Source organism: Nocardia vermiculata NBRC 100427 (assembly GCF_001613265.1).
GTDB classification, from domain to species: domain Bacteria; phylum Actinomycetota; class Actinomycetes; order Mycobacteriales; family Mycobacteriaceae; genus Nocardia; species Nocardia vermiculata.
In genome coordinates, this window is sequence record NZ_BDCA01000004.1 from 115344 (window position 1) to 172158 (window position 56815).

At 67.2% G+C, this 56815-nt stretch carries 57 protein-coding genes and 1 tRNA gene (2 of these 58 only partly in view); 43 read left to right on the forward strand and 15 right to left on the reverse strand.

Translation table 11 applies throughout. From position 1 onward, the window contains the following. From NV2_RS07425 to NV2_RS07445, 5 genes are all read left to right on the forward strand, one after another. On the forward strand, positions 1–276 hold the 3' end of the coding sequence (locus tag NV2_RS07425) for a type II secretion system F family protein (RefSeq protein WP_307613195.1). The gene continues 375 nt to the left of window position 1, outside the view; only the last 276 of its 651 coding nucleotides appear in the window; the start codon falls outside the window, past its left edge; it ends in the stop codon at positions 274–276. After that, complete coding sequence (locus NV2_RS07430) at positions 273–866, forward strand: type II secretion system F family protein (RefSeq protein WP_067870802.1); 594 nt, start codon at positions 273–275, stop codon at positions 864–866. Before NV2_RS07425 ends, NV2_RS07430 begins: the two co-directional genes overlap by 4 nt. Before the next feature lie 69 nt (positions 867–935). Further along, positions 936–1136 (forward strand): DUF4244 domain-containing protein, encoded by a 201-nt coding sequence (locus NV2_RS07435; protein WP_067870803.1) that lies wholly within the window; start codon positions 936–938, stop codon positions 1134–1136. A gap of 17 nt (positions 1137–1153) precedes the next feature. Beyond that, on the forward strand, positions 1154–1486 hold the full coding sequence (locus tag NV2_RS07440; RefSeq protein ID WP_245662491.1) for a TadE family type IV pilus minor pilin: 333 nt from the start codon (positions 1154–1156) through the stop codon (positions 1484–1486). Beyond that, positions 1483–1881: an Rv3654c family TadE-like protein gene (locus NV2_RS07445; protein WP_067870804.1), complete on the forward strand. Its 399-nt coding sequence runs from the start codon at positions 1483–1485 to the stop codon at positions 1879–1881. The genes NV2_RS07440 and NV2_RS07445 overlap by 4 nt, the downstream gene beginning before the upstream one ends. Before the next feature lie 205 nt (positions 1882–2086). Here the strand turns inward: NV2_RS07445 and sftH are convergent, their stop codons facing one another. Further along, entirely contained in the window at positions 2087–4489 is a 2403-nt protein-coding gene (gene sftH / locus NV2_RS07450) for a DEAD/DEAH box helicase (protein ID WP_067870805.1), read from the reverse strand. A 437-nt stretch (positions 4490–4926) separates the two neighbouring features. On the opposite strand from sftH, the gene NV2_RS07455 reads away from it, so the two are divergent. The 5 genes from NV2_RS07455 (at position 4927) to NV2_RS07475 (ending at position 10601) form a co-directional block, all read left to right on the forward strand. Beyond that, positions 4927–5133, forward strand: coding sequence for a cold-shock protein (locus tag NV2_RS07455; protein ID WP_011206895.1), 207 nt, complete (start codon positions 4927–4929; stop codon positions 5131–5133). Positions 5134–5479: 346 nt separating this feature from the next. Beyond that, positions 5480–8458: a type I DNA topoisomerase gene (topA, locus tag NV2_RS07460; RefSeq protein ID WP_084474087.1), complete on the forward strand. Its 2979-nt coding sequence runs from the start codon at positions 5480–5482 to the stop codon at positions 8456–8458. 59 nt (positions 8459–8517) lie between these two features. After that, positions 8518–9726 (forward strand): DNA polymerase III subunit delta', encoded by a 1209-nt coding sequence (locus NV2_RS07465; protein ID WP_067870807.1) that lies wholly within the window; start codon positions 8518–8520, stop codon positions 9724–9726. 97 nt (positions 9727–9823) lie between these two features. Then, positions 9824–10450, forward strand: a complete 627-nt coding sequence (locus tag NV2_RS07470) for a dihydrofolate reductase family protein (protein WP_067870808.1) — start codon at positions 9824–9826, stop codon at positions 10448–10450. Between the two features lie 75 nt (positions 10451–10525). Next, positions 10526–10601, forward strand: a tRNA-Thr gene (locus NV2_RS07475). 1 nt (position 10602) lies between these two features. Here the strand turns inward: NV2_RS07475 and NV2_RS07480 are convergent. From NV2_RS07480 to NV2_RS07490, 3 genes are all read right to left on the reverse strand, one after another. After that, entirely contained in the window at positions 10603–11439 is an 837-nt protein-coding gene (locus NV2_RS07480) for a hypothetical protein (RefSeq protein WP_067870809.1), read from the reverse strand. Between the two features lie 84 nt (positions 11440–11523). Continuing rightward, positions 11524–11982 (reverse strand): VOC family protein, encoded by a 459-nt coding sequence (locus NV2_RS07485; RefSeq protein ID WP_067870810.1) that lies wholly within the window; start codon positions 11980–11982, stop codon positions 11524–11526. Between the two features lie 138 nt (positions 11983–12120). After that, positions 12121–16275, reverse strand: a complete 4155-nt coding sequence (locus NV2_RS07490) for a bifunctional nitrate reductase/sulfite reductase flavoprotein subunit alpha (RefSeq protein ID WP_067870811.1) — start codon at positions 16273–16275, stop codon at positions 12121–12123. 211 nt (positions 16276–16486) lie between these two features. On the opposite strand from NV2_RS07490, the gene NV2_RS07495 reads away from it, so the two are divergent. After that, positions 16487–17269, forward strand: coding sequence for an acyl-[acyl-carrier-protein] thioesterase (locus NV2_RS07495; protein WP_067870812.1), 783 nt, complete (start codon positions 16487–16489; stop codon positions 17267–17269). A 245-nt stretch (positions 17270–17514) separates the two neighbouring features. Next, positions 17515–17859, forward strand: coding sequence for a YrdB family protein (locus NV2_RS07500; protein WP_168436090.1), 345 nt, complete (start codon positions 17515–17517; stop codon positions 17857–17859). Positions 17860–17949: 90 nt separating this feature from the next. On the opposite strand, the gene NV2_RS07505 is transcribed toward NV2_RS07500, so the two are convergent. Together NV2_RS07505 and NV2_RS07510 are read right to left on the reverse strand one after the other, a co-directional pair. After that, positions 17950–19560, reverse strand: a complete 1611-nt coding sequence (locus NV2_RS07505; protein ID WP_067870814.1) for an AMP-binding protein — start codon at positions 19558–19560, stop codon at positions 17950–17952. Between the two features lie 30 nt (positions 19561–19590). Continuing rightward, a complete protein-coding gene (locus NV2_RS07510; protein WP_067870815.1) occupies positions 19591–20730 on the reverse strand; it encodes an acyl-CoA dehydrogenase family protein in 1140 nt (379 codons plus the stop codon). A 101-nt stretch (positions 20731–20831) separates the two neighbouring features. Here NV2_RS07510 and NV2_RS07515 point away from each other — a divergent pair, with 101 nt between their 5' ends. Next, positions 20832–21410 carry a TetR/AcrR family transcriptional regulator gene (locus NV2_RS07515; RefSeq protein ID WP_067870816.1) on the forward strand — a complete coding sequence of 193 codons (579 nt, stop codon included), beginning with the start codon at positions 20832–20834 and terminating at the stop codon, positions 21408–21410. Position 21411: 1 nt separating this feature from the next. Here the strand turns inward: NV2_RS07515 and NV2_RS07520 are convergent, their stop codons facing one another. Continuing rightward, on the reverse strand, positions 21412–21930 hold the full coding sequence (locus NV2_RS07520; protein WP_067870817.1) for a L,D-transpeptidase: 519 nt from the start codon (positions 21928–21930) through the stop codon (positions 21412–21414). A 151-nt stretch (positions 21931–22081) separates the two neighbouring features. Then, complete coding sequence (locus NV2_RS07525) at positions 22082–22870, reverse strand: SDR family oxidoreductase (protein WP_067870818.1); 789 nt, start codon at positions 22868–22870, stop codon at positions 22082–22084. A gap of 99 nt (positions 22871–22969) precedes the next feature. On the opposite strand from NV2_RS07525, the gene NV2_RS07530 reads away from it, so the two are divergent. From NV2_RS07530 to NV2_RS07540, 3 genes are read left to right on the forward strand one after another with little or no spacing between them, the layout of a single operon-like run. Next, positions 22970–23656, forward strand: a complete 687-nt coding sequence (locus NV2_RS07530; RefSeq protein WP_168436091.1) for a TetR/AcrR family transcriptional regulator — start codon at positions 22970–22972, stop codon at positions 23654–23656. A 29-nt stretch (positions 23657–23685) separates the two neighbouring features. Next, the gene (locus tag NV2_RS07535; RefSeq protein ID WP_067870820.1) at positions 23686–24120 is read left to right on the forward strand and encodes a DUF2752 domain-containing protein; all 435 of its coding nucleotides are present in this window, start codon (positions 23686–23688) and stop codon (positions 24118–24120) included. A 32-nt stretch (positions 24121–24152) separates the two neighbouring features. Next, on the forward strand, positions 24153–24341 hold the full coding sequence (locus NV2_RS07540) for a hypothetical protein (protein ID WP_067870912.1): 189 nt from the start codon (positions 24153–24155) through the stop codon (positions 24339–24341). 18 nt (positions 24342–24359) lie between these two features. Here the strand turns inward: NV2_RS07540 and NV2_RS07545 are convergent, their stop codons facing one another. Next, the gene (locus NV2_RS07545; protein ID WP_084474137.1) at positions 24360–24821 is read right to left on the reverse strand and encodes a flavin reductase family protein; all 462 of its coding nucleotides are present in this window, start codon (positions 24819–24821) and stop codon (positions 24360–24362) included. Positions 24822–24991: 170 nt separating this feature from the next. On the opposite strand from NV2_RS07545, the gene NV2_RS07550 reads away from it, so the two are divergent. Continuing rightward, a complete protein-coding gene (locus tag NV2_RS07550) occupies positions 24992–25813 on the forward strand; it encodes a crotonase/enoyl-CoA hydratase family protein (protein WP_067870822.1) in 822 nt (273 codons plus the stop codon). A gap of 81 nt (positions 25814–25894) precedes the next feature. On the opposite strand, the gene ppa is transcribed toward NV2_RS07550, so the two are convergent. Then, complete coding sequence (gene ppa / locus NV2_RS07555; protein WP_067870823.1) at positions 25895–26386, reverse strand: inorganic diphosphatase; 492 nt, start codon at positions 26384–26386, stop codon at positions 25895–25897. A gap of 239 nt (positions 26387–26625) precedes the next feature. On the opposite strand from ppa, the gene NV2_RS07560 reads away from it, so the two are divergent. From NV2_RS07560 to NV2_RS07580, 5 genes are all read left to right on the forward strand, one after another. Continuing rightward, positions 26626–28056: a D-alanyl-D-alanine carboxypeptidase/D-alanyl-D-alanine-endopeptidase gene (locus tag NV2_RS07560; RefSeq protein WP_084474091.1), complete on the forward strand. Its 1431-nt coding sequence runs from the start codon at positions 26626–26628 to the stop codon at positions 28054–28056. A gap of 14 nt (positions 28057–28070) precedes the next feature. Continuing rightward, on the forward strand, positions 28071–29141 hold the full coding sequence (locus NV2_RS07565; protein ID WP_067870914.1) for an Rv3626c family coenzyme F420 biosynthesis-associated protein: 1071 nt from the start codon (positions 28071–28073) through the stop codon (positions 29139–29141). 131 nt (positions 29142–29272) lie between these two features. Beyond that, positions 29273–30205 carry a tRNA lysidine(34) synthetase TilS gene (tilS, locus tag NV2_RS07570; RefSeq protein WP_067870915.1) on the forward strand — a complete coding sequence of 311 codons (933 nt, stop codon included), beginning with the start codon at positions 29273–29275 and terminating at the stop codon, positions 30203–30205. A gap of 24 nt (positions 30206–30229) precedes the next feature. Further along, positions 30230–30784, forward strand: coding sequence for a hypoxanthine phosphoribosyltransferase (hpt, locus tag NV2_RS07575; RefSeq protein ID WP_067870824.1), 555 nt, complete (start codon positions 30230–30232; stop codon positions 30782–30784). A 377-nt stretch (positions 30785–31161) separates the two neighbouring features. Further along, positions 31162–32043, forward strand: coding sequence for a LysR family transcriptional regulator (locus NV2_RS07580; protein ID WP_067870825.1), 882 nt, complete (start codon positions 31162–31164; stop codon positions 32041–32043). A 6-nt stretch (positions 32044–32049) separates the two neighbouring features. On the opposite strand, the gene NV2_RS07585 is transcribed toward NV2_RS07580, so the two are convergent. The 3 genes from NV2_RS07585 to NV2_RS07595 all read right to left on the reverse strand — a co-directional run bounded on the left by NV2_RS07585 (position 32050) and on the right by NV2_RS07595 (position 36206). Continuing rightward, the gene (locus tag NV2_RS07585; protein WP_067870916.1) at positions 32050–33417 is read right to left on the reverse strand and encodes an amidase; all 1368 of its coding nucleotides are present in this window, start codon (positions 33415–33417) and stop codon (positions 32050–32052) included. A gap of 399 nt (positions 33418–33816) precedes the next feature. Beyond that, complete coding sequence (locus NV2_RS07590) at positions 33817–34656, reverse strand: SDR family oxidoreductase (RefSeq protein WP_067870826.1); 840 nt, start codon at positions 34654–34656, stop codon at positions 33817–33819. Next, complete coding sequence (locus NV2_RS07595) at positions 34653–36206, reverse strand: aldehyde dehydrogenase family protein (RefSeq protein WP_067870827.1); 1554 nt, start codon at positions 36204–36206, stop codon at positions 34653–34655. Before NV2_RS07595 ends, NV2_RS07590 begins: the two co-directional genes overlap by 4 nt. 410 nt (positions 36207–36616) lie before the next feature. On the opposite strand from NV2_RS07595, the gene NV2_RS07605 reads away from it, so the two are divergent. After that, positions 36617–38011, forward strand: coding sequence for a PucR family transcriptional regulator (locus tag NV2_RS07605; protein WP_067870829.1), 1395 nt, complete (start codon positions 36617–36619; stop codon positions 38009–38011). Here the strand turns inward: NV2_RS07605 and NV2_RS07610 are convergent. Further along, positions 37962–38213 (reverse strand): DUF2277 domain-containing protein, encoded by a 252-nt coding sequence (locus NV2_RS07610; RefSeq protein ID WP_067870830.1) that lies wholly within the window; start codon positions 38211–38213, stop codon positions 37962–37964. The genes NV2_RS07605 and NV2_RS07610 overlap by 50 nt on opposite strands. Before the next feature lie 183 nt (positions 38214–38396). On the opposite strand from NV2_RS07610, the gene NV2_RS07615 reads away from it, so the two are divergent. Then, positions 38397–39218 (forward strand): DUF1266 domain-containing protein, encoded by an 822-nt coding sequence (locus NV2_RS07615; protein WP_245662492.1) that lies wholly within the window; start codon positions 38397–38399, stop codon positions 39216–39218. Positions 39219–39269: 51 nt separating this feature from the next. Here the strand turns inward: NV2_RS07615 and NV2_RS07620 are convergent, their stop codons facing one another. After that, positions 39270–40193, reverse strand: coding sequence for a hypothetical protein (locus tag NV2_RS07620; RefSeq protein WP_067870831.1), 924 nt, complete (start codon positions 40191–40193; stop codon positions 39270–39272). Between the two features lie 313 nt (positions 40194–40506). On the opposite strand from NV2_RS07620, the gene ftsH reads away from it, so the two are divergent. The 19 genes from ftsH to NV2_RS07710 all read left to right on the forward strand — a co-directional run. After that, positions 40507–42870 carry an ATP-dependent zinc metalloprotease FtsH gene (gene ftsH / locus NV2_RS07625; RefSeq protein ID WP_067870832.1) on the forward strand — a complete coding sequence of 788 codons (2364 nt, stop codon included), beginning with the start codon at positions 40507–40509 and terminating at the stop codon, positions 42868–42870. Positions 42871–42946: 76 nt separating this feature from the next. Next, on the forward strand, positions 42947–43615 hold the full coding sequence (gene folE, locus NV2_RS07630) for a GTP cyclohydrolase I FolE (protein ID WP_067870833.1): 669 nt from the start codon (positions 42947–42949) through the stop codon (positions 43613–43615). Then, complete coding sequence (gene folP / locus NV2_RS07635; RefSeq protein ID WP_084474099.1) at positions 43612–44568, forward strand: dihydropteroate synthase; 957 nt, start codon at positions 43612–43614, stop codon at positions 44566–44568. The genes folE and folP overlap by 4 nt, the downstream gene beginning before the upstream one ends. After that, positions 44565–44960, forward strand: a complete 396-nt coding sequence (folB, locus tag NV2_RS07640) for a dihydroneopterin aldolase (protein WP_067870834.1) — start codon at positions 44565–44567, stop codon at positions 44958–44960. Before folP ends, folB begins: the two co-directional genes overlap by 4 nt. Then, complete coding sequence (gene folK / locus NV2_RS07645; RefSeq protein WP_067870835.1) at positions 44957–45493, forward strand: 2-amino-4-hydroxy-6-hydroxymethyldihydropteridine diphosphokinase; 537 nt, start codon at positions 44957–44959, stop codon at positions 45491–45493. Before folB ends, folK begins: the two co-directional genes overlap by 4 nt. Before the next feature lie 23 nt (positions 45494–45516). After that, positions 45517–45987 (forward strand): DUF3180 domain-containing protein, encoded by a 471-nt coding sequence (locus NV2_RS07650; protein WP_218018958.1) that lies wholly within the window; start codon positions 45517–45519, stop codon positions 45985–45987. Between the two features lie 73 nt (positions 45988–46060). After that, positions 46061–47236: a DUF6779 domain-containing protein gene (locus NV2_RS07655; RefSeq protein ID WP_157102789.1), complete on the forward strand. Its 1176-nt coding sequence runs from the start codon at positions 46061–46063 to the stop codon at positions 47234–47236. A 322-nt stretch (positions 47237–47558) separates the two neighbouring features. Beyond that, a complete protein-coding gene (locus NV2_RS07660; protein ID WP_157102790.1) occupies positions 47559–48563 on the forward strand; it encodes a Rossmann-like and DUF2520 domain-containing protein in 1005 nt (334 codons plus the stop codon). After that, positions 48560–48772: a hypothetical protein gene (locus tag NV2_RS31340; protein WP_157102791.1), complete on the forward strand. Its 213-nt coding sequence runs from the start codon at positions 48560–48562 to the stop codon at positions 48770–48772. The genes NV2_RS07660 and NV2_RS31340 overlap by 4 nt, the downstream gene beginning before the upstream one ends. Positions 48773–48783: 11 nt before the next feature. Continuing rightward, complete coding sequence (gene panC / locus NV2_RS07665) at positions 48784–49722, forward strand: pantoate--beta-alanine ligase (RefSeq protein ID WP_157102797.1); 939 nt, start codon at positions 48784–48786, stop codon at positions 49720–49722. A gap of 15 nt (positions 49723–49737) precedes the next feature. After that, positions 49738–50157 carry an aspartate 1-decarboxylase gene (gene panD / locus NV2_RS07670; RefSeq protein ID WP_067870838.1) on the forward strand — a complete coding sequence of 140 codons (420 nt, stop codon included), beginning with the start codon at positions 49738–49740 and terminating at the stop codon, positions 50155–50157. Positions 50158–50181: 24 nt separating this feature from the next. Continuing rightward, a complete protein-coding gene (locus NV2_RS07675) occupies positions 50182–50976 on the forward strand; it encodes a type III pantothenate kinase (protein ID WP_067870839.1) in 795 nt (264 codons plus the stop codon). Positions 50977–51173: 197 nt separating this feature from the next. Next, positions 51174–51833, forward strand: coding sequence for a cysteine dioxygenase (locus NV2_RS07680; RefSeq protein WP_084474101.1), 660 nt, complete (start codon positions 51174–51176; stop codon positions 51831–51833). A 38-nt stretch (positions 51834–51871) separates the two neighbouring features. Further along, positions 51872–52294: a rhodanese-like domain-containing protein gene (locus NV2_RS07685; protein WP_067870920.1), complete on the forward strand. Its 423-nt coding sequence runs from the start codon at positions 51872–51874 to the stop codon at positions 52292–52294. A gap of 165 nt (positions 52295–52459) precedes the next feature. Beyond that, on the forward strand, positions 52460–53926 hold the full coding sequence (gene lysS / locus NV2_RS07690) for a lysine--tRNA ligase (protein WP_067870841.1): 1467 nt from the start codon (positions 52460–52462) through the stop codon (positions 53924–53926). A 117-nt stretch (positions 53927–54043) separates the two neighbouring features. Continuing rightward, the gene (locus NV2_RS07695; RefSeq protein ID WP_067870842.1) at positions 54044–54409 is read left to right on the forward strand and encodes a histone-like nucleoid-structuring protein Lsr2; all 366 of its coding nucleotides are present in this window, start codon (positions 54044–54046) and stop codon (positions 54407–54409) included. Between the two features lie 210 nt (positions 54410–54619). Then, the gene (locus NV2_RS07700) at positions 54620–55243 is read left to right on the forward strand and encodes an FHA domain-containing protein (RefSeq protein ID WP_067870843.1); all 624 of its coding nucleotides are present in this window, start codon (positions 54620–54622) and stop codon (positions 55241–55243) included. A 139-nt stretch (positions 55244–55382) separates the two neighbouring features. Continuing rightward, the gene (locus NV2_RS07705) at positions 55383–56342 is read left to right on the forward strand and encodes an esterase/lipase family protein (protein ID WP_067870844.1); all 960 of its coding nucleotides are present in this window, start codon (positions 55383–55385) and stop codon (positions 56340–56342) included. 271 nt (positions 56343–56613) lie between these two features. Continuing rightward, a protein-coding gene (locus NV2_RS07710) for an ATP-dependent Clp protease ATP-binding subunit (RefSeq protein ID WP_067870845.1) crosses the window boundary here: on the forward strand, positions 56614–56815 show its beginning. The gene runs 2354 nt beyond the window's last position; the window shows 202 of its 2556 coding nt (coding positions 1–202); its start codon is at positions 56614–56616; its stop codon lies beyond the right edge, outside the window.

Below are 56815 nucleotides of genomic sequence, written 5' to 3' on the forward strand. Positions count from 1 at the left end.
CTTGCCGATCTGCTGACCGCCGCCCGCGCCGACCTCGCCGGTCGGCTGCGCTTCCGCGATCGCACCGCGGCGACGCTGGCGGGTGCGCGCGCCGGAGCCGCAGTCCTGGCCGGGCTACCGCTGCTGGGGATCGGCCTGGGGCAGTTGATGGGAGCACACCCGGTGCAGGTCCTGGTGGGCCCCGGCATCGGCGCGATCGTACTGCCGCTGGGGACAGGCCTGGCCGGTGCCGGGCTGCTCTGGGCCGATGCGATCACCCGGCGGGTGACGGTATGAACGCGGTGGCGCCCGCGCTGTGGTGGGCGGCTGCGGCGCTGCTGATCCTGCCCGGGCCGACTCCGCCGGCGCATCGGCTGCAGGCAGTGCGCGGAGTGCGGTTCGCACCGCAGCGCGCGAGCGATGGGCCGGTGGACCCGCTGGCGGTGGCCTCCGCGCTGGATCTGCTCGCCTCCTGTCTGCGGGCGGGGCTACCGACCGCTACCGCGGCCCGCGCGGTCGCACCCGTTGCGCCCGAAGCGTTCCGCTCGGCGTTGTGCCGCGCCGCGGATCTGCTGGCACTCGGTTCGGATCCGGTGACCGCCTGGGAACGCGCGGCGCGGGAGGCTCCGCTGGCCGAGATGCAGTCCCTCGCAAGGCTGGTGCGCCGATCGGCCCGCTCCGGATCCGCACTGACGGGTGCGGTGGCCGAATTGGCGCAGCAGTGCCGCGACACCGTGGCCGACGCCTCCGCCGCCCGCGCCGAACGCGCGGGTGTCCTGATCAGCGGTCCGCTGGGGCTGTGTTTCCTACCGGCGTTCGTATGCCTGGGCATCGTGCCGGTGGTGGCCGGGCTGGCCGGCCGGGTACTGGGCGGTGGCCTGTGGTGAGCACAGGACGAATTCGGTGCGGACCTTCCGTGCCGATCGGAGAGAAGGGAGAGGCCGATGCTGGGGGCTATGTCATCGCTGCTGCAGGAGCTGAGGTTGCGGCTGGTGCGGGCGGCAGCGGCGGAAGACGGCATGTCGACCGCCGAATACGCGATCGGCACGATCGCCGCGGCGGCCTTCGGGGCCGTGCTCTACACGGTGGTCACGGGCGATTCCATTGTCAACGCGCTGACCGAAATCATCGACAAGGCGTTGAATACGAGCGTCTGAGCTCGGACCGGGGTGCGGTGACGGTCGAGGCGGCGATCGCGCTGGCCGCGGTCGTGGTGGTCGTGGTGCTGTGTCTCGGGGCCCTGCTGGCGGCGTCGATGCAGATCCGCTGTATCGACGCCGCTCGTGAGGCCGCCCGGCTCGCGGCGCGTGGTGCTCGCGCGGATGCGCTGCCCGCTGCGCGGCGGGTGGCTCCGCCCGATGCCGAGATCGAGGTGCACGGCGAGGGGGAGTGGGTTGTGGCGACGGTGCGGGCCCGGGCGCCGCTGCTGCCGATGCTCCGGTTACGCGCCGAGGCGGTTGCCGCACGCGAGCCCGGGGAAATCGGCGCGGTCGGTGAGCCGGAATGAGACAACCCCAGCGACGAGCGCCGGGCCGGTCGGGGTGGCGCGATTGTGCGGGCGGCGCGACTGTCACCGCCTGTCTGGCGCTCACCGCACTGCTTCTCGTCACCGTGATGATCGTTCAGGTCGCGGCGGTTGTCGCTGCTCGGCATCGGGCCCAGAGCGCGGCGGATCTGGCGGCGCTGGCGGCGGCGAACACGGTGAATGCCGGGACCGCCACGGCGTGCGATCAGGCCGAATTCGTGGTCCGGAGAATGCGGGTGCACACGCGGTCGTGTGTGGTGGAGGGCTGGGATGTGACCGTCACGGTGGACGCGGCGGTATCCGTCGCGCTATTGGTCGAACGTTCAGTTGTTGCGGTCGCTCGTGCCGGACCTGTGGCTGCCCGAAAAAGATCATGAATACCGGACGGTTGGTGCGAGGAAAGGGGCAGTGAGCGACGACACAAGCGGGCCGTGGGCGCAATAAAAGAATTGCCATTAACATTGCATCGAATTACCGCAGCGCAATTAACTGAGCATTATGCGCATGGTGATTCCAATGAATGCATACATGTGAATGCTGGTATGGCCGTTACTCGCTAGGGCAATGCACTGGTTATCAGGTTCAGCTTCCCCCGATTTCCAGCACCTGTGACTCCCGGTCGGCCGGTAGCTCGCGCAGGACCGCCGCGAGCAGCGCCGCCGCGCCGTCCTTGTCCAGCGGAGCATTGCCGTTTCCGCACTTCGGGGACTGCACGCAGGACGGGCAGCCCTGCGGGCACGCGCACGAGACGATGACATCCCTCGTGGCGGCCAGCCAGGTGCGCAGCCGATGGAAACCACGCTCGGCGAAGCCGGCGCCGCCCTGGTGCCCGTCGTAGACGAAGACCGTCGGCAGTCCTGTATCCGGATGCTCGGCAATGGACACCCCGCCGACATCCCACCGGTCGCACGACGCCACCAGCGGCAACATCCCGATCGCGGCATGCTCGGCGGCATGTAGTGCGCCGGGCACCCGTCGCGGATCGATCCCCGCGGCGGCCAGCAGGTGCGGCGTGACGGTGTAGAGCACGGCCTGGGTCGCCAGTGTGTGCTCGGGCATATCGAGCTCGACGAGGTCGAGTACCTCGCCGCTGGGCAGGGTGCGCAGATAGCCGGTGACCCGGCGGGTCACGCCGACCCTGGCCAGTGCGACACCCACCTGGTCGTAGGCGTGCTCGCGAAGATGCTCGTCGACCTGCACGGAGGTGACCATCCGGGCGCTGGTGTGCCATCCGGGCTGCTCCGCGTGGACGAAGGCGACTCCTTCGTCCAGGTCCAACTCGTCGACCACATAGGTCTCACCCTGATGCAGATGGACCGCTCCGGCATGCAAGGTCGCCGGTGCCCGCCCCGAGTCCGCGGTCCCGAGCAGCCGGCCGCTGCTGTCGTCGACGATCGCGACCCGGGCCCCGATCCCGCCCCGTACGTCGACGTCGTCGTGCGGAGACAGGTGTGAGGTCGGATACCAGCGTGCGACGCCTCGGTGGCCGTTCCGGCGCCGCCGGAGCAGACCCTGCGCGGCCAGATCGGCCGCGACCTCGCGGCCCGCGAGATCATCGACCTCGGCATCGGTCAGGGGGTGTTCGCAGGCCGCGCACAGCAGATGCGGCGCGCTGACATACGGATTGCGCGGGTCGGTGATGGTGGCCTCCACCGGGCGCTCCAGGAGCGCATGTGGGTGATGGACGAGGTAGGTGTCGAGCGGATCGTCGCGCGCTACCAGGAGGACCAGCGAACCCTGAGTTCGGCGGCCGGCCCGGCCGGCCTGTTGCCAGAACGAGGCGACCGTTCCCGGGAAACCGGCGATCACGACGGCATCCAGCCCGGCGATGTCGACGCCCAGTTCGAGTGCGGTGGTGGTCGCCGCGCCGAGCAGCGAACCATCGGACAACCCGTGCTCCAGTTCGCGGCGGTCCTCGGCCAGGTATCCGGATCGGTAGGCGGCGATCCGGTCGGTCAGCGCGGGATCGACTTCGCCCACCATGCGCCGTACTTCGATCGCCACGACCTCGGCGGCCCGGCGGGATCGGACGAAGGTCAGCGTGCGGGCGCCCTCCACCACCAGATCGGTCATGATCCGAGCTGCCTCGGTGGTGGCCGCACGCCGCACCGGGGCGCCGTTCTCCCCGCTCAGCTCGCTGATCAGGGGCGGTTCCCAGAGCGCGACCGTGCGGGCTCCCTGCGGTGAGCCGTCTTCGGTCACCGCGACGACCGGTGCCCCGATCAGACGTTCGGCCGCGGCGGCCGGATCGGCGCTGGTCGCCGAGCACAGCACGAAGGTGGGATCGGCGCCGTAATGGGCCGCGAGCCGCCGCAGCCGCCGCAACACCATCGCGACCTGGGAACCGAAGACGCCGCGGTACGCGTGGCATTCGTCGATCACCACATACCGCAGCCGGCGGAAGAACCGCGCCCACCGCTGATGCGCACGCAACATGCCGGTGTGCAGCATGTCGGGATTGGTGAAGATCCATCGGGCATTCCCACGTACCCACTGCCTGACCTCGGGGGCGGTGTCGCCGTCGTAGGTGGCCGGGTGGATATCGCGCAGGCTGCCGGTATGGCACAGCCGCGCGGCGGCGCGGAACTGATCGGCGCCAAGCGCCTTGGTCGGCGCCAGATACAGAGCGGTCGCGCCGGGGTCCCGCTGCAGGTCGGTCAGCACGGGAAGCTGATACCCCAGGGACTTTCCTGATGCCGTGCCGGTGCACACCACGACGTGCTCGCCCTGCGCGGCTGCCTGTGCGGTCTCGACCTGATGCGACCACGGCGTGTGTACACCCGATTCCCGCAGCGCCTCGACCAGGTCGGGGGAGGCCCAGGTGGGCCACTGGGCGAATTGCGCCGATCGTGCGCGGAGTTCGGTCACGTGCGTGACACGGCTCGCTCCATCGGGTACTCCGAATAGGACACGATTCAGCAACGATCGACCGTAGCCGACCGCATCGGCCGATTCCGGGCCGGGCGTTTGGTTCTGCAGGTTCATCGGACCGAGACGGTAGCGCGTCGGGTTTGTGTGAAGTGTGTGTGTCGGCGGTGGCCTGTCGGGTAATTCACTACCGAGTAGCGATCTGCGTCACAGCCGGTTTGCCTGACGCTCAACCGGTTATCGCTAAGCAAACCTACTTCAAGTTTGGATTTGGGCATTGTGCCCCTCACCTGCTTATTCGCAAGATCATCTTTTTTGCAAATTGTGGGTAACTGAGCTGTCGAATTGCGCGCAGACATGGTTCACTGGTTCTCGGTCGCAAGCTTCTGTGTTCGAGGGAACGGATCCAAGGTCCAAACCATCAGCAGGATCGATGTTGCGAACGCCGTGCTTGAAGCTTCCTGCAGGGGGAACAGAGTACAGCGGTCGGAACGGGCCCGGTGGACGAAAAACTGACTTGTCCGCCGTTCCGGTATGGAAAGAGAAGGAAAAGAATGGCACAGGGAACTGTGAAGTGGTTCAACGCGGAGAAGGGGTTCGGCTTCATCGCGCCCGAGGACGGCTCCGCTGACGTCTTCGTCCACTACTCCGAGATTCAGGGTTCGGGCTTCCGTACTCTCGAGGAGAACCAGAAGGTCGAATTCGAGGTCGGCCAGGGCACCAAGGGCCCGCAGGCGACCGGAGTTCGCGCGCTCAGCTGAGCGAGTATCGCTTCAGGTCTGACCAACTCGTCCCTCACCGCGTACACGCGGTGAGGGACGAGTCATATCCGGGGGAAGTACACTCGATCGAAAACCGGGGCTTTTCGATGTAGCCGGGTACCCGAACGGGTGGTTTCTCCGCAGTTCGCAGCCATATCGGCTCGGATGGTGCTCGAGGGGAAGCGCTGCGCAGAACGGCCGAGACTCTCGGGTCACGGGGCCGTAGTGCGGGCTCCGAGACAGCGAAACACGGTATAAACGTCTCTGGCGGGAGACATTTGTCTCTCCCTCTTGCCCCAGCCGCGCGCTTGCGCCGCGCGGGTCGACAGGAAAGGTGTGTTCGCCGGTGGCAACACGAGACCGCGGTGCATCGCCGACCCCCGATGCGGCCTCCGCCGGGCCCGAAGCATCGGCAGCATCCGGGCGGGGCTTGCGTCGTCTCGTCATCGTCGAGTCGCCGACGAAGGCCCGCAAGATCGCGCCCTATCTGGGCCGGGGCTACACCGTCGAGGCGTCCGTCGGTCATATTCGGGACCTCCCGCGCGGCGCCGCCGACGTGCCGGCGAAATACAAGGGGCAGTCGTGGGCTCGGCTCGGTGTCGATGTCGACCACGATTTCGAGCCGATCTATGTCGTCAGCCCCGACAAGAAGGCCAAGGTCTCGGAGCTGAAGACGCTGCTGCGCGACGCCGACGAGCTCTATCTCGCCACCGACCCCGACCGTGAGGGCGAGGCCATCGCGTGGCATCTGCTGGAAACGCTCAAGCCGAAGATCCCGGTCCGACGCATGGTGTTCCACGAGATCACCGAACCGGCGATCCGCGCCGCGGCGGCCGACACGCGTGATCTGGACAACGATCTGGTCGACGCGCAGGAGACCCGCCGCATCCTCGACCGCCTCTACGGCTACGAGGTCAGCCCGGTGCTGTGGAAGAAGGTCATGCCGCGCCTGTCGGCGGGCCGGGTCCAGTCGGTGGCGACCCGGATCATCGTGCGGCGCGAGCGCGAGCGCATCGCCTTCCGTTCCGCCGAGTACTGGGATATCGCGGCGAAATTCGATGCCGGCAGTGGTGATACCGATCAGGCCAATCCACGGATCTTCGGTGCGCGCCTGATCTCCGTAGACGGTGCCCGGGTCGCGGGCGGACGTGATTTCGGTCCCGACGGGCAGCTCAAGTCCGCCAACGGGGTCACCGTGCTCGACGAGGCCGCTGCCCGTGCCCTGGCCGCGGCGTTGGAAAAGGTCGACTTCCAGGTCAGTTCGGTCGAGTCCAAGCCCTACACTCGCCGGCCCTATGCGCCGTTCATGACCTCGACGTTGCAGCAGGAGGCCGCCCGCAAGCTGCGCTTCGGTTCCGAACGCACCATGCGGGTGGCGCAGCGGCTGTACGAGAACGGCTACATCACCTATATGCGTACCGACTCCACGACGCTGTCGGGGTCGGCGATCAGCGCGGCGCGCGCGCAGGCCACCCAGCTGTACGGGGCGGAGTTCGTGCATCCCAGTCCGCGCCAGTACACCCGCAAGGTGAAGAACGCGCAGGAGGCACACGAGGCGATCCGGCCGGCGGGCGATACCTTCGCCACCCCGGGCCAGTTGCACGCCCGCCTGGATCAGGACGAGTTCCGGCTCTACGAGCTGATCTGGCAGCGCACCGTCGCGTCACAGATGGCCGATGCGCGCGGCACGACCCTCACCGTCCGGATCACCGGCCGGGCCGGCACCGGTCAGGAATGCGTGTTCTCGGCGTCCGGCCGGACGATCACCTTCCCCGGCTTCCTCAAGGCCTATGTGGAAAGTGTGGACGAGGAGTCCGGCGGTCAGTCCGACGATGCCGAATCCCGGTTGCCCGCGCTGACCGAGGGGCAGAACGTTGCCGCCACCGAGCTGAATCCCGACGGCCACACCACCAATCCGCCGCCGCGCTACAACGAAGCGTCGCTGATCAAGGCGCTGGAAGAACTCGGCATCGGGCGCCCGTCGACGTACGCGTCGATCATCAAGACGATTCTCGATCGCGGGTACGTCTACAAACGCGGTAATGCGCTGGTGCCCTCGTGGGTGGCCTTCGCCGTCACCGGTTTGCTGGAGGCCTACTTCGGCCGGTTGGTCGACTTCGACTTCACCGCGACGATGGAAGACGATCTCGACGCTATTGCCGGCGGGCGTGAGCAGCGCGGGAACTGGTTGTCGAGTTTCTACTTCGGTGGTGAAGGCGCCGACGGTTCGGTGGCGCGTTCGGGTGGCCTGAAACGGATGATCGGCGAGCGACTCGACGATATCGATGCGCGCGAGGTCAACTCGATCAAGATGTTCACCGACGATCAGGATCGCGACATCGTGGTCCGGGTCGGGCGCTTCGGGCCGTACCTGGAACGGATGGTGCAGAACCCGGACGATCCGGACGGCGATCCGGTGTCGCAGCGCGCCAACCTGCCCGACGACCTGCCGCCGGACGAGCTCACTCCCGAGATCGCGGAGAAGCTCTTCGCTACCCCGCAGGAAGGCCGCCCGCTGGGTGTGGACCCCGAGACAGGGCACCGGATCGTCGCCAAGGAAGGCCGCTTCGGCCCGTATGTGACCGAGATCCTGCCCGAGCCGGAGGGCGAACCCGAAGCGAAGGCCGGAGGAAAGAAGACTGCAGGATCTTCGGGACGCTCCGCAAGCTCCGCGTCCAAAGGCCCCAAGCCGCGGACCGGATCGCTGCTCAAGTCGATGGACCTGTCGACCATCACGCTCGAGGATGCGCTGAAACTGCTGGCGCTGCCGCGGGTCGTCGGTACCGACCCCACCTCCGGTGAGGAGATCACCGCACAGAACGGCCGCTACGGTCCGTATCTGAAGAAGGGCACCGACTCGCGTTCGCTGGCGACCGAGGATCAGATCTTCACCGTCACCCTGGACGAGGCGCTCAAGCTCTACGCCGAACCCAAGCGGCGCGGGCGGCAGGCCGCCAGCGCGGCTCCGCTGCGTGAACTGGGCAAGGATTCGGCCACGGACAAGCCGATGGTGATCAAGGACGGCCGCTTCGGACCGTATGTCACCGACGGTGAAACCAACGCCAGTCTCCGCAAGGGCGACGAAGTGGAGTCGATCACCGACGAGCGTGCGTCCGAACTGCTCGCCGACCGGCGGGCCCGAGGCCCGGTGAAGAAGGTGGCGAAGAAGAAGGCCCCGGCCAAGAAGGCGGCCGCGAAGAAGACCGCCGCGAAGTCGACGACCAAGAAGACCGTGGCGAAGAAGACGACCGCCAAGAAGACCACCGCGAAGAAAACCGCTGCCAAGAAGGCTCCGGCGAAGAAGGCGGCACAATCCACCGACTGATCGGGAGCATCACGCCCGCGCGCGACGCCCTGTCGGCACGGCCGATTAGGGTGTAGCGCGTGGCAGGTGTCTTCGATCGGCTCGTGGGTCAGGACTCGGTCGAGTCCGAGTTGACCGCTGCCGCCGTGGCGGCACGCGACGGGGCGGCGGCATCGTCGGCCATGACCCATTCGTGGCTGTTCACCGGCCCGCCCGGCTCCGGCAGATCCGTTGCGGCGCTGTGCTTCGCGGCCGCGCTGCAATGTACGACCGAGGGCACACCGGGGTGTGGGCACTGTCAGGCATGCACGACCACCATGGCCGGAACTCACGGTGACGTGCGGCGGGTGATCCCGGAGGGGCTGAGCATCAGTACCAAGGAGATGCGTGAGATCGTCCAGGTCGCCGCGCGTCGTCCCAGCACCGGTCGCTGGCAGGTCGTGGTGGTCGAGGATGCCGACCGGTTGACCGAAGGCGCCGGAAACGTGCTGCTGAAGGTGGTGGAGGAGCCGCCCGAGCGAACGGTTTTCCTGCTGTGCGCCCCCTCGGTGGATCCGGAGGATATTTCGGTCACGCTGCGTTCCAGGTGCCGGCACGTGCATCTGGTGACGCCGTCGGTGGATGCCATTGCCCGGGTGCTGCGCGATCGCGACGGTATGCCTGCCGAACAGGCGGCCTGGGCGGCGTCGGTGAGTGGCGGGCATGTCGGCCGCGCCCGCCGTCTCGCGACCGACGAGCAGGCTCGCACCCGCCGCACCCGTGCCCTGGCTCTGGTGGGTGCGGTGGCGCGTCCCGGTGCCGCCTATCTCGCGGGGGACGAACTGGTGAAATCGGCCGAAGAGGAAGCCAAACAGGTCAGCGCCGAACGCGACGAACGTGAACGTGACGAACTGGCGACCGCCTTGGGGGCCGGGGGTACGGGAAAGGGCGCCGCTTCGGCCACTCGTGGTTCGGCCGGTGTGCTCAAGGAATTGGAGCGCCGCCAGAAATCCCGCGCCACCAGAACCAGCCGGGATGCGCTGGATCGTGCGCTGATCGATGTGGCCGGGCTGTACCGCGACGCGTTGGCGGTGCGGTTCGGCACCACGCCCGCGAATCCGACGATCACCTACACGCACCCGGACCTGTCCGACCAGATCCGTGACCTGGCCGACGAGGTACGCCCCGAGGGATTGTTGCGGTCCATCGAGGCGGTGCTGTCCTGCCGCGAAGCCCTGGAAACGAACGTCAAACCCCGTTTCGCCATCGCCGCTATGGTCGCGAGCCTCGTCGCCGCCCGTTCGGCCTGACCGCACTCGGCGCTCGGATCCGTGTCGGTGGGCCGGCACTTGCGGCCGATATCGCGGCGTGCGCTCAGAATCGGTGCGCCGCATCGTCCCTATTCACATGAAGCTCACCGTGCAGACGTTCCTGACTCTCGACGGCGTGATGCAGGCTCCCGGCGGCACCGAGGAAGACCCCAGTGGCGAGTTCACCCACGGCGGCTGGCAGGCGCCGTTCCCCGATCCGGACGTGGGCGAATTCGTCACCGAACTCAACAGCCATGCGAGCGCGTTCGTCTTCGGCCGCAGAACATTCGACATCTTCCGCGGACACTGGCCCGACTACACCGACCCGAACGACCCGATCGCCACCGCGATCAACACCCGCCCCAAATATGTCGCCTCCACAACTCTCGGCGTGGCCGATGCGCGCTGGCGCGGCGAACACCCCGATACCGCACACCTGCTGTCCGGTGATGTCGTCGCGGCGGTCCGGGCACTGAAGGACGAACCCGGCGACGAACTGCAGATCTGGGGCAGCGGCAACCTCCTCGAGACCCTGCTACAGCACGACCTCGTCGACCGCTTCCGCCTGATGACCTTCCCACTGACCCTCGGTTCCGGCCGCCGCCTGTTCAACCACGGCCTCCGCCCCGCAACGATGCGTCCGGTAGACCTCTCCGTCACCGACCTCGGCGTAGTCCTGGCCACCTACGAACCCGCCGGCCCCGTCCAACACGGCCAGATGTAGCTCCCGAGCCCACTCCGACCAGCCGTTTTCGTGTTCCAGCCGCCGAGGCGATAGACTCGCACCGCCGAAAGGCATGCCGCCTTAGCTCAGTCGGTAGAGCGCTTCACTCGTAATGAAAAGGTCAGGAGTTCGATTCTCCTAGGCGGCTCCACTTATTTCCGTACCCATGCTTGGGCACGGTCGGACAAGTTCCACCAGGAAGCGAATCGGGAGTCTTCCGATTCGATCGTCCATCGTGAGTCGAGTGCATCGAAGAAGGCGTCGTCTCCGGTTTTTCCGCCCCTGGGTTCGCCGATGTACACCAGTCGGCGGCCGCCGTGGGATTCGAAGAGGTTCAGTGCCTCCGATGCCATCGGGTTGCCCCAGCCGGGTGGCCAGCACAGCAACAGCACCTCGTCACGACGGCCGACCGATCGTGTGGTGAACGCCGTGAGGTCCCCGACCGGTAGCCACACGTCCGGTCGGCCGGACGCACGGGTGAACGACGGGTTCTGCGAGGTGTGCGGCGGTTGCGAGTCGTAGGCGTCGACTTGCAGGCCGGTGCGCGCCAATAGGGCGGCCCAGTAGCCACGGCCTGCGCCGAGCTCTACCAGGGGCCGGTGACCGCAGAAGGTGCGAAGCCACTCGAGAGTCTCCGGTGCGGGGACCGCGTACGCGTAGGCGGCCTGCAGGACGGTCTGTGCGAAGCCCAGCCGGGCGCTGCCGCGGGGCCGGCCGCCGTCGATCACGCGGCGGCCTTCGCGTTCGGATATCGACGGTGCGACTATGTCCCAGTAGGGGTTCGTGCTGATCGACGGTCCGCCGGTCATGTAGTGCACGAATCGCAGGTCGAATGCGGCGTCGGCTCGGTCGTTCCCGGTGCCGGGCAGCATCGGGGTGGCGTCGAGGTACTCCGCTACCTTCGGATATTCGGCGCGCAGACGCTGTTCGTCCGCTAACAGTCCGGCCAGTTCTTCTCGGCGGTCCGCCGTCAGCTCGAGCTCAGCCATGCTCCAAGTGTGGCGCGGCACAGCCGGTTCCGGCGCGCGAATGCAGACAGCCGCATGCGTTGTCGAACCGCCGGGCCGATCGCCTCACTCCTTCCGACCGGCGGGTGGGTCGGCGAAGATGCCCTGGAGCATTCCGGTGGCCTGCCCGATCTCGATCAGGTACCCGTCCGGATCTCGGAGGTAGCACCGGATTTCGGCCTTGCGGTCGATCGGGTCGGTGAGGAAGTTCGCTCCCTGTGCGGTGGCGGCGGCGTGGAAGGCCGCGATATCGGCGACTCTGACGTTGAGGAAGGCCGATACCGGGTCGCCGGTCTCGGGTGGGGTGAGCGTGATATCGGGTTTATCCGGTGTCGGGCCGCCGCCGGGGTTCATGATTATCCAGCTGTTGGCGACCTTGACGATGCACGGGTTCTCGTCGAGCACGACCTGCCCTCCGAAGATCCCGGCATAGAATTCGCGGGAAACCGCGACGTCGCGCACCGTCAGGAAATGCGTCACGACCAGACCTTCGGTCGGTACCGGCCAGTCGGCGGTGTCGGCCATGGGTCACCTCCTTCTCGAGGGCCCGGCCCGGGTCGGGGCAACGTCCTGACCGGCGAGGCCGCGCCGAGTTCTTCTCGATGAGCCGTGATACCCACGATCTGCCCGCCGAATCGGTTCGGCTTCGGACCGGTGGATAGGTCAGTACACGTCCTTCACATAACGCTTGTCGGCGGCCAGCTTCTTGACGTAGGCGTCGGCGTCGGCGCGTTCCATACTCCCGTGGTAGGCGACGATTTCGCGCAGGGTTCGGTCGACGTCCGCGGCCATCCGGTTGGCGTCGCCGCAAATATAGAAGTGGGCGCCGGAGTCCAGCCAGGACCACAGGTGGGCGCCGTGTTCGCGCATGCGGTCCTGGACATAGATCTTGGCGCGCTGGTCCCGGGAGAAGGCGACGTCGAGTCGGGTGAGAACGCCTCGATCGCGTAGCTCGGTGAGTTCGTCGCGGTAGTAGAAGTCGGTGGCTTCGTGTTGTTCGCCGAAGAACAACCAGTTCGGGCCGGTGTCGCCGCGCGCGTGGCGGTGTTCGAGGAATCCGACGAAGGGGGCGACGCCGGTGCCGGGGCCGATCATGATCGCGGCGGCGGCGGGGTCGCCGGGCGGGCGGAAGTGTGGTGCGCGGTGGATGTGCAGGGCCAGCGGTTGGTCGGCGTCGGCGTCGGCGAGGTAACTCGAGCACAGTCCACCGCGGCGCACCCCGGTGGTTCCGTCGTAGCGGACGACGGACACGGTGGTGCGCACCAGGTCGGGGTCGGCCAGTGGGCTGGAGGAGATCGAATACAGGCGTGGCTGAATCTTTTTCAGCATGGTGACCCACTGCTGTGCGTCGGCGCGAATCGCGTATTCGGTGGCGACGTCGACCGGTTGCCTGCCCCACAACCATTTGGCGAGTTCACCCTTGTTGTCGGGGCGCAGCAGATTCTTCAGGACATGGTCGCCGGTCTGTTCGGCGAGAAATCGCAGCAGGTCGGGGGTGATTCGGGTCAGGTCGAGATGCCGTTCGACGGCCGAAGCAAGGGGGACGGCGCCCACTTTCGCGATCTCGACCTCGGTCGCGGGGTCCAGCCCGGTGCGGGCCAGCCATTCCCACACCAGGCCGATGTCGTTGGCAGGCCGTATCCCCAGTGCATCGCCGACGTCGTAGGTCAGTCCGGTGCCGGAGAGGTCGAAGGTGAACTGGCGTACCTCTTTCCGGGCGCCGGGCAGGCTCAGTAACCGGTTCCCGACGAGCTGACCGAAAGGAGGAGCCGTCCCGCCGGCGGGCGCGCGGTGAGCCGTGCCGGCGCCGGCAACCGGTGGGACCACTGCGGTGTCCGCCGGGGAATCGCCGGGCGCGTGCAGAGCGGTGCGCACCCCGTCGAGCCACGCCGCGGCGGTGTCCTCGAATTCCGGCTCACAGTCGACCCGTTCCAGCATGCGTTGCGCGCCCAGCGCCGCCAGGCGTTCGTCGAGTTTACGCCCGTACCCGCAGAAGTCGTCGTAGTTGGAATCTCCGAATGCCAGTACCGCGAAGCGTGAGCCGGTCAGCGCGCCGTCGGGTAGCGCGCTCAGCGATTCCCAGAACGCGGACCCGTTGTCCGGTGCATCGCCGTCGCCGAAGGTGCTGCTCACCAGCAGCAGGTCTGCCTGCGCCGGCAGGGTGTCCGCCGTGATCTCGTCCATGCCGAGCACCTTCGGGGCGTGCCCGGAGTCGGTGAGATCGGGCACGAGTGTCCCGGTGGCGAAGTCTTCGGCGGTGCCGGTCTGCGAAGCCCACAGCACCACCAGTTCGCGCGCGCGGCCGCCGTAGTGCGACTGTGGTTGTGCCGCAGGGGTTGCGGTGGCCGTGGGGCGTTCGGTCGGGACGAATATTCCTGCCAGCAGTCCGTCGACCCAGGCTCTGGTCCGGGGGCTCAGCGGTGCCGTGTCGGGTAGCCGTGGTGCGGCATTGCCGGTCGAATCGATCGCTGCGAGAAATCCGGAGAGGAAGGCCTGTTCGGTATCGCCGAGTGGCGGGGGCGCGGGCAGCCCCAGCAATGTCGCGGCGGCCTGCGCGCGGCTCATCTCACCGGTCGGCTGCGGTGCCACGCCGACCGGCACCGGTGTGGCCGGGACCGCCTGCGGTGCGGTTGGTTCGGTGCTCGGCGGTACCGCCACTTTGACCAGCCGGACCGCACACACCTTGAACTCGGGTTGCTGCGAGACGGGGTCGACGGCGTCGTTGGTCACCGCGTTGATCGTGGTGTATTCGCCGAACAGATCGTTCCAGTGGAACGGGGCGAAGGTACTTCCCGGTCGCACCCGGTCGGTCACGGTGGCGGGCAGGATCGCACGGCCGCGGCGGGAGCAGATCTCGATCGCGTCGCCGTCGACTACCTGGAGCGTGGCGGCGTCGGCCGGGTGGATTTCGACGAACGGTCCGGCATCGAGTTTGTTGAGTTTGGCGACTTTTCCGGTCTTGGTGAGGGTGTGCCACTGATGTTGCACGCGACCGGTGTTGAGCACGAAGGGGTAGTCGTCGTCCGGCAGTTCCGCGGCCGGTAGGTGCGGGCGCGGGAAGAACACCGCCCGGCCGGAGTCGGTGGGGAACAGCAGGCGGGGTGTGGTGCCGTCCTCGGCGCGGACCAGGGCTCGGTCGTTGCGGTACCGGATCGGATTGCGGGCCGGCCCTTCCGGTGCGCAGGGCCACTGCACCGGCCCCTCCCGCAGTCGGTCGTAGCTGATACCGCGCAGGTCGTAGTCGGTCCGGGGATTGTGGGCCCGGGTGATCTCCTCGAAGATCTCTGCCGCGCTGTCGTAGTCGAATCCCTCCGAATATCCCATCGCGCAAGCCATTTCGGCGATGATTCGCCAGTCGGGGCGGGCCTCACCCGGTGCGGGCAGCGCGTTCGGCACCAGCGTGAGGGTGCGCTCGGAATTCACCAGCACCCCTTCGCCCTCGACCCACAACGTGGCGGGAAGGACGACGTCGGCGTAAGCATTGGTTTCGGTGCCGGCGAACACGTCCTGGGTGATGACCAGTTCGGCGGCCTCGAGTCCGGCGAGCACGGTTTTCCGGTTGGCGACGGTGGCCACCGGGTTTGTGCACATGATCCAGCACGCTTTGATGTCACCGGCCGCCATCCGGGCGAACATGTCGATCGTGCCGGACCCGACCTCGGTGCGGATCCGGCCCGGCGGCAGGTTCCACAATTCTTCGACGAAGGCGCGGTCGGCGGCGTCCAGCACGGAGCGTTGCCCGGGTAGTCCGGGGCCCATGTAGCCCATTTCGCGTCCACCCATGGCGTTGGGCTGACCGGTCAGCGAGAAGGGGCCGCTTCCGGTGCGGCAGATGGCGCCGGTCGCGAGATGCAGGTTGATCAGGGCGTTGGTGTTCCAGGTGCCGTGGGTGGACTGGTTGAGTCCCATCGTCCAGCAGCTCATCCAGTTCTCGGCTCGCCCGATCAGTTCGGCCGCGCGGCGGATGTCGTCGACGGGTAGACCGGTGACGGCGGCGACGGCCTCGGGGGTGTAGTCGGCGAGGAAGGCCGGCATCTCGTCCCAGCCTTCGGTGTGTTCGGCGATGAACTTCTCGTCGAGGTGTCGGTTCGCCACCAGCAGGTGCAGCAGTCCGTTCAGCAGTGCCAGGTCGGTTCCGGGTGAGATCTGCAGGAACAGGTCGGCCTTGTCGGCGGTGGCGGTGCGGCGCGGGTCGACCACGATCAGTTGTGCGCCGGCCTTGACCCGGTCCATCATGCGCAGGAACAGGATCGGATGACAGTCGGCCATATTCGAGCCGATGACGAAGAACACGTCGGCGTGGTCGAAGTCGTCGTATGAACCGGGCGGCCCGTCCGCGCCCAGCGAGAGTTTGTAGCCGCTGCCTGCGCTGGCCATGCACAGCCGCGAGTTGGATTCGATCTGATTGGTTCCGATGAACCCTTTGGCGAGTTTGTTGGCCAGGTATTGCGCCTCCAGACTCAGCTGGCCGGACACGTAGAAGGCGACCGCATCCGGGCCGTGTTCGTCGACGATCGCGCGCAGGCGGGCGGCGGTCCGGGCGATCACTCGGTCGGTGGGTTCCAGCTGTGCCGAGGCCCCGCGTTCGGCCCGCACCAGTGCGGTGTGCAGTCGGTCGTCCGAGGCGGCGAGCAGATCGGCGTGCGTCGCGCCCTTGGTGCACAGCCGGCCCCGGTTCGACGGATGCGTCTTGTCGCCGGCGACCTTCTGCACCAGCGGTATCCCCTGTGGTCCGACGGCGATATCGGCGACGATGCCGCAGCCGACCCCGCAGTACGAGCACACCGTGCGCGCGGTATCGGTCGCGTTCACTGCCATGTGACTCCTCCCAACCGGCATCACCCTCGGAAATCCAAGCTAGGAATCCGGTGTTACCCGGCAGTCACACCTGCGCGGCCCGCAGTTACATTCACCTCTCGAGACCGCGGCGGCGGTTGTGCGCAACTGAGATGCGGCTCACCAGGTGAGTTGCGCTCTCCGTCATCGCCGCAGGTAGGTAGGCTGTCCGACACCTGCGAGAGGAGCGTTCATGGGCGCCGTCGCCGCCGCGCACCGACCTGCCGAGATCGTGTTTCCGTTACCGGCGTGCCCCGATGAGGACCGGGCGTTCCACGAGCAGTGGCCGGTCCGGCTGGGCGATACCGATGCGAACCAGCGGTTACGACTCGACGCGGTCGCGCGCTATCTACAGGACATCGGCTACGACCATCTGAAGGTGGTCGACGAGGGGGAGCTGCATCAGGGCTGGATCGTGCGCCGCACGGTGATCGATGTGCTGCGCCCGATCGAGTTCGGTGACCAGGTGCAGCTGCGGCGCTGGCCGTCGGCGCTGTCGAACCGGTGGTGCACGATGCGTATCCAGGTGCGCAGCGAGAACGGCGGGTTGATCGAGAGCGAGATGTTCCTGATCCACGTGGACCTCGAGGCCGGGCGTCCGGCCCGGATGAGTGACCGTTTCATGGCCCCGATGCTCGCGGTCACCACCGAACACCGGCTGCAGTGGCGGGCCGCGTTGCAGGCTGATGCGGCGGCAGCTGCCGAAACGTGGCCATTCCCGTTGCGGGTGACAGATATCGACCACTACGGCCATGTGAACAACGCGGTGCATTGGGAGGCGGTGGAGGAGGCCCTGGCGCGGATTCCCGGAGCGCCGGCAGCTCCGTATCGAGTGATCCTCGAACATGCCGGACCGGTGATGGCCGGCGACGACGTGCTGATCCGTGCCTGGCGGGGCGGGGGCACGCTGCAGGTACAGCTCGAAGTCGCGGGCAGTGCCCGCACCTTGGCGCGGGTCGAGTCGCTGAGCCGCTAGCGATCTCCTGCCCGGCGGCGGTGCGGCCCAGTTCGTCGGCGGCACCTGGATTGTCGGCTTCCGGGGCCGCCGTTCGTGCTGCGCTTCGGGAATGCCGCTGGGACAGCAGGCGGTCCCGGCACGGGGCAGGGTTCTCAGCGGAAGCGGTGGTCGTGCACTGCTGGGCCCGACAGTTGACATGACCGAACGTCTCGGTCACACTGCTCTTTATAGAGAGCACCGCTCTCAAAGGTATGGGAGCCGATATGCGTGAACTGTGGACCTGGACAAATCTCACTCTGCTCTTCGTCCTGGAACTGATGGCGTTCACGGCACTGGGAGTGTGGGGCTGGAAATTCTTCGACGTCACCGCGGTCAAGGCGATCGCGGCCGTCGGGGTGCCCCTGGTGGCGGTGGTGGCCTGGGGGCTGTTCGCGGCACCCAGGGCTACCTTCGATATTCCGGCATTGGCCCTGGTCACGAAGGTGGCGGTGTTCGGTGGGGCCGCGGTCGGGCTGTGGGCGGTCGGATGGCGCACGGCCGCCGTGGTTTTCGCTGTCGTCCTGATCGCTAACCTGCTGGCAATCAGGGTCGGTCAGCTGCAGCCGTAGGGCGAATCGGCGCGCGGGTGGCCCGGAAATGGTGGATGGCCCGCGCAACTCCGTGGGCCGTCCTGGTGTGGATCAGCGGTGGGTGCCGACCTACCCGGCGGGGCGTCCGCGCAGTATGAAGCGCTGCACCTTGCCGCTGGGTGTCTTGGGCAACTGGTCGACGAAGTGCACCGAACGTGGGAAGGCGTGCGCGGCGAATTTCTCCTTCACCCAGCGCTGCAGTTCGCCCACGAGTTCGTCGTTGCCTTCGACGCCCGCGCGCAGCACCACGAAGGCCTCGAGTACCTCGCCGCGGATCTCGTCGGGCATACCGACCACCGCCGACTCCGTGACTGCCGGATGGGTGGCCAGCACCGATTCCACATCGAACGGCCCGATCCGGTAGCCGGCCATGATGATCACATCGTCGTCGCGGGAGGAGAAGTAGTAGTACCCGTCCTCGTCGACGGATCCGGCATCGCCGGTGAGGTACCAGCGTCCGTCCGGTGAGAAGCGTTCGGCGGTCTTCTCCGGGGCCTGGTGGTAGCCGCTGAACCACATCAGCGGGCTGGCCTGGGCGTCGATCGCCACCCGGCCCATGGTGCCCGCAGGAACCGGGTCGAAGCCGTCGTCGGCGAGGACCGCCGCCGACCAGCCGGGCAACGGACGCCCCATCGACCCTGGACGTAGCGGGCTGCGCACCGCGTCGTGCCAGGCGTTCACGATGACCATGCCGTGTTCGGTCTGTCCGTAGTGGTCGCGTACCTCGGTGCCGAAAACCTCCTTCGCCCAGCCGATCACCTCGGGGGTGAGCGGTTCACCGGCCGAGGAGGCGCGGCGCAGGCGCAGTCCGCCGGGCGCGGCCTCGGGCTGGGCGCGCATCGCGCGGTAGACGGTCGGGGCGGCCGCGAAATTGGTGACGCCGAAGGTCTGCAGCACCGCGAAGCTGAGTTCCGGGGAGAACCCGGCATGCAGGATCAGGCTGCGCCGGCGCGCGGCGAGGGGCCCGAGGATCGCGTAGTAGAGCCCGTACGCCCAGCCCGGATCGGCGGCGTTCCAGAACACGTCGTCGGCGGTGACGTCGAGGCCGAGCTCCACGTAGGAGCGGAATGCGGCCAGCGCGCGGATCGGCACCGGAACACCCTTCGGCGCTCCGGTGGTACCGGAGGTGAAGATCATGACCAGGGGTGCGTCGCCACCGCGGACGGCTGCCGCGAATCCGGGCTGCTGCGCGTCGAGCAGAGCACTCAGCGCGAGATCGTCCGGTTGCTGCGGAGTACCCGCGACCACCACGATCGCATCCGACTCTTCGATCTTGGACCGTTGATTCTCGTCGGTTACGACGACTTTCGCCGCGCTGGCGGTGAGCCGCAACTCGATCGCCGGCCAGGCGAATGCGGTGAACAGTGGGACGTGGGCCGCGCCCAGGCGCCAGATCGACAGCAGGGTGACGATCAGATCCTCGGACTTGCCCATCAGGGTGGCGACCGCATCTCCCGGCTCGACGCCGAGTGCGGCCAGTGCCGCCGCGCCCTGCTCGGACCGGCGCCGCAGTTGTGCGTAGGTCAGGTCCGTCGACGACAGGTCCGGATCGATGATCGTGAACGCGATCGCGTCCGGATCATGCCGGTCGCAGAGCAATTCGGCGGCACAGGCCTGTGGTGAGCCGTACTGCTCGACCAGGTCGCCGACGTATTCGGCGGAGATGCGGATGTCGGACATGTGCCGCCTTTCGCGAGTGGGGACCGTAGCTCAGCCTGCGAGGTGGCGGCTGATGACGAGGCGCTGAATCTGATTGGTGCCCTCGAAGATCTGGGTGATCTTGGCTTCGCGCATGTACCGCTCCACCCGGAAATCACGGGTGTAGCCGTACCCGCCGAAGACCTGGACCGCATCGGTGGTGACCTTCATCGCGGCATCGGTGGCAACGAGTTTGGCGACCGAGGCGTTGCGCGAATACGGCAGCCCGGCATCGCGGCGGCGGGCGGCGTCCAGATAGGTGGCCCGGGCGGAATCCACCGCGGCGGCCATATCGGCGAGCACGAAACCGAGCCCCTGATGGTCGATGATCTTGCGGCCGAACGCGGTTCGTTCCTTGGCGTAGGCCACGGCCTCGTCCAGGGCGGCCTGGGCCAGGCCGGTGGCGACCGCGGCGATGCCGAGCCGGCCGGAATCCAGTGCGCTGAACGCGATCTGCAGGCCCTGGCCTTCGGTGCCGATCCGGCGTTCTTCCGGGACGAAGGCGTCGTCGTAGTGCGCGGAGGTGGTGGGCACGGCGTGCAGGCCCATCTTCTCCTCCGGTTTGCCGAAGCCGAGGCCCTCGGTGTCGCGTGGGACCAAAAAGCAGGAGATGCCTTTGGACCCCTCGCCGGTGCGGGCGAACAGATTGTAGAAATCGGCGATGCCGCCGTGGGTGATCCACGCCTTGGTGCCGTTGATCCGGTAGCCGCCCTCGGTGGCAGTGGCCCGGCAGGTGAGGGCAGCGGCGTCGGAGCCGGCCTGCGGTTCGGACAGGCTGTAGGCGCCGACCGTATCGCCACCGAGCATCTCGGGCAGCCACCGCTGTTTCTGTTCCTCGGTGCCGAACACCATCAGCGGGTGGCAGGCCAGGCTGTGCACGCTGACCGCGACCGCGACCGCCGCCCAGCGGGACGCGATTTCCTCCAGCACCTGCAGGTAGACCTCGTAGGGCTGACCGCCGCCGCCCCATTCCTCCGGATAGGGCAGACCCAGGAGGCCGGCCGCACCGAGGGGGGAGAACACCCCGTCGGGGTAGGTCTCGTCCTTTTCGTGCCGGTCGACGATCGGCGCCAGCGTCTTGTCGGCGACATCGCGTGTGAGCTGGATGAGATCGCGTGCCTCGTCGGTAGGCAGGAGTCGGTCGACGGCCACTGGAATCTCCTCGAAGCGATACGAACAGCAGTACTGGATATTCGGTCACGGTACTGTTTGGTAGTCGGTACTGCAAGAGGTCCCGCAGTATCATTCGTCGTATGGAGACTCGGGCCGCCTTCGCGACAGCACGCCGCACCGAACTGTTCGACGCCCTGCTCGAGCTGTTCCTGGACGAGGGATTCGCACACCTGACACTCGATGCGATCGCCGCCCGCCTCAAATGCTCCAAATCGACCCTGTACACCCTGGCCGGAAGTAAGGAGCAGTTGGTCACCGCCGCGACCGTGCACTTCTTCAAGCGCGCCACCGACCGGGTGGAGACCACCGTGGCCCAGGTGGCCGAGCCGCGGGACCGGATCGCGGCCTATCTGACCGCGGTCGAGGCGGCGCTGGCGGTGGCCTCCGACCGTTTCATGGCCGATCTCGACGCCTTCGCTCCCGCGCGGGCGGTGTACGAACGCAACACCCGTATCGCCGCACACCGGGTGCAGGAACTGATCACCGAGGGCGTTACGAGCGGCGACTTCCGCCGGGTCCACGCCGGCTTCACCGCCGACCTGGTCGCGACCATGATGGTCCGCATTCAGCAGGGCGGGGTGCGTGCGGCCACGGGGCTGGACGACGCCGGCGCCTACCGGGAACTGGCGTCGATCCTCACCGCGGCCGTCAGCGCCTGACTCAGGGGACGACTTCGAAGACGTCGCCCGGTTCGACATAGTCGTAGAAGGCCTTCGCGCCGTCGGGAGTCATCCGGATGCAGCCGTGCGACTGCTCCTCGATCGGCCCGATATGGGTGGCGATATCACCGTTGAAGAACACCGCCCAGCGCATTTCGGCGTTGTGCATGGTGCTCCAGTGGTACGGCTTCTTGAACGCCACGTGGAAGACCCCGGGTGGGGTCTCGTAGCCGGGACGGCCGTGCGAGATGCGAGTGGGGCCGTAGACGGCGCGCCCGTTGTCCATCAGCCAGCCCTCGTTGGTCGACAGGCGCAGGCAGGCCCGGGCGGCGGCCGAGCACGGCGCCTCGACCAGGACAGGAGGCGGAGTGGGGGTGAGCTGCGGGATCCCTGGGATGTCGGGACCACCGGGCCAGACCGGATCGGCGCCCGCGGGCACCGTGGTGGCGAATCCGGCGGCCGCGATCGCCGTCGCGGCCGCCGCTCGGACCGTCCATCGGATGATGCTCGTGCGATTCATCTGGTTCCACCTCTCTGCATGCGCGCATTCGTCGACAAGCTGGGGCGGCACCGTATGCGATCTGTGGTGACGATCACAGTGCTTTGTTCATCATTGTGAACCGGGGAGGCGGCCGATGGGGATGAGGACTCGCAATGGAGCCGATCCGAGATCAGAGATCGGGGAGTCCCAGCTGCAGGTTGGCTGCCACCAGGCCACCGTCGATCTCCAGCAGCTTCCCGGTGAGGTAGCTCCCGGCCGGTGAGCACAGGTAGACGATGCCGGCGGCGATATCGGTCGGATCGCCGAGCCGGTGTAGCGGGGTGTCGGCCTCCATTTTCGCCTTCACCTCCGGATTCTGCGCCACCACCTCGAGTGACGAGGTGAGCACCGAACCGACCGCGATGCCGTTGACCCGCACCCGCGGCGACAAATCGGCCGCGGCCAACCGGGTCCAATGAGCGAGGGCGGCCTTGGCGGTTCCGTAGGCGAGGAAGCCACGTTCGGAGGTGCGGCCGATCATCGAGGAGATGTTGACGACCGAACCGCCTTCACCTTCGAGCATGTGTGGCACCGCCGCGCGGGTCAGCGCGTGAGCGGTGGAAACGTTGAACCGGAAGGCTTCCTCCAAGAATTTCGGTGAGGTGTCCAGAAAGGGCTTCGGCATCGTGCCGCCGACATTGTTGACCACGATGTCGACGCGCCCCAGCTCGGCGGCCGCGGTATCGGCCAGCCCTGCCACCGCGTCCAGATCCGACAGATCGGCGGCCACGGTGACCGCGCGACGACCCGTCGCGCGGATCTCGTCGGCGACGGTGTCGAGCTGTGATTGGGTGCGTGCCGAGATCACCACATCGGCACCGGCCTCGGCCAGGGCCACGGCGGTTGCGGCGCCGAGGCCGCGCCCGGCGCCCGTGACGACGGCAACCTGACCGTCGAGGCGGAATTTGTCCAGAATCATGCGAAGTCCTCTCCTAGGGGCCCTTCGCAGTGTTAAGAACATACTCTTAACTGTCAAGCGTTACTTCTCAAAAGCCTGGTAGGCCCTATGGTGCTCAGGGTGGAAGCGATAACTGCCCGGGAACGATTGATGGTGGCGGCCGAGCGGCTGATCGCCGAACGCGGCTATCTGGTGCCGCTGCGCGAGATCGCGGCCGCCGCCGGGCAGCGCAACAACTCCGCGATCCCGTACCACTTCGGCTCCCGTGACGGCCTGGTCGAAGCCGTGGTGCAGCAGCGTCTGGCCGCACTCGAGGTGCGGCGGCTGGAATTGCTGGCGCAGCGGCCGGACGGGCTGGTGGACGAAGTGCACGGCCTGCTCGAGGCATTGGTGTTCCCCATGTTCGAACTCAGTGCGAGCAATGAGACCTGTTGTTACGCGCGCTTTCTCGAACAGATTCGGAACCATCCCGCAGTATCGGACGTGACCAACCTGGACAGTGCCGAGCGCACCTCGGTGCGGGTGATCGTGAACGGACTGGACCGCGCACTGCACGACCTCGAACCCCGATTGCGACACCGTCGCCTGCGTAGCCTGACGACCGTGCTGTCCGCCCTGGTGGCCGATCACGAACGGGCGGTGGAAGCCGGCCGGCTCGCAGCCGACGACCGAGATGCGTGGGCCGAGGTCGTGGACATGCTCGCCGGAACCCTCACTGCGCCGGTCACCGGCCGTTCCGGCAATGCGGACGGCGACCGGTCCACCGCGGCGGCACGAGGTCCGCAGGATTCGGCCGATCTGGCGTGAGCGCGGCGGAGCCGATTACCGTGAGAGTCGTGGATATCGCGGAGCGGACCGCCGGAATCGGGTGGCGTACGGCCGGGCCGCCGCTGCTGGTCGCCGGTGGCTTCCTCGGTGCGGCGGTGTTGCTGCACTTCCGCGATCCGCATTCGGCGGGGTCCTACGGACTGTGTCCCTTCTACGAGCTGACCGGTTGGTGGTGCCCGGGCTGTGGCGGCCTGCGCGCGATGCACAACCTCACCCAGGGACACCTGCTGGATGCCGTGCACAGCAATGTGTTTCTGCTACCACTGCTGGTCGTGCTGGCACTGTGGTGGGGGAAATGGGCACTCGGACGCTGGCGCGGCCGGCCCGGCGCCGCCTTCCCGTTCACGTTGCGTGGCAACGCCCAGTGGGTGTTGATCGGTGGATTGGTGCTGTTCACCGTGGTCCGCAATATGCCGTTCGGCACCTGGTTGACTCCGGTCTAGCCGGGCATGCTGAAGGTATGACCCAATCGGATATCGCTGATTCGCTGAAAGCTCGGGTACGCGAGAAGATGCTGCGGCAGTTGCACGAGGACGGTAGGCCCGACCCGGAACAGGACGACCCGCGTCAAATTTCGATCGAGAAGGACCTCGAGGCCTTGTCCGCCGTCTGTGACGGCGACCCGCTGGTAGAGGAACTTGCCACTCGCTATCTGGTGCCCTGAGACGAAACCTGTTGTCACTCAGTCCAAACCGACGGGCCGATGATAATTTCCGTTGTAGTACAGCAGTGGATTCGGCGCCGTGCCACCGGTATCGTCGTGCACCCGGGTCACCAGCCCCACCACCAGCGTGTGATCTCCGATCGGGATCAGGCTGTGCACGGTGGCTCGCACCCAGATCGGGGTGCCGTGCAGCACCGGCTCACCGGAGTCGAGGGTCGACCACAGTTCCGGATCGGCGAAACGTTCGGAGGCGGCGCGGGAAAACCGCTGGGCCAGATGCTGCTGATGCTCGCCGAGAAAATGCACCACGATCGAATCGGCCGCGGTCATCGCGTCGATGGACGAGGACGTGTGCGCGATATTGAACGAGATCAGAGGCGGATCCGCCGACAGCGACGCGAAGGATGTGGCGGTGAAGCCCACCGGACGCTCGGGTCTGCTGAGAGTGACAATGGTCACCCCGGCGGGGTAGTGCCGCATGGCCGATCGATACTGTGCTGCGGTGACGCCGTCGTGCGCGGAGCCGGAATCGCCCACCGCGGTGTCGGGTCGCTGGGAACTGCTCACGAATCCAACCTACGTCCTGTGCCTGTCCGAATATTCCGGACCGTCGTCCAAGAGTCGTAGACCAGCCCCGATACGCTGACCGCATGAGTGATTGGAAGGCTTTTACCGTCGAGCGCAACGGTCGCGTCGCGCGCGTGACGCTGACCGGGCCCGGCAAGGGCAATGCGATGGGCCCGGATTTCTGGAGCGAGTTGCCGCAGGTCTTCAACGAACTGGATGCCGATACCGAGATCCGCGCGATCGTCCTCACCGGATCCGGCAAGAACTTCTCCTTCGGGCTCGACCTGCCCGCGATGAGCCCGACCTTCGGGCCGCTGCTGGGGGAGAAGGCGCTCGCCGCGCCGCGTACCGATTTCATGTACGAGATCCGTGCCATGCAGGACGCGGTCACCGCGGTCGCCGGCTGCCGCAAGCCGGTGATCGCCGCGGTCTCCGGCTGGTGTGTGGGTGGCGGACTCGATCTCATCGCCGCCGCCGATATCCGGCTGGCCAGCGCCGAGGCCACCTTCAGCCTGCGTGAGGCCAAGGTCGCCATCGTCGCCGATATGGGTTCGCTGCACCGGTTGCCGGCCATCATCGGCGAGGGACACCTGCGTGAGCTGGCCTTCACCGGTAAGGACATCGACGCCGCGCGGGCCGAGAAGATCGGCCTGCTCAACGATGTGTACCCGGACCAGGACGCGGTGCTCGCCGCCGCGGACGCACTGGCCGGCGAGATCGCCGACAACCCGCCGCTGGTCGTGCAGGGTGTCAAGGATGTGCTGGATCAGCCGCAGGCCGCCAAGGTGGCCGACGGACTGCGCTACGTCGCAGCCTGGAATGCGGCCTTCCTGCCCTCGGAGGACCTCACCGAGGCGATTCAGGCCGTCTTCGAGAAGCGTAAGCCCGAGTTCGGGGGCAAGTAGCACGCCCGATTCCGGGTAGGCGACAGACCGCCTGCGACGGCGCTCGCCGGAAAACGCGAGCGCCGTCGGCCGGCGCATCGATCAGTGCCCGCCCTGCTCCTGCAGACGCTTGACGGCCTCGTCGGCCAGCTGCTCGGCCTTGGCGCGGTCGCCCCAGCCCTCGACCTTGACCCACTTGCCGGGCTCGAGATCCTTGTAGTGCTCGAAGAAGTGCTCGATCGCCTTGCGGTCGAACTCCGGGATGTCGTTCACGTCGTTGATGTGATTCCAGCGCTTGTCGCCCGCCGGAACCGCCACGACCTTCTCGTCGCCGCCGGCCTCGTCGCTCATGATCAGCACGCCGACCGGGCGGGCCTCCACGATCACGCCGGGGAACACCGACTCCGGCAGCAGCACCAGGCAGTCCAGCGGATCGCCGTCGGAGCCCAGGGTGTTCTCGATGTAGCCGTAGTCGGCCGGGTAGACCATCGGGGTGTAGAGGTAGCGGTCCAGCCGGACCCGTCCCGTCTTGTGGTCGACCTCGTACTTGTTGCGCTGACCCTTGGGGATCTCGATGGTTACATCGAACTCCACGTCGTCTCCTTCGTCTGATGCGTATGCGTCGGTGCGGTAAGGCCGGCTCGTCGGGCAGGGTGCGCCGACTTGCCGTCTCGTTCGGGGGAACGCCGGCGAGGTGAGGATAGTGTGGTCGATGCGCGCATGGGTGCGGCAGGGAGTGTCCGCCTCACACGGGTGAATAGGGAGAGCGCTGTCACGTGGTAGGTCGAGGTAGGCAGAACATCGGTGGGCTGGCCACTCGCCGACGCCGCACAATGTGGATTGCGGTGCTGGTGGTCGTGGTTGTCGCGGTGGTGGTGTGCACCGTCGCGGCGGTGACGCTCAAGCCGTGGACCGAGGAATTCCGGCACGGCGGTCTGACGATCGCCGCGCCGCCGAATGGGGTGAAGCCCTTCCCGCAGCTCACCCCGGCGACACCGAGCGCTCCCGAGCCGACCCCCGAAGGGATGGCGCGGGCCTTGGCCCAGGTCGCCACCAGCCCGGATCTGGGCAAGTTCGGGGCCTCGATCTCCGACCCCGATACCGGGAAGACGCTGTGGAGCGCCGAAGCGAACACCCCGATGATCCCCGCCTCCACGATGAAGATCCTGACCGGTGCGGCGGCACTGCTGGTGCTGCCGCCCGAACACCGGGTCACCACGAAGGTGGTGTCCGGTTCGGTTCCGGGGGAGGTGGTGCTGGTCGGCGGTGGCGACCCGACGCTGACCGCACAGGCCGACGGCAAGGGGTACTACCCGGACGGACCGAAACTGTCCGATCTGGTGGAACAGGTCCGTGCTTCCGGCCACCCGGTGAACTCCGTGGTGGTCGACACCTCGCTGTATTCGGGCCCGGCCTGGCCGGTCGGCTGGGATCCGGTGGATATTGCGGGCGGTTCCTGGGCACCGATCGAGCCGGTGATGATCGACGGTGGCCGGCTGGATCCGTTGCTCGACTATTCGCCGCGGACCCCGACCCCGGCCCTGGATGCGGGCCGTCGGCTCGCGATGGATCTGGGTGCCGACCCGGCGACCGTGCGGGTGGCCGCGGCGCCGCCCGGGGCCACCGAGCTCGCCCATGTCGACTCCGCTGAGCTCCGAGACCGGCTGCGGTACATGATGATTCATTCCGACGATGTGCTGGCCGAGGCGATCGGCCGCGAAATCGCCGCCGCGACCGGTGCGGAACAGTCGTTCGCCGGGGCGGCGTCGGCCACATTGACCGCCTTGCGCGCGGCCGGTTTCGACACCACCGGTGTCACCCAGATCGACAACAGCGGGCTGTCCACCGACGACCGGGTCACGGCGGCGCTACTGGATCGGATCCTGGCCGAGGCGGCCTCCCCGGCGCTGCGGAATACGCCGACCCCCCGGAGCGCCACCCCACCGTCGGTGGTGAATACCGGTGAGAGCGCCGAGACCGCCTCGCCGCTGGCGCCGCTGCTGGACACCCTGCCGGTCGCCGGAGGCACCGGGACGCTCCTGCCGCCGCGGTTCGCCGACGGTGGACCGCACCGGTCCGGAGCCGGCTGGGTGCGCGCCAAGACCGGAACTCTCTCGGTCTCGAGCGCGTTGGCTGGATATGTGTTGGATCGCGACGGCCGGGTCATGACCTTCGCGCTGATGTCGAACGACCGGCCTCCGGAGGCCAGCCGTCCGGCGTTGGACGCCGTCGCCACCGCACTACGCAACTGTGGATGCTCCTGACGGGTGGGACGACGATGACCGAAAGCTCCGAGTCCGCGGAGGCCAAGCCCTCGCTGCTGTCCGGGACGGTCGACTGGGAACTGGCGGCACGAGCCGGTAGCGCCGTGGTCCGGCCCGGTCCCCGCACCACGAGCTACTCCGCGGCACAGGTCGTCGAGGAACTCGCGGTGGCATCGGTCCGGGCGGAGGGCCCGGTCCGGGAGGTGAGCCTGCTCCTCGACGACCGGCCCGTCCCGCAGGCCACGATCGTCGACCGCCGCGGCTGGATTCACGCCGCCGCCTCCTCCATGGCCGAGCTGACCGGCACCGAAGGTGCGGACCACGGCCGTTTCGCCGGAAAACCCGCCGGTGTGCAGGCCGGCGCGATGCTGGCCTTCCTGTCCACCGCGATCCTCGGCCAGTACGACCCGTTCAGCGGCCCGGACGGGACCTTGCTGCTGGTCGCCCCGAACATCATGGGTGTGGAACGGGCACTGGGTGTGGTGCCCGCCGATTTCCGGTTGTGGGTCTGCCTGCACGAGGTGACCCACCGGGTGCAGTTCTCCTCGGCGCCGTGGCTGGCCGACTACATGAAGCAGAACGTGGACACGCTCGGTGCGGCCGGGGACGAGCCGTTCAACGAGGTGATCACCCGGCTCGCGGGTGAGATCCGTCGCCGGCGCGACGCGGGGCGGAGCGACGACCCGGCCGACCAGGGCGTGCTCGGTCTGCTGCGCGCTACCCAGCCGCCGGATCAGCGTGCGGCGCTGGACCGGCTGCTGATGCTGGGGACGCTGCTCGAGGGGCACGCCGACCACGTGATGGACGCTGTCGGCCCCGCCGTCGTTCCGACCGTGGCCCAGATCCGCTCGGCCTTCGATCAACGCCGCCGGCGTCCCGCCAATCCGATCCAGCGGTTGCTGCGCGCACTGCTCGGGGTGGACGCCAAGGTCGCGCAGTACGTACGCGGTAAGGCCTTCGTCGACGAGGTCGTCGCAACGGTCGGGATGGAACGGTTCAACACGATCTGGTCCGGACCCGACACCCTGCCGCGCCCCGAGGAGATCGGCAGCCCGCAACAATGGATCGCCCGAGTTCTGGGGTGACACCGCCGCGCACCACCGAGCAGCAGCTGCCGGGGACGCGGCCGGGTCCCGAGGCATCCACCGATCGGCGATGCGACACCGCTGCACGCCCGCAGCGCCCCCGGCTCCCGGAAACCGAGGCCGCGCTGACCATGCGGCAGGCCGTGCGCGGATGGCTACAGCGCTACCGTCCGGACGGTCCGGTCGCGGTCGCGCTGTCCGGCGGCGCGGATTCCCTGGCATTGACAGCGGCGGCGGTGGTCGAGGCCGAGGCCGTCGATGCGCTGATCGTCGACCACGGCCTGCAGGAAGGGTCGGCGGCGGTGGCGACCGAGGCCGCGGCGCTGGCACGTCGGCTGGGATGTCGTTCGGCCCGGATCAGCCGGGTATCGGTGCACGGGCCGGGCGGGATGGAGGCGGCTGCGCGCCGCGCCCGCTACGACGCGCTGAATCGGATGCGCGACGGTGTCCCGGTGTTGTTCGGCCATACCCTCGACGATCAGGCCGAAACGGTGCTGCTGGGTTTGGCCCGCGGGTCCGGTCAGCGTTCCCTGCAGGGAATGGCGGAGTTCGCCGAACCGTGGGGGCGTCCGTTGCTGGGCGTACGCCGCGAGGCCACACGCGCGCTCTGTGCCGATCTCGGGCTGCGACCGCACGAGGATCCGCACAACAGCGCACCGGAATTCACTCGGGTGCGGGTGCGTACCGAGGTACTGCCGCTGTTGGAGCAGGTGCTGGGCGGCGGTGCGGCACCGGCGCTGGCGCGCACCGCGGCGCAGTTGCGTGAGGACGGCGAGGTACTGGATGCGATTGCCGGTAAGTTGCTGACTGATGCGCGTGCCGGTTCGGGGCTGTCGGTGGAGATCCTCGCCACGGCACCGGCAGCGATCCGGCGCCGCGCGATTCGGACATGGCTCACCGAGGGGGGTGCAAAATCGTTGACGCACAAGCAGTTACGCGCCATCGAGGCTTTGGTCACCGATTGGCGTGGCCAGGGCGGCGTGGCGGTCGGCGGGGGAATGCCGGGGATCAGGTTGGTTGCCGGGCGCGAACGTGGCACTCTGACATTGGCGTTTGCACGATAACGACCCGAAGGGAAGCCGGCACAGGTGTACGGGGACGATATAGCGTCGGTGCTGATCACCGAGGAGCAGATTCAAGCCAAGGTGGACGAGCTGGCAGCACTGATCGCCAAGCGCTATCCCGCCGGTGCGCCCGAGGGGGACTTGCTGCTCGTCGGCGTTCTCAAAGGGGCGATTTTCTTCATGACCGATCTGGCTCGGGCGTTGTCCATCCCGACTCAGATGGAGTTCATGGCGGTCTCGTCGTACGGGTCGTCCACCTCGTCGTCGGGCGTGGTGCGGATTCTCAAGGATCTGGACCGGGATATCGCCGGTCGCAATGTGCTGATCGTCGAGGACATCATCGATTCGGGGCTGACCCTGTCGTGGCTGATGCGCAATCTGTCGAGCCGTAACCCGGCGTCGCTCGAGGTGGTGACGCTGCTGCGTAAGCCCGATGCGTTGCGCGCCCAGCTGGAGGTCGCGAATGTCGGCTTCGATATTCCCAATGAATTCGTCGTCGGATACGGCCTGGACTACGCCGAGCGCTATCGCGATCTGCCCTATATCGGCACGCTTCATCCGCGCGTATACAGCGCCTGAGCTGGGCCGACGGCCGGAAATCCGACTGAATTCCGCGGGCCTGTGTCGAATATCACTGTTTGATATCTGTCCTGGGTAAATCGGGTCGGTCGACAGTTGCCGGAGGTGGGGGAGTGCGCGTTGCGTTGCGTCCGGATCGCCGCGGTGCTGCCGGCAATCCGACATCGGTGCAGGTTGCTGGTGGCGTACCGGTGTATTTCCGTTGTCAGCTGCGTTGATATCGAGTTCGCTGGGGGTTTTCCAAGGCGGTTGGTCCGGTCTGATGGCCGGGTTCTATGCTGTCGGTAACAAACCGTTCGGCTGTTTATGGCCGTCAATTCAAACTTGGCGGCCTGAAGCAGCTGGATTTCCAAGACCGATTCTGATAGCAAGGTGCTATGGACCCGCATTTGCGCGACCTGCGGTACTTCGTCGCCGTCGCTGAGGAACTGCACTTCACGAATGCCGCGCAGCGGCTTCATATCGCTCAGCCCACGCTGTCGCGGCAGATCCGTCAGCTCGAGCGCCAGCTCGACGTGGTCCTCTTCGATCGCAACCAGCGCAGTGTCGCGCTGACCGTCGCCGGTAAAGAGCTCCTCGAAGGGGCCCGCCGCATGCTGGAACTCTGGGAAGTCACCAATGTGGCGCTGCAGGAAGCCGGTGAGGTACTGCGTGTCGGTATCCAGAGCTCCATCGGCCGTGGCCTGATCGCGGAACTGGAGAGCGCCAGTGGCCATCGGCTGGCATTGCATTCGGCGTCCTGGACCGATCCGTCCAGCGGTCTCGCGGGGCGGCAGGCCGATCTGGCGCTGATGTGGCTGCCGGTACCCGATTCCGGTCGCTACCGCTGGCAGGTCCTGCGCACCGAAGCACGGTGGGTGCTGCTACCGGAAAATCACCGGCTCGCAGATCAGGAAAGTATCAACTTCGCCGATCTGATCGACGAGCCTTTCGTGGCCATGCCGGTCGAGGCGGGTACCTCGCGCGACTTCTGGCTCGGCGCCGATGCCCGCGGTGGACGCCAGGCCAAGATCGGTGGCGAGGCCGCCACCGCCGAGGAGCGGCTCGAGGCCGTGAGCCTGGGACTCGGTGTCTGCCTGCTGGCGGAGAACAATGTGCCGATGTACCGCTGGCCCGGGCTCACCGCTCGCCCCGTGGCCGGGCTGCCGCCATGCGAGCTCGCCATGGTGTGGCGCGCCGACGACGACCGCCCGACCATCCTCGAGTTCCCCAATCGTGTTGTGGCCGGCGGATTCTCGGTCGTGGAACCGGAGCAGTAGCGCCGATCAGGCCGTGCGCTGCCAGGGCTGGGTGGATTCCAGTTGAGCGGCGAGCCGCAGCAGCGTGGACTCACTGCCCGGCGGGCCGGCCAGCTGTGCGGCGACCGGAGTTCCGGTGCGCGGATGGATTCCCATCGGGACACTCATTGCGGGCCAGCCGACCAGATTCCACAGCGGCGTGAACGGGGAGAACCTCACACTGGCGGCGATATTGGCCACCCAGCCACGGGCATGCCAGTTCCGGGCGAGCGGAGCGGGGGCGGCCAGGGTCGGTGTGATCACCACATCGTGCTGATCGAAGAAGTCCAGTAACCGCGCCTCGATCCGGTCGACCTGTTCCGGGCGGACCAGGCGGGCCTTGCGCACGGCCCTGCCCACGGCGATATGGACCCGGGTCCGGCGTTGCAGCAGGTCCGGATTCGCGAACGTATTCCCTTCCCGCGCCGCGTTCGCGACCCAGCGCAACGCCAACGCCATCGTCGCGCCCTGATACGGCAGTCTCGCCGCCGCCACCTCGTGTCCGGCATCCGCGGCGAGTTGCGCGGCGGTCCGTGCCGCAGCACTCCAGTGTTTGTCCACCCGGATCAGCGGCGAGGGCGATGCCGGTGCGAATGCGATACGCAGCGGGTTGGGTGGTTGCGGATCGGCCAGAGCCGGCCGATCGGCGAGTACCGACAGCATCAGGGCAGCGTCGGCGACCGTGGTCGCGAGGACTCCGTTCTCGGTCATCCCGCCCCAGGAATCGACGCCGACCTGCGCGGGAACCACGCCGCGTCCCGGTTTCACCCCGACGACGCCGCAGCAGGCCGCGGGAATGCGTACCGAGCCGAGCCCGTCGTTCCCGTGCGCCACCGGGACCAGACCGGCTCCCACGGCCGCACCGGAGCCACCGGAGGAGCCGCCCGCGCTGTGTCGGATGTTCCACGGAGAACGAACAATTCGCTCGGGCGTGTCGGAGACACCCCACAGGCCGCCCTCGGGCATTTCGGTCAGGCCCACCACCACCGCACCAGCCGCGCGCAGGCGGCGCACCACCGGATGATCCGCGTCGGCCGGTAGCGCGGCCGTGGCATGAGAGCCACCGGCGGTGATCTCACCGGTGACATCGATATTGTTCTTCACCGCCACGGGGACCCCGGCCAGCGGCAGCGCCTCCAGATCGGCACGGTCGGCCAGGGCGTGGCTTTCGGCCCGCGCGGCGTCGGTGCGGACTGTGACGAATGCGCCGATTCGCGCATCACCGGCATGAATTCGATCCAGGGCGACATCGACCACCTGCCCCGCGGTCACCACGCCGTCCCGGACCGCGGCCGCGATCGAGGTCGCGGTCCGCAGCGTGATCGGGTCGGTCGCCGGTTCCTGGGAGTCGGTCACGGGCGAGGGGGTGGTCTCGGCGGGGGTGTCGGCGTCCTGCCGCGCGGCGGACTCCGGTCCTGCCGCCGTGTCCGGTTGTGGCGCCGGAGCGGGCTCTCGATCGTCCGGTTCGGTGGTGGGCACCTGTCCATCGGGGACCGGATCGGTCGACTCAGGATCGGGTGATCTCGAGTTCTTCGGATCGTCAGCGTCCACTGCTACCTCCCGAGTGGCGCGCGTGACGGAGTTCGATATCGCGTCGGCTAATACGGTGCCCTCGTTGTGCATATGTCAAAGCCCCCGTCGCGTTGTGGTCGATATGGGCTATTCGAATGCTGACGCAAGTTATCACCTTCGGCGCCGCCAACCGTTGATGATCGCAAGGCGTGGCGTTCCCCGGGCGGCGCTCCGGCGGGCCTACTACTCCGTGCCGCCACGCACCCGGTCCTCGTAGGCCTTGCGGGAGGCGGAGTCCACATCGCCCAGGAAGGTCTGCTGTGACCCCAGCGAACGGCCGATCGCATCGCCGACCGACTGCGGCAGCAGCCCCACCACCTGTGCAATGGCCCCGGCGAGCGCGGTGACACGCACCTTCGCTTTCGGCTCCACCACCAGTTTCGCGATCGCCGCGGCGATCTGCTCCGGCTCGGCCGCGGGCATGATCCGCGGTGCGGCAACGCCCGAACCCAGTTCGGTTTTCGTCAGTGTCGGCAACACCGAGGAGAACGACACTCCGGTCCCGCGGTACTCCTCGCGCAACGTATCGGTGAAGCCGAGCACCGCATGTTTGGTGGCGTTATAGGTGGCCAGGCCCGGGATATGGCTCTCACCCGCGAGGGAGGCGATATTGACGACGTGGCCGCTGCGCCGGGGCAGCATCCGCGCCAGCGCCAGCTTGGAGCCGAGGATCACACCGTAGACGTTGATATCGATGATGCGGCGGGTGAGCGCGTCGGATTCGTCGACGACCCGGCCGGTGGGCATGATGCCGGCATTGTTGATCAGGACGTCGACGGGCCCGACCTCACGCTCCACATCGTCGAGGAATGTGCTGAACGACTGCTGGTCGGTGACATCCAGCCGTCCGTAGTACTCGAAGTCATGGTCGGTTCCGGATTGCTTCACCGCGGTCTCGTCCACATCGCCGATGGCGATCTTCGCCCCGAACGAGCGCAATCGCAGCGCGGTCGCGAGCCCGATACCGCGGGCGCCGCCGGTGATGACGACGACCTTGCCGCGGATCCTGCGGTATTCGGTCACTTCTTACCTCCGACCATGTCGAGCACATCCTTGAACCCGAGCCGCCGAATACCGCGAGCACCGGCCGCGCGCATGGCGGCCAGGGCGAACCCGAGCTTGGTGGTGTTGTAGGGGAACCACATCAGCTCTTTTTCCTGCGTCGGCAGGATCGGTACGGTGATGGCCTTCTTGCGGCAGTACTTGCGCACACCGTCGGCGCCGCCCCAGCGCGCGCCCACGCCGGACTGCTGCCAGCCGCCCATCGGCAGCGCGAAACTGAACATGTTGGCGAAGACATCGTTGATGTTCACCGCGCCGGCGTTCAGTTGCCGTGCGACGCGCTCGCCCCGAGCCTTGTCCGCGGTCCACACCGAGGCGGACAGGCCGTACACCGAATCGTTGGCCAGCCGGATGGCCTCATCCTCGTCGGCCACCTTCATCACCGGGATGGTCGGGCCGAAGGTCTCCTCGGTCATGCAGGTCATCGAATGGTCGGCGCCGGCCAGGACGGTCGGCTCGTAGAAGGTGCCCACTCCGGTGGGTTTGCCGCCGGTGAGGGCGGTCGCTCCCTTGGCGATCGCATCCTCGACATGACTCGACACGATGTCCCGCTGGGCATCGTTGGCCAGCGCGCCCACATCGTATTTCGGAATTCGACCGTCGGCGCCCTGGCGTAGTTCGCGCACGTGCGCGGCCAGCTTCTGCACGAATTCGTCGTAGACCGGCGCCTCGACGTAGACCCGTTCGACCGAGATGCAGACCTGGCCGGCGTTGAACAGGCCGCCGAAGGCGACGCCGTAGGCGGCACGGTCGATATCCGCGTCGGCCAGCACGATGGACGGATCCTTACCGCCGAGCTCCAGGCTGTAGGGGATGAGCCGTTCCACACAGGCTGCCGCGATCCGCTTGCCGGTCTTGGTCGACCCGGTGAACTGCACGTAGTCGACATTGTCGACCACGGCGGCACCGGTTTCCCCGGCGCCGGTGACCACGGCCAGCACCGGCGGCGCGCCGATCTCCGCCCAGCCACGCGCCAGTTCCAGCGCCGACAGCGGGGTCACCTCCGACGGCTTCAGGATGACCGCGGCCCCGGCAGCCAGCGCCGGAACGACGTCGATCACCGGCATCGCCAGCGGGAAGTTCCAGGGCGTGATCACCCCGACCACGGGATAGGGCCGGTAGGTCGTGGTGAGCTTCTTGACCCGCGCCAGCGGGCTGTGCGGGGCGGGATGCTCGTCGGCGAGGAACTTCTCGGCCCGCCGCGCGTAATAACCGGTGAGATCGACCGAGAAGCTGGGATCGATGAGCGCGTCGACGCGTGCCTTACCGGTCTCCGACTGCAGCACGTCGGCCAGATGGTCACTGTTGTCGATGAGCCAGTCCTGCAGCTTCAGTAGCCATTCCTTGCGGCCCGCGGCGCCGATCGCTTCCCATTCGGGCTGGTACAGCCGTAGTTCCCGAACCTTGGCGGCCACCGCATCGGCGGACTCGATCGGTACTGTGCCGGCCGGCTCTCCGGTCGCGGGATTGCGCACCTCGAGTTCGGTAGCTCGGGGGGCTGCGGTGGTCACTGCGGCCGGCTTCGCGGCAGCGTTTGTCTTACCTGCTGATTCCCTGCTCTTGGCCGGGGTCGCCTTCTTGGCGGCGGTCGCCTTCTTGGCCGTGCTGCCGGAAGCCTTGCGGGCCGGCGCCTTACGAGCGGGCGTTTTCCCACCGCCGGCCTCGGGCGTTTTCCCACCGCCGGCCTCGGGCGCCTTGCTGCCGCCGGACGAGGGCACCTTCCCGTTGCCGGACTCGCTGGGCGAAGGTTCGGTATTCGGCACGATCTGTTTCTCCCCACGGGCGCTGCGCTGCGAATGCTGGACGGTATGAACTACTTCACTGATCTATGATCGTGGCACAACAGCCTCCGCTGGGCTTGGCCCGATCTGTCAAGACTGAGGCCGGAAGTTGTATCCGAAGCACAAATCGGAGGTTGGATATGACCGCAACTGTGCCGGGCGTGGTGGTGCGGCAGTGGCTGGCGGATTTCGTGGCCGAGACATTGCGTTCGGATGCCCTCGAACAACTCGTCGCACGGCTCGACGCGGTCGTGCTCGAACGGGTGCCGGAACTGTCGGACCGGGATATCCGCCGGGACCTGGAGTCGAGCACCCGCGCGCACGCCCTGGCGGTACTCGGTGGTCTTACGCAGGACACGGTGAACTACGCGGTGCCCGAGCAGGCGCATGCGTTCGCGCGGACGCTGGCCCGGCGCGGATACGAGCTCCGGCTGTTGCTGCGGGTCTATCACGTCGGCCAGGAGGCGGCGCTGGATTATCTGACCGATGTGATCGAGGAGCGGCAGCTGCCCCGCCAGTTCGAACGGTCGACGCTGTTGCGGATCTTCGAACGCGCCACGCGGTGGATCAACACGTCGGTGGAGGCGCTCACCGAGACCTATATGGCCGAACGGGAGCGCGGTCTACAGGCGGCGCTGAACCGCCGTACCGAAATCGTGCGGGCCCTGCTGGCCGGGGACGAGCTCGATGCCGGACAGGCCTCGGCAGGTCTGGGGTTCCGGCTGACCCAGCGGCAGCTCGCCGCGGTGCTGTGGACCGATGACGACGCGCGGTGGACCTGGAACAACCACGACGGCGCGGAGATCGGTAGCGATGACCACCGCGCAGGTGATCGGGCCGCCGGTGGTGACGAGCTCGGTCTGCTGGAACGAGTGGTCGGTCGGCTCGCCGGGGCACTGGGCGGTGCGGGAGTCTTCACCCTGCCGGCCGGATCGTCGGCGCTGTGGGCGTGGATCGCGCTGGGGGACGAGCATGTCGATGCGGGTGTTACTTCGGATATTTCGGCCATTTCGGCGGCGGTCGCGGCACTCGTCGCGTCCGGGGTGATCACCGAGCCGGTGCGGGTGGCGCTGGGTGCGCCGGCGTCCGGGGTGGCCGGCTTCCGGCAGAGTCATCACGATGCCCTCGCTGCCCGGCAGGTCACCGAACGAGCCGCTGTCGATCTCGGCAGAGTCGTGCCCTACGAGCGGGTCGAGATGGCATATCTGGCGGGTGCGGACCCGATAGCCATGCGGGCACTGATCCGCCGTGAACTCGGTCCACTGGCCGGGCCGGAGGCGAAGTGGGCACGTCTGCGCACCACGTTGCTCGCGTATCTACGCTGTCACCGCAGTCCCGAGGGTGCGGCGGGGCGTTTGGGGGTGCACAAGAATACGGTTCGATACCGCGTCCAGCGCATCGAGGAATCGCTCGGGCGGCGCATCGACGAGTGTGGCGTGCCGCTCGAGCTCGCGCTGGAATGCGCCGAGGTCTACGGGGTGTCGCTCAGACCAGATCTTCGGCGCGACGCAGCGGCGGTTCGGCAGCCGGGGTGACCGGGTGCTCGGGTAACTCGGCCAGCAGTGCGGTCGTCGCCTCCGCCACCGAGTTCACTGCCTTGTCGAAGGCAGCCTTGGTGACATACGACAGACCGGTCAGGCCGCCCACCTTCCGCACGTACTCCTGTGCGGCAGCGAAAATTTCCTGTTCGGTAGCGCGGGGTTCGAGCCCGCGCAGCACGGTGATATTGCTACCCATGGCGCCGAGAGTAGCCCTCGTATCTTGCCTGCGTGGCCGAAGAAACGACGAATGTGAAAAATGCGTGTATCGGACCGCTGAGTAAGACCGGGCGCGAGTTGCCGGCTCGGCGGCGCCCAGCCGCGCCGACACGGTATGGGGGATAACCGGACCCGCCGATCACCGATGCGACACAATCGGACTATGGCTGCCCGCGACATGCCGACCCTGACCACTTTCCCCTATCCGGAACTGGACGAGCGCGAGGACGACCACTGGTCCGGCGCCCAGGTATCCGACGACGAATTGCGCGCACTGTCTCTCGGGGCGTTCTACTCCGCCCGCTGGGATGCGTTCCACGATGCACTGCTGCTCGGTCCCGAACGCGAGCATCCGCTGGGTGATCGCCGCGAATTGGCCATCGACACCTTGACCGGTGCCTGGGGGATCACCGACGCCACCGAGGCGATGGCGTCGATGGAACAGTTGCTCGCCGGAATGCACTCACCGCTGTATGCCCTGGTTCATCCGCTGGTGATGGCAGGGATCAACTCGCCCGAGCGGGACCGGTTCGGCGAGCGCGCCGATCGGCACCGGGCATTCCTGCGGCAGGTCGGATCGTTTCGGGGGATGGACAACCCCGAGGCGCTGGTGCGCGACTACGACATCTGGTCGCAGGCGATCAAACTCGATCTGACCGGACATCTGGTCCATCCGCTGCCCGCCGATATTCAGGCGTGGGATCTGGCCCGGGTGGTCGCGGTGGCGCGGATGGCCTTCACCGCGGGCTATCTGGAAGCCGATATCGCCTGGGAGTACGTGATGCGGGCGCTGGACCCGGCGCAGAAGCGCTATCGCAACTGGCGGCAGTTCGGTGACGCCTACCTCACCGGCTGGACCTATTGGCAGGCGTGCGAGGACCTGGCCGAACTCAAATCCGGCGGCACCGACCGCCGCCTCGAACTGGTGCGGTTGTGGATGCGTCCGACCAGCCCGTGGCGGCGGATCACGCTGCAGGGCGACTGAGCTCCCGGGCGAACGACACTCCGTCGTGAGCGCGTCCGGTCCCGGGTGCGATCAGTCCGGGAGCGAACGCAGGATGCCGCGGCCGTAGCGCTGGAACTGCGCGTCGTCGACCATTGCCAGCGAATGGCGCTCGACGAGCAGTTCCCACTCGGAATACAGCTGGGGAACCCCGGGGTCCGGTTGCGCTACGGCGCCGTCTGCGGACTCGCGCTGGATCGCGAAATTCACCGCGCCGACGATGCGGTCGGTATCGGCCCGGTCGGTGCCCACGAACCGTAGCGTCGTATTGCCGTCGGTGAGATCGATGCTGTAGTCGCCACCGGGCTCGGTGTCGCCGTCCTTGCCGACCTCGGCGGCGATAAGCGCCGCGACCGGCATCTCGTACCAGTAGGCGGGTGTGGACCCGATCGAGAGCAGCAGGACCCGGGTGGTCGTCACCGCCAGCAGCCCGCGCCCGCGTCCCGCCGGGGGTACCGCCGTGACCAGTGCGGTCTCCAGCATGAATTCCTCGGGGGTGACGATCGTGTGCAGTGCCTCTGCGGCCGCGCGTACTTCTCGGCGGGGGGCCATCCGACGGACCGCGCGATCCACATCCGCGCGGGTCGGGCCTGCTTTGCCCCACACCGGATTGGGCGGCGTGAGGTCCGGTGCGGACATGTCTATTCGCTGGGTGGCCAGAATCTGGGAGTTGATCCGTTCCGCGATCATCGACGCCGGTGGCACGTCGTGTTCGGCGATCAGCACCGGCAACGGGGTGCGATCGGCCGGAACACCGGTCAGCACCGGGCTCGGATAACGCAGGTAGATCTCGATGACGACGGCGTCGTCGGCGCGCCGGTTGAGCCGGACCTTCAGTAGATCCGACACGGGAACGTCCAGCACCCGCTCGCCATCGGTGCCCGGCCGCAGGACCTGTACGCGTCCGCCGCCGTGCCGCAGTATCGCCGTGGGTGTCCGTAGCTCGACTATGTCCATACCCCCTGCGTTCGTCCTGTGTTGTCGCTCACAATAGGTCGTGCATGCCATGATTGGGACCATGTGGGTGGTCACCGTGAGGTGATCGCCCGGTAGGTCGGGAACCACCAGCATTCTCCGACCGTTTAGCTGTTGAACTGCTTCAGCTGCCGAACTGCGCGATGTATCGAGTAGACCGTACGCGGTAACGTGGCATGTCCGCATCCGTTCCGGCCGACACGGTCGGTACCGGTACCGGATACGGCCCCGCTCGAACGCATAGTAGGCATACACCGGAAACACCGGAAAGGACTGGCCCGCCGGCCGACGCTCTATGAACCGCAAGACAGTGTTTCGAAATCTGGCCATAGTCGCGGGCATCCTGCTCGTGATCTATCTGGTCAGCTACTTCAGCAACGACACGCGCGGCTGGAAGAACGTCGATACCTCGGTGGCGCTATCCCAGCTGGCAGATAAGGGCAACGTCGATCAGGTCCGGATCGACGATAAAGAACAGCAGCTACGTATCACCCTGAAACAGGGCAACGATGCCACGGACGGCCAGACGCAGATCATGGCCAAGTACCCGAGTGGCAGCGCGGTCTCGGCGCAGATCCTGCAGGACGTGCAGAACTCCGGCGCTCCGTACAACACCTCGGTCAAGCAGGACAACTGGTTCACCCAGATACTGCTGTTCGTCCTGCCGATGGTGATTCTGCTCGGGCTGTTCATCTTCGTGATGTCCCGCATGCAAGGCGGTGGTCGCGGCGGCATGATGGGCTTCGGTAAGTCCAAGGCCAAACAGTTGACCAAGGACATGCCCAAGACCACATTCACCGATGTGGCCGGCGCGGACGAAGCGGTCGAAGAGCTCTACGAGATCAAGGACTTCCTGCAGAACCCGGCCCGCTATCAGGCGCTGGGCGCGAAGATCCCCAAGGGCGTATTGCTCTACGGCCCGCCCGGTACCGGTAAAACGCTGCTGGCCCGGGCGGTCGCCGGTGAGGCCGGGGTGCCGTTCTTCACGATTTCCGGTTCGGACTTCGTCGAGATGTTCGTCGGTGTCGGCGCGTCGCGCGTGCGTGACCTGTTCGAGCAGGCCAAGCAGAACAGCCCCTGCATTATTTTCGTCGACGAGATCGACGCCGTCGGCCGGCAGCGTGGTGCGGGCCTGGGCGGTGGTCACGACGAGCGCGAGCAGACGCTGAACCAGTTGCTGGTCGAGATGGACGGTTTCGGCGACCGCACCGGTGTGATCATCATCGCGGCCACCAACCGCCCCGACATCCTCGACCCCGCGCTGCTGCGCCCGGGCCGGTTCGACCGTCAGATCCCGGTCTCGAACCCCGATCTGGCCGGCCGCCGTGCCATCCTGCGCGTGCATTCGCAGGGCAAGCCGATCGCCACCGACGCCGATCTGGACGGGCTCGCCAAGCGCACCGTCGGCATGTCGGGTGCGGATCTGGCGAACGTCATCAACGAGGCGGCCCTGCTCACCGCGCGTGAACACGGCAACCTGATCACCGGCCCGGCTCTGGAGGAGTCGGTGGACCGGGTGATCGGTGGTCCACGCCGTAAGAGCCGCATCATCAGCGAGCACGAGAAGAAGATCACCGCGTACCACGAGGGCGGGCACACCCTGGCCGCGTGGGCGATGCCGGATATCGAACCGGTCTACAAGGTCACGATTCTGGCCCGCGGGCGTACCGGCGGCCATGCGATGACGGTGCCCGAGGACGACAAGGGCCTGATGACCCGCTCGGAGATGATCGCCCGGCTGGTGATGGCGATGGGCGGCCGCGCCGCCGAGGAGCTGGTCTTCCACGAGCCGACCACCGGCGCCTCCTCCGATATCGACCAGGCGACCAAGATCGCCCGCGCGATGGTCACCGAATACGGCATGAGCGCCCGGCTCGGTGCAGTGCGCTACGGCCAGGAACAGGGCGATCCCTTCCTGGGCCGGCAGATGGGCACCGCCTCGGACTACTCGCACGAGGTGGCGCGGGAGATCGACGAGGAGGTGCGCAACCTGATCGAGGCCGCGCACACCGAGGCCTGGGCGATCCTCAACGACTACCGCGACGAGCTCGATGCGCTGGCCACGGCGTTGCTGGAACGCGAGACACTGCACCGCCGCGACCTCGAGCAGGTGCTGTCGACGGTGGACAAGCGGCCGCGCATCACCGCGTTCAACGATTTCGGTGAACGGGTGCCGTCGGACCGGCCGCCGGTGAAGACTCCGCGCGAACTCGCCGCCGAACGCGGTGAGCCGTGGCCGGACGAGACCGAAACCCGTCAGGTGCCGCAGCCGGCCCCGCAACCGGTTCCGGCCAACGGCTATCCGCCGGAGGGACAGCAGGCCAACCCGACCCCGGCATACGGTTATCCGGCCCCGCCGCAGGGTGGGTACCCGCGCCCCGCGACCGGCCCCGGCTATCCGCGCCAGGGCGGCACGCACGGCTCGCGACCGGATTACGGCGCACCGGCCGGATGGTCGGCTCCCGGCTGGCCGCCACGCGAGGAAGGCGCCGCGCAGCCGGAGTACGGGACCCCGCAGGGATACGGCGATCCGCAGCGGTACGGCGGCGGTCATCGGCGTCCCGAGTGGACCGGGGATCAGGAAGGCCCGGGACAGAACGGAAACCGCAACGGTGCCCAGGATCACGGCGATTGGGACGGACCGAACGGTCACCGGTGACCGGCTGCGATTAGGCTCGACTGTCGAGCCGCGCTCTCGGCGCGTTGTTTTACGTGATGTGTGGAGGTTTCCTCGAATGTCGGCCACTAACGGTGCTCCCACGGAGTCCGATTCGGCGTCCGCGGCTGCCTCCGTCGTGACGGAGGCGGCGGATTCGATCGCCTTGACCACCGGCCGCCCCTTCGATCAGCGGCGCGCCGAGGCCGCAGTGCGGGAATTGCTGATCGCGGTCGGTGAGGATCCGGATCGTCCCGGTCTGATCGATACTCCGGCGCGGGTCGCGCGGGCCTATCGCGAGATGTTCGCGGGCCTGTACGAGGAACCCGACGCCGCGCTGAACACCACCTTCGACGAGGGCCACCAGGAATTGGTGCTGGTGCGCGACATTCCGCTGTATTCCACCTGCGAACATCATCTGGTGTCGTTCCACGGTGTCGCGCACGTCGGCTACATTCCCGGTCCGCACGGTCGGGTCACCGGTCTGTCGAAACTGGCACGCGTGGTGGACCTGTATTCCAAGCGTCCGCAGGTGCAGGAGCGTCTCACCAGCCAGATCGCCGATGCGGTGATGCGGAAGCTGGACCCGCGCGGCGCCATCGTGGTGGTCGAGGCCGAGCATCTGTGCATGGCGATGCGCGGCATCCGCAAGCCGGGGGCGAGCACCACCACTTCGGCGGTGCGGGGGCTGCTGCAGACCAACGCGTCCTCGCGGGCCGAGGCGCTCGACCTCATCCTGCGCAAATGAGCGATCGCCCGTTGATCACTCCGCGCGGCGGGCGCTCGTGTGTGGTGATGGGCGTTGTGAACGTCACCAGTGACTCCTTCTCCGACGGCGGGCGGTATCTCGATCCCGCCCGGGCGGTCGAACACGGTGTGCGGCTGTACGAGGCCGGGGCCGACATCATCGATGTGGGCGGTGAGTCCACTCGTCCCGGGGCCACCCGCGTCGATCCCGAGACCGAGGCGGCGCGGGTGGCGCCGGTGATCCGCCGGCTCGTCGAGGCGGGCGTGCCCACCAGCGTCGACACCATGCGCGCCCGGGTGGCCACGGCAGCGGTCGAGGCCGGAGTGAGCGTGATCAACGATGTGTCCGGCGGCCGTGCGGACGCGGATATGGTCAAGGTCGTCGCCGACGCCGAGATTCCGTGGATCCTGATGCACTGGCGCGCGAACGCCGACCACCGCCACATCGGCCCGGCCGAGCACTACGACGATGTGGTGGCCGAGGTGCTCGCCGAACTGTCGGCGCAGGTGGATCTGGCGATGGCGGCCGGCGTGCATCCGAGCCGGCTGGTGCTGGATCCGGGGCTCGGATTCGCGAAGAACGCCGAACACAATTGGGCGCTGCTGGGCGCCCTGCCCGAACTGACGGCGCAGGGCTTGCCGGTACTGGTCGGCGCGTCTCGTAAACGCTTCCTGGGGTCGCTGCTCGGCGACGAGTCCGGCCCCCGCCCGCCCGACGGCCGCGAGGTGGCCACCGCGACCATCTCGGCGATCGCCGCGAGCCACGGAGCCTGGGGTGTGCGGGTGCACGATGTGCGGTCGTCGATCGACGCGATCACCGTCGCGGATGCCTGGCGGAGGGCCGCCGATCAAGTGCAGCGGAGGGCCGCCGATCAAGTGCAGCAGCGGGCCGCTGACCAGCTACGATCGCGGGCCGCGGATCCGGCTGGTTCACACGGTCGGGGGCGCGAATGAGTACCGATCGCATCGAGCTGCGCGGTCTGCGCGCCTACGGCTATCACGGTTGTTTCGATTTCGAACGCCGTGACGGTCAGGAATTCGTCGTCGACATCACGCTGTGGCTCGATTTCACCCGGGCAGCGGCCACCGACGAACTCGCCGCCACCGTCGACTACGGCGAGCTGGCCGAGCGGGCGGTGGCGATCGTGTCGGGTCCCGCGCGCAACCTGATCGAGACGGTGGTCGCCGAGATCGCCGACGAGGTGATGCGCGACGACCGAGTGAGCGCGGCCGAGGTGGTCGTGCACAAACCCGCGGCGCCGATCCCGCACACCTTCGCCGATGTGCGGGTGGTGGCCACGCGCCGCCGGGAGGCGTCACATGCGCAGGCGGAGGTGGCCGGATGAGTCGTGCGGTGTTGTCGATCGGATCGAATCTGGGTGATCGGTTCGCACATCTGCGCAGCGTGGTCGATGCGCTGGCACCGCAGCTGGTGGCGGTGTCGTCGGTGTATTCGACGCCGCCGTGGGGTGGTGTGCCGCAGGAGAACTACCTGAATGCGGTGCTGGTGGTCGAGGATCCGGCACTGGGGCCGCGTGATTGGCTCGAATGGGGGCAGCGGCTGGAGCAGCAGGCCGGGCGGGTCCGTGAGATTCGCTGGGGTGCGCGGACTCTCGATGTCGATGTGGTGTGGTGTGCGCACTCGCGTCCGGAAGGTCTGCGCCCGGTGGTGAGTACCGATCCGACACTGACACTTCCGCATCCGCAGGCCCACAATCGTGCCTTCGTGTTGGTGCCGTGGGCGGAGGTCGAACCGGAGGCGGTGCTGGAGGTGTTCGGCCGCAACCGCCCGGTGCGAGAACTGCTGGCCGAGTTGGACCCTGGTGAGATCGAGGGTGTGCGGTCGATCGAGTTGTCGCTGCGTGTGAGCGATCGCTGAGCGGTGGTGACGCGGTCATGAACGTGTTGAAGCCGACCAAGATTCTGGATCTGCTGGCGAATGTCGCGATTGCGGCCGCGATCGCCTGGGTGGTGACGCGCTGGGCGTATTCGAGTCTTCCCCCGATCACGGTGCTCGCCGCCGCCTCGCTCTATCCGGTGGCGTTGGTGGAAGCGGTGTTGGCGTTCGTCATTCGCGCCCGGGTGGGCGAGCATCGCATCGGTGACGGGCCCAGGCAGCTGCATCCGATCAATGCCGCACGCGCCGTGGCCTTGGCGAAGGCGTCCGCCCAGGTGGGTTCGCTGGCGGCGGGGGTGTGGCTGGGCTTCCTGATCTGGGTGCTGCCGCAGCGCGATACGGTGCGCGCCGCCGCCAACGACACTCCGGGGGTGATCGTCGGATTGGTGGCCGGACTGGTGCTGGTGGCGGCGGCGCTGTGGCTGGAGTATTGCTGTCGCGCGCCCCAGGATCCACCGGACGAACCGGCTACTTGACAGCTAATGCACCGGGTGGGGAATCACCCCCGGGTTCGCGCCGGAATCCGTCATTCGAGCTACCCTTGCGGTCATGGTTTCACCCTCCCGTAGCAGTGCTTCCCCGCGGCAGCGGGATAACGCGGGAAGAATCGTCGCCGGCGTATTAATTCTGCTCGGTCTGATTGCCAGTGTGTTTCTGATTTTCAGTGACAGCGTGCAGTTGGTCCGGGTCGGTTTGGTCGCGGCCCTGTGGGCGGCCGCGGTGGCCGCGTTCGCCGCGACCAGGTATCGACGGGATGCGGCCGTCGACCAAGCGAAGGCACGTGACCTGCACAAGGTCTACGAACTTCAGCTCGAGCGGGAGATCACCGCGCGTCGCGAATACGAGCTGGGTGTCGAGGCGCGAGTTCGGGAGGAAGTGGGCGCCGAAGCCGCGGAGATGGCCGCGCTGCGTACCGAGCTCTCGGTGCTCCGTCAGAGCCTGCAGCGGCTGTTCGACGGCGAGCTACCGGTCGATCGACCGGCACTGCATGCCGAGGTGGTGCGGGTGCAGGAATTGACCCGTGCCGCCACGGCGAACGGTAGCTCGCAGGAAACCGACGACTGGGACCCCTGGAACGCACCTCCCGTGCAGTTGCACGTCGTGTCCCCGGTATTCGACCCCGGCCACGAATCGCCGGCCTTCGCCAGCCCCTACGACGATCCGGTGACGGCGGAAACCGCGGTGGTGACCGATTCCGACGTGAACGAGGCGGACCAGCAGTCCAAGGATGCCGAGCAGGCGAAGAAGGCGGCCGAACCGTCGAAGAAGGCCACCGATCAGACCCAGGGCCCCGCCGATCAGAAGAAGAGCCCGGGCGGTCAGGCAAAGCACCCCGGTGGTCAGGCGAAGGTGTCGGGCGATGGCGCCCGGAACGCCGGCGAACGGGCCGAGGTTTCCGCTGAGCAGGGCAAGGACGCCACCGCGAAGTCGAAGGCCGCTTCCGAGGCCGAGAAGAATTCGGTGACCCCGCCCGCAGCGCAGCGCAGCGACCCGGCGTCCGAAACCGAGACATCGAAGACCGCCCCGAGCACCGAGAAAACTCCGGAACCGGTCACCCGCGTCGAATTCCCCAAGCCCCCCGCCACCGCGAAATCGGAGACCCCCGTCGGCACCGCCAACTCCCAGGGTCGCCGCCACGTCGACTCCACCGAGTCCACCCCCGGCCGCAAACTGACGGTAGCCGAGATCATGGCCAACCTCCGGTCCGAGCAGGGCGCGAAGTAGAAAGCCGCTTCACGATGTGCGAGCCCCGAACGGTCCGCACACCGCTCGATCCGGGGCCACCTCCCAGAGGCTGCTCCTATTCATGGGTTCGGCCCGCCTCGATTTTGGAGCGACGAAGGGAGGGAGCGCAGCGACTGACCGGAGGAGTGAAAAATCGAGGCCAAGGGGGCCGAACCCCCGCCGGAGCGAAGCGCAGGCCAAATAATAGAGAGGCAAATATCACTTCGGGCTACCCTGGCAGCGTTCCACTTCTGGTGCTTATTCTCGACTCGTAACGTCCGGTACCCGCCATGCGGGACTGGAACGACTTTTCGAGAGGACGATGGTGACCTCTGGGTTTTCGCGGTCCGATGGGGCCGGTGAGCTGCGCCCTGCTGTGCCCGGGGATGCGCGTGTGGGTCTGTCTCCCGACGGTTCCGGTGATCCGGCGCCCGCTCGGCTGACCGTGGGCATCGTGTCTGCGGGCCGGGTGGGTTCCGCGCTGGGTGTGGCCTTGGAACGGGCCGGTCATGTGGTGTTCGGGGTGGCGGCGATTTCGGATGTTTCGCGTCATCGCGCCCGGACCCGGCTGCCGGAGGCCCAGGTGCTGCCGGTAGAGGAGATCGCGGCGCGCAGCGAGTTGCTGGTGCTGGCGGTTCCGGACAGTGAGCTGCCCGGTCTGGTGGCGGGTTTGGCCGCGTCGGGTGCGGTGCGACCGGGCACGCTCGTGGCGCACACATCCGGTGCGAACGGGGTGGCGGTCTTGGGCCCGTTGTCCGAGCGTGGTGCGCGTCCGCTGGCGATCCATCCGGCGATGACGTTCACCGGCCACGACGAGGACACCGCCCGGTTGGCGAATGCCTGCTTCGGTATCACCGCTGCGGACGAGATCGGCTATGCGATTGCCCAGTCACTGGTGATCGAGATGGGCGGCGAGCCGATTCGGGTGCCGGAGGAGAATCGCATGCTGTATCACGCGGCGTTGGCGCACGGCAGTAACCACCTGGTGACCCTGATCGTGGATGCGGTGGCGGCTCTGCGGGCGGCGCTGGATGGTCCTGGCCTGCTGGGGCAGCAGGTGGTCGACGACCAGCCGAACGGTGTAGCTGAACGGATGCTGGAGCCGCTGGTGTCGGCCGCTCTGGACAACGCGCTGCGCCGCGGCCTGCCGGCGTTGACAGGCCCGGTCGCCCGCGGCGATGCGCCCGCGGTCCGCGCCCACCTCGCTGCGCTGGAGGCCGCCGACCCGCAACTGGCCGCCGGCTACCGCGCCATGTCGCTGCGAACCGCCCAACTGTCAGGCGCACAACAAGAAGTACTGGACACACTCCTCGAGGAGGCACAGTGAGTAACAATCGCGCAGCGGCTCGCTGTGTCGACCGGGTGCGGGTGTCCCGCATGTCGCTGGGCACAGTGAGTGGTAATCGCGCAGCGGCTTGCTGTGTCGACCGGGTGCGGGTGTCCCGCATGTCGCTGGGCACAGTGAGTGGTAATCGCGCAGCGGCTTGCTGTGCCGATCGGGTGCGGGTGTCCCGCATGGCGCAGGAGGCACTGTGAGCGGCAGCAAGGTGAGTCCGGAGCAGTTGCGTGCGCTCTACCGTCCGGGGGAGTTGTCGGTGGTGCACGATCCGGCGGCGTTGTCGGCGGTGACCTCCGCCCTGCGTGGGGTGGGGCGCACGGTGGCGCTGGTGCCGACGATGGGCGCATTGCACGAGGGGCATCTGGAGTTGGTGCGCCGCGCCAAGCGCACCAATCAGGTGGTCGTGGTGTCGATCTTCGTGAATCCGCTGCAGTTCGGCCCGAACGAGGATTTCGATTCCTATCCCCGCACGCTGGACGCCGATGTGGAGCTGTTGCGCGCCGAGGGCGTGGCGATGGTGTTCGCGCCCAGTCCGTCCGAGATGTATCCGGACGGTCCGCGCACCTCGATCCATCCGGGCCCGCTGGGTGCCGAGCTGGAAGGCGCGAGCCGGCCCACGCATTTCGCCGGAATGCTGACCGTGGTGGCGAAGTTGCTGCGAATCGTCGCTCCGCACGAGGCGTTCTTCGGTGAGAAGGACTATCAGCAGTTGACGTTGATCCGGCAGCTGGTGCGGGATCTGAATTTCGACGTCGACATCATCGCGGTGCCGACGGTGCGGGAGGCCGACGGGCTGGCCTTGTCCTCGCGTAACCGCTATCTCGACGCTGAGCAGCGTGAGCTGGCGATCAGGTTGTCGGCTGCGCTGGTGGCGGGGCGCCATTCGGCCGGTCTGGGCCCGGATGCGGTGCTGCAGGCGGCCCGTTCGGTGCTCGACGATGTTCCCGGTATCGAGGTCGACTATCTGGAATTGCGCGGTGCCGATCTCGGCCCGATCCCGGCCAGCGGTAACGCTCGGCTGTTGGTGGCCGCCCGGATCGGCTCCACTCGACTGATCGACAACGCGCCGGTCGCGGTGGTAGCGGCCACCGCCGAACCGGACAACAGTCCGGCTCCACCCTCTCAGTCTGCCCAGGCCGACGCATAGGAAAGGCGACCAACGATGTTGCGCACCATGATGAAGTCGAAGATCCACCGCGCCACGGTGACTCACGCGGACCTGCACTATGTGGGTTCGGTGACGGTGGACCCGGATCTGATGGACGCCGCGGATCTGCTCGAGGGTGAGCAGGTCTGCATCGTCGACATCGACAACGGATCTCGGCTGGAGACCTATGTGATCGCCGGTGAGCGTGGTTCCGGCGTGATCGGAATCAACGGCGCGGCAGCGCATCTGGTGAAGCCGGGCGATCTGGTGATCCTGATCGCCTACGGCATGATGGACGAGGCGGAGCTGCGCGAATATCAGCCGCGGGTGGTGTTCGTCGACGACCGCAATCGCCGGGTCGAGCTGGGTTCGGACCCGGCGCATGCCCCGGAGGGCTCGGGGCTGACCTCGCCGCGCTCACTGACGTTCGCCTGAGTCGCGGGCAGCGGGGCATCGAGGATGCTGCTCACGATCGACGTCCGGAACACCAGTATCGAGATCGGTCTGTTCTCGGGTAGTGGTGCACATGCCGAACTGGTGCACACCTGGCGGTTGCACACCAATCCGTTGTTGGCCGCGGACGAGTTCGCCATGCAGGTGCGCGGGCTGGTGGGGGACCGGCTGGATCAGGTAGTCGGCGTCTCGGCGTTGTCGACGGTGCCGCCGGTGCTGCGGGAATTGCGCACCATGCTGGGCCGCTATTGGTCGCATGTGCCGCATGTGCTGGTGGAACCCGGTGTGCGGACGGGGATTCCGTTGCTGGTGGATAATCCGAAGGAGGTCGGTGCCGACCGGATCGTGAACTGTCTGGCGGCATATCACCGGTTCGATTCGCCGGCGATCGTGGTCGATTTCGGCACCGCGATCTGCGTGGATCTGGTGTCGGCGAAGGGAGAGTTCCTCGGCGGCACCATAGCTCCGGGAGTCGAGATCTCCACCGAGGCGCTGGTTGCGCGCAGTGCGCTGCGGCGTGCCGAACTGACCCGCCCGCGGTCGGTGGTGGGGAAGAACAGTATGGAGTGCATGCAGTCCGGCGCCGTATTCGGTTTCGCCGGTCTGGTGGACGGTCTGATCGACCGGATCCGGGACGAGATGGATGCTTTTGCCGGTGACAATGTGTCGGTGGTCGCGACCGGCCCGACAGCACCGTTGATCGTGCCCGAATCGGAGACCATCGATCATCACGAGCCCCATCTGACCTTGGAGGGGCTGCGGCTGGTGTACGAGCGTAATCAGCAGCGGCGCCGGTCCTGAGGTGCGGTGACCGGGCTCGGGCGGTGGTGACTGTGTGGTGTGGCACACCGGTTTGTGCCGGGCTCGGGTGCTGCTAGACTCGCGACCGTGACTTTCCGTGTGAGCACCCAGGAGTGTTGTCGAGGCTGATTCGCCTCGGCTGATGTCGAGGCTGCGTATCCGCCCTCGAACATCGACCTCTCCTTGGAGCCTCGCTCATGCGTTCCGCCCCTTTCTCCTCTGCTACTGCTGTCTCGACCGGCGCGTCTCGCCGTGGTTCGGGGCAGTTGCCCCCGGCTCGGCAGGCCGCTGATTCTGCTCGGCTCGCCGCGGCTGTTCCCGATCGTTCGATCGCTTCGGCGTTGCCGACGCGGCTGCGTCCGGCGGATCTGCTGCGCCTGACCGATGAGGGCGCCGAGGACGTGCTGGCCGGTCGCTTCGACCATCTGCTGCCGGAAGGCGGGTTTCCGGCCGAAAATCGCTGGGCGGTGCGGATCCATACCGACGACGAGGTCGATGTCTGGTTGATCAGCTGGGTTCCGGATCGGTACACCGAACTGCACGACCATGCCGGTTCGCTCGGCGCCTTGACCGTCTTGAGTGGTGCCTTGTCGGAATTCCGCTGGAATGGAAAGGAATTGCGGCAACGCACGCTGACCGCCGGCGATCAGGCCTCCTTCCCGCTCGGCTGGGTGCACGACGTGGTGCGTGCCCCGGATCAGTTCGCCGGAACGCTGGATCAGTCCAATCCGACGCTGTCGGTACACGCCTATTCACCACCTCTTTCTGCTATGTCCTATTACGAGGTGACCGGTCACGGCTCGCTGCGGCGCACCCGTTCCGTGCTCACCGACCAGCCCGAAGGCGATGTGAAATGACGCACACGACCGCCCGTGAGGGGGCCCGCGAGGGCCGAATGACCATTGCCGGGATGTTGGACGCGGCTCGCTCGCAGCTGCGCCGCATGTATGCGTTCGAGTTACCGGACGCGATCGCGCGCGGCGCCGTTCTCGTCGATATCCGTCCCCAGGCGCAGCGCGTCCGCGAAGGCACCTTTCCGGGGGCGCTGGTCATCGAGCGCAATGTGCTGGAGTGGCGGCTGGACCCGTCCAGCTCCGCGCGGCTGGCGCTGGCCACCGATCATGATCGCGAGTGGGTGGTGGTGTGCTCGGAGGGCTACACCTCGAGTCTGGCCGCCGCCGCACTGCAGCAACTGGGTCTGCATCGGGCCACCGATGTGGTCGGTGGTTACCAGGCGGTGAAGGCCGCGGGCCTGCTGTCGGTGGCCGCGGGAGCACCCCATCTGGCCGGTGAGGTCAATGCGCTGGTGTCGCTGTAATCGGCCGGGTGAACGGGGGTCGGGCGCGCGCGGAACGATTTCCGGCGCACGATAGGGTAGTTGGCTGTGAGCACCCCGAACAGCCCTTCGTCCGGTGACTCCGCGGGCCGGGTTCCTGCGGGGCAATCCCGTCCCGCCGCAGCGGAAGTCGACGCTCCCGAGCAGATGCGGATTCGCCGGGACAAGCGCGCTCGGCTGCTCGATGCCGGCGTGGAACCGTACCCGGTGGTGGTGCGGCGCACGCACAGCCTCGCCGAGGTCCGGGCCGCCTATCCGGATCTGGAGTCCGACACCAGCACCGGATTGCAGGTCGGGGTCGCGGGACGCGTCATTTTCGTGCGTAATACCGGCAAGCTGTGCTTTGCGATGCTGCAGGAGGGCGACGGCACCAAGCTGCAGGCGATGATCAGCCTGGGTGGTGTGGGAGCCGATGCGCTCGCCGCCTGGAAGGCCGATGTCGACCTGGGTGATTTCGTCTTCGTGCACGGCGAAGTGATCTCCTCGCGCACCGGTGAACTGAGTGTCATGGCCGATTCCTGGTCGATGGCGGCGAAGTCGCTGCGTCCGCTGCCGGTGGCGCACAAGGAGCTGAGTGAGGAGTCGCGGGTTCGGCAGCGCTATGTCGACCTGATCGTGCGGCCGGAGGCGCGGGAGATGGCCCGTACCCGGGTCCTCGCGGTGCGTGCGCTGCGGAATGCGTTGGAGCGCAGGGGTTTCCTCGAGGTCGAGACGCCGATGCTGCAGACCCTGCACGGCGGCGCGGCGGCACGTCCGTTCGTGACGCATTCCAATGCGCTGGATATGGATCTGTACCTGCGCATCGCGCCGGAGTTGTTCCTCAAGCGTTGTGTGGTGGGCGGGATCGAGAAGGTCTTCGAGATCAACCGCAACTTCCGCAACGAGGGTGCCGACTCCACTCATTCACCCGAGTTCGCGATGCTGGAAACCTACGAGGCCTACGGGACGTACGACGATTCCGCGCGGATGATGCGGGAATTGGTCCAAGAAGTCGCGCAGGAAGCGTTCGGCACTCAGGTGGTGACACTCGCAGATGGTACGGAATACGATCTGAGCGGCGAGTGGAACACCGTCGAGATGTATCCCTCGCTGTCTGATTCTCTCGGAGTGGAGGTAACCCCGGAAACTACGGTTCCGGAATTGCTGAGACTAGCCGATCGGGTCGGTCTGGAAATTCCGGAAGGTAAGGGTTACGGTCACGGGAAACTGGTTGAGGAACTCTGGGAACACACTTACGGTGACAAGCTGTACGCGCCGACTTTTGTGCGCGACTTCCCGGTGGAGACGTCACCGTTGACACGTCAGCATCGGAATAAGCCGGGCGTTACCGAGAAGTGGGACCTCTACGTCCGTGGTTTCGAGCTCGCCACCGGCTATTCGGAACTGGTGGATCCGGTGGTCCAGCGCGAACGTTTTGTCGACCAGGCCAGATTGGCTGCGGCCGGTGACGACGAGGCCATGCGCCTGGACGAGGACTTCCTCGCTGCCATGGAATACGGGATGCCGCCGACAACTGGAACCGGTATGGGAATCGATCGGTTGCTGATGGCGCTCACCGGACTGGGAATCCGGGAAACGATCCTGTTCCCAATTGTGCGCCCGTCTACACGTTGAGTTTCGCCGTTTGAATGCGGAATCCCCCGCCTTGGAAATTTTGTAATTAGAGGTATTCTCGACTCCGGGCATCGGCCTGGTATCCGGGTCGCACGATTTCGAGAGGACGTTCATCTCATGGCAAAGAAGGTCACCGTTAGCCTGATCGACGATGTCGATGGTGAGTCCATTGCGGACGAGACCATCGAGTTCGCGATCGACGGTGTTTCGTACGAGATCGACCTGTCCGCGGCGAATGCGGCAAAGCTGCGTGACGGGCTCGAGGTATGGGTTGCGAATGCCCGTCGGGTGAGCGGTCGCCGGCGTAACAAGGCTCTCGGTGCGGGCACCAGTGCCCCGAAGGGCCGGGTTTCCATGGATCGTGAGCAGAGCGCGGCCATCCGGGAATGGGCGCGTCGCAAGGGCCACAAGGTTTCCGCTCGCGGTCGCATCTCCGCCGACGTGGTGGAGAGCTACCACAAGGAAGTAGGCCGCAACAACTGAGTGCGGTCGTCAGACCCGGCTGCGTCTGTGCCGCTGCCGCCCGGAGGAATCGTGCGACGTCCGGGCGGCAGCGGCATTTTCGTCTTCGATGCCCGTCCGTGCCGCGGTCACCGCTCGGCGTGGTGATCTTGCTCGCCGGAGCGCCGGCACGGCACCATGGAGGTATGGCAATGAGGTCACTGGCTGCTGGGGAGCAGGGGTAGCGACGCGGTGACGGAAATTCACGAATCATTTCTCCGGTTCACCGATCGGGTGGGGCACCGGCAGGAACTTCCGCTGACCCCGGATCGGCAACGCATCACCATCGGGCGTTCACCGCAGGCGGATCTGGCGCTGGCCTGGGATGCCGAGGTGTCGCGGCTGCATGCGGCGATCGAATATCTCGGTGCGCACTGGACGATCGTCGACGACGGGCTTTCCCGCAACGGCACCTTCGTCAACGGGGAGCGGTTGGCGGGCCGGCGCCGCCTCGAAGCCGGGGACCGCATTCGGGTGGGTACGTCGATGCTGTCGTTTCACGACTACACCGGCACGGTGGACGATGCGACCCGTACCTCTCTGGGCTCGTTGCCGAGTTCGCGGTCGCTCACCGAAACTCAGCGTGCGGTGCTGACCGCGCTGTGTCGTCCTTATCGTGGCAACGCCGAATTCGCTACGCCCGCGTCGAATCAGCAGATCGCCGACGAACTGTTCCTGAGCGTCGACGCGATCAAGACCCATCTTCGCGCCCTGTTCTCGAAGTTCGGGGTGGGGGCACTGCCGCAGAATCAGAAGCGGGTGCGCTTGGCCGCCTTGGCTCTTCAGACCGGGGTCATCTCGCACCGCGATCTGTAGCCCGCGATCAACGGCGCGCCGGCGTCGTGAAGTCGGTGAATGATGGTTACCGGTCGGTATCCGTCCGGGGCGGGCCCGCCCCGGCTAGCGTGACGAAACACGTTCTAGTTTGGGAGGGTCTATGACGCCGTCTCGTGCAATGCGAGCGAAGTATGGGGTCCGGCATTTTCCTGGTGTCGTGTTGGTGCTGGCGGTATTGAGCACGCTGTGGGTGACGGCGGCGGGCACCGCACGAGCCGACTATCCGGTCGACTACAACTTCTTCGCCGGAATTCCCTACGAGCTGAGTAATCCGGGCGGTTCGCTGCCCGGTGCGAACGACTGGTCCTGCCGGCCCACCGCCGCCCACCCCGAACCGGTGGTGCTGGTGCACGGCACCGGCGGCGGAGCTCAGACGAACTGGGGCGTGTACGCGCCGCTGCTGGCCAACGAGGGCTACTGCGTCTACTCGCTGACCTACGGCGCCTACGATCTGCCGTGGCCGTTGTCCGCGATCGGCGGCATGGGGCCGATCCAGGACAGTGCCGCTCAGCTCGCGGGTTTCGTGGACCGGGTGCGCGCGGCGACGGGTGCGGCGAAGGTCGATCTGATCGCGCATTCGCAAGGCAATCTCGTGGGTAACTATTTCGTCAAGCGCCTCGGGGGTTCGGGTCGGGTCGACAAGTTCGTCGCCATCGCCGCCCCGTGGTTGGGAACCTTCGGCCCGGTGGTGAATCCGGCGCGGGATTTCGCGCGCCGCCTCGGTGCCGGCCCCGCTTTCGATGCCGTGCTCGGTGCGACCCCCTGCGCGGCCTGCGGTCAGATGACGGGTTCGACGGATTTCATGACCTCGCTCAATGCCGACGGTGTGTACGACCCGAACGTCACGTACACCAATATCGAGACCCGCTACGACGAACTGGTTGTTCCGTACACCGTGGCTCTGGTCCCGGGGCCGAAGACCACGAATATCGTGGTCCAGGACGGGTGCGCCGCGGACTACTCCGAGCATGCGGGTATCGCGGGCAGTGACCGCGCCGCGGCCTTCGCCCTCAACGCTCTCGACCCGGCCCATCCGCGTGCGGTGCCCTGTCACTTCATCCCGCCCTTAACCGGATAGCCCGGATAGCCCGGACAGCGGTGTCCGTTCGCTCTGGGCGTAGCTCCTGGGGAAACGTTCCCGGCCGAGGTCGCGTTATGTCTGAATGAGTCGCGTTGTCGGCCGTTCGCAATAGGGTGGACGGACGACGGCCGTGACCCCCGCCAACTAGAGTAGAGGCGGGGAATGCAACCCCAGGGCTTCATGGCAGGCTGGCGCACAGGTGTGAAGCACGGAACACAACAGCAGCGCCGGATATGCCGTTGACAGCGGAGCAGGAAGTGAGGGAGCGATGTTCGAGAGGTTCACCGACCGCGCGCGGCGGGTCGTTGTCCTGGCCCAAGAAGAGGCCCGGATGCTCAACCACAACTACATCGGCACCGAGCACATCCTGCTGGGCCTGATCCACGAGGGTGAGGGTGTCGCTGCGAAGTCCCTGGAGTCGCTGGGGATTTCGCTGGAGGGTGTGCGCAGCCAGGTGGAGGAGATCATCG

Bases quoted from the DNA above. Each gene is read 5' to 3' on its own strand.
- NV2_RS07430 (WP_067870802.1), top strand. From the start codon at position 273: ATGAACGCGGTGGCGCCCGCGCTGTGGTGGGCGGCTGCGGCGCTGCTG.
- NV2_RS07435 (WP_067870803.1), top strand. From the start codon at position 936: ATGTCATCGCTGCTGCAGGAGCTGAGGTTGCGGCTGGTGCGGGCGGCA.
- NV2_RS07445 (WP_067870804.1), top strand. From the start codon at position 1,483: ATGAGACAACCCCAGCGACGAGCGCCGGGCCGGTCGGGGTGGCGCGAT.
- sftH (WP_067870805.1), bottom strand. From the start codon at position 4,489: ATGAACCTGCAGAACCAAACGCCCGGCCCGGAATCGGCCGATGCGGTC.
- NV2_RS07455 (WP_011206895.1), top strand. From the start codon at position 4,927: ATGGCACAGGGAACTGTGAAGTGGTTCAACGCGGAGAAGGGGTTCGGC.
- NV2_RS07470 (WP_067870808.1), top strand. From the start codon at position 9,824: ATGAAGCTCACCGTGCAGACGTTCCTGACTCTCGACGGCGTGATGCAG.
- NV2_RS07480 (WP_067870809.1), bottom strand. From the start codon at position 11,439: ATGGCTGAGCTCGAGCTGACGGCGGACCGCCGAGAAGAACTGGCCGGA.
- NV2_RS07485 (WP_067870810.1), bottom strand. From the start codon at position 11,982: ATGGCCGACACCGCCGACTGGCCGGTACCGACCGAAGGTCTGGTCGTG.
- NV2_RS07490 (WP_067870811.1), bottom strand. From the start codon at position 16,275: ATGGCAGTGAACGCGACCGATACCGCGCGCACGGTGTGCTCGTACTGC.
- NV2_RS07495 (WP_067870812.1), top strand. From the start codon at position 16,487: ATGGGCGCCGTCGCCGCCGCGCACCGACCTGCCGAGATCGTGTTTCCG.
- NV2_RS07500 (WP_168436090.1), top strand. From the start codon at position 17,515: ATGCGTGAACTGTGGACCTGGACAAATCTCACTCTGCTCTTCGTCCTG.
- NV2_RS07505 (WP_067870814.1), bottom strand. From the start codon at position 19,560: ATGTCCGACATCCGCATCTCCGCCGAATACGTCGGCGACCTGGTCGAG.
- NV2_RS07515 (WP_067870816.1), top strand. From the start codon at position 20,832: ATGGAGACTCGGGCCGCCTTCGCGACAGCACGCCGCACCGAACTGTTC.
- NV2_RS07520 (WP_067870817.1), bottom strand. From the start codon at position 21,930: ATGAATCGCACGAGCATCATCCGATGGACGGTCCGAGCGGCGGCCGCG.
- NV2_RS07525 (WP_067870818.1), bottom strand. From the start codon at position 22,870: ATGATTCTGGACAAATTCCGCCTCGACGGTCAGGTTGCCGTCGTCACG.
- NV2_RS07545 (WP_084474137.1), bottom strand. From the start codon at position 24,821: ATGCGGCACTACCCCGCCGGGGTGACCATTGTCACTCTCAGCAGACCC.
- NV2_RS07550 (WP_067870822.1), top strand. From the start codon at position 24,992: ATGAGTGATTGGAAGGCTTTTACCGTCGAGCGCAACGGTCGCGTCGCG.
- NV2_RS07560 (WP_084474091.1), top strand. From the start codon at position 26,626: ATGTGGATTGCGGTGCTGGTGGTCGTGGTTGTCGCGGTGGTGGTGTGC.
- NV2_RS07565 (WP_067870914.1), top strand. From the start codon at position 28,071: ATGACCGAAAGCTCCGAGTCCGCGGAGGCCAAGCCCTCGCTGCTGTCC.
- tilS (WP_067870915.1), top strand. From the start codon at position 29,273: ATGCGGCAGGCCGTGCGCGGATGGCTACAGCGCTACCGTCCGGACGGT.
- NV2_RS07580 (WP_067870825.1), top strand. From the start codon at position 31,162: ATGGACCCGCATTTGCGCGACCTGCGGTACTTCGTCGCCGTCGCTGAG.
- NV2_RS07605 (WP_067870829.1), top strand. From the start codon at position 36,617: ATGACCGCAACTGTGCCGGGCGTGGTGGTGCGGCAGTGGCTGGCGGAT.
- NV2_RS07610 (WP_067870830.1), bottom strand. From the start codon at position 38,213: ATGGGTAGCAATATCACCGTGCTGCGCGGGCTCGAACCCCGCGCTACC.
- NV2_RS07615 (WP_245662492.1), top strand. From the start codon at position 38,397: ATGGCTGCCCGCGACATGCCGACCCTGACCACTTTCCCCTATCCGGAA.
- NV2_RS07620 (WP_067870831.1), bottom strand. From the start codon at position 40,193: ATGGACATAGTCGAGCTACGGACACCCACGGCGATACTGCGGCACGGC.
- ftsH (WP_067870832.1), top strand. From the start codon at position 40,507: ATGAACCGCAAGACAGTGTTTCGAAATCTGGCCATAGTCGCGGGCATC.
- folE (WP_067870833.1), top strand. From the start codon at position 42,947: ATGTCGGCCACTAACGGTGCTCCCACGGAGTCCGATTCGGCGTCCGCG.
- folP (WP_084474099.1), top strand. From the start codon at position 43,612: ATGAGCGATCGCCCGTTGATCACTCCGCGCGGCGGGCGCTCGTGTGTG.
- folB (WP_067870834.1), top strand. From the start codon at position 44,565: ATGAGTACCGATCGCATCGAGCTGCGCGGTCTGCGCGCCTACGGCTAT.
- folK (WP_067870835.1), top strand. From the start codon at position 44,957: ATGAGTCGTGCGGTGTTGTCGATCGGATCGAATCTGGGTGATCGGTTC.
- NV2_RS07655 (WP_157102789.1), top strand. From the start codon at position 46,061: ATGGTTTCACCCTCCCGTAGCAGTGCTTCCCCGCGGCAGCGGGATAAC.
- NV2_RS07660 (WP_157102790.1), top strand. From the start codon at position 47,559: ATGGTGACCTCTGGGTTTTCGCGGTCCGATGGGGCCGGTGAGCTGCGC.
- panD (WP_067870838.1), top strand. From the start codon at position 49,738: ATGTTGCGCACCATGATGAAGTCGAAGATCCACCGCGCCACGGTGACT.
- NV2_RS07675 (WP_067870839.1), top strand. From the start codon at position 50,182: ATGCTGCTCACGATCGACGTCCGGAACACCAGTATCGAGATCGGTCTG.
- NV2_RS07680 (WP_084474101.1), top strand. From the start codon at position 51,174: ATGCGTTCCGCCCCTTTCTCCTCTGCTACTGCTGTCTCGACCGGCGCG.
- NV2_RS07685 (WP_067870920.1), top strand. From the start codon at position 51,872: ATGACCATTGCCGGGATGTTGGACGCGGCTCGCTCGCAGCTGCGCCGC.
- lysS (WP_067870841.1), top strand. From the start codon at position 52,460: ATGCGGATTCGCCGGGACAAGCGCGCTCGGCTGCTCGATGCCGGCGTG.
- NV2_RS07695 (WP_067870842.1), top strand. From the start codon at position 54,044: ATGGCAAAGAAGGTCACCGTTAGCCTGATCGACGATGTCGATGGTGAG.
- NV2_RS07705 (WP_067870844.1), top strand. From the start codon at position 55,383: ATGCGAGCGAAGTATGGGGTCCGGCATTTTCCTGGTGTCGTGTTGGTG.